This window comes from Streptomyces sp. NPDC046870 (genome assembly GCF_040704595.1).
Classification (GTDB): domain Bacteria; phylum Actinomycetota; class Actinomycetes; order Streptomycetales; family Streptomycetaceae; genus Streptomyces; species Streptomyces argyrophylli.
In genome coordinates this window covers 115,032-172,286 of the sequence record NZ_JBEYXM010000004.1, presented here as the reverse complement: position 1 = coordinate 172,286, position 57,255 = coordinate 115,032, and the positions used below count along the sequence as shown (strand labels likewise).

50 protein-coding genes and 1 tRNA gene (2 of these 51 running past the window's edge) are annotated in these 57,255 nt (G+C 72.2%); 27 read left to right on the top strand and 24 right to left on the bottom strand.

Going from position 1 to position 57,255, the window contains the following annotated elements:
• Both AB0946_RS11850 and AB0946_RS11845 read left to right on the top strand, forming a co-directional pair.
• On the top strand, positions 1-48 hold the end of the coding sequence (locus AB0946_RS11850) for an SDR family oxidoreductase (RefSeq protein ID WP_366760423.1). Its footprint begins 837 nt before the window's first position; only the last 48 of its 885 coding nucleotides appear in the window; the start codon falls outside the window, past its left edge; its stop codon occupies positions 46-48.
• An 89-nt stretch (positions 49-137) separates the two neighbouring features.
• Positions 138-362, top strand: coding sequence for a hypothetical protein (locus tag AB0946_RS11845; protein WP_366760422.1), 225 nt, complete (start codon positions 138-140; stop codon positions 360-362).
• Positions 363-436: 74 nt separating this feature from the next.
• Here the strand turns inward: AB0946_RS11845 and AB0946_RS11840 are convergent, their stop codons facing one another.
• On the bottom strand, positions 437-3,736 hold the full coding sequence (locus AB0946_RS11840) for a S41 family peptidase (RefSeq protein WP_366760421.1): 3,300 nt from the start codon (positions 3,734-3,736) through the stop codon (positions 437-439).
• A gap of 180 nt (positions 3,737-3,916) precedes the next feature.
• Between AB0946_RS11840 and AB0946_RS11835 the strand changes: the two genes are divergently transcribed.
• From AB0946_RS11835 to AB0946_RS11815, 5 genes are all read left to right on the top strand, one after another.
• On the top strand, positions 3,917-4,519 hold the full coding sequence (locus AB0946_RS11835) for a TetR/AcrR family transcriptional regulator (protein ID WP_366760420.1): 603 nt from the start codon (positions 3,917-3,919) through the stop codon (positions 4,517-4,519).
• Positions 4,520-4,622: 103 nt separating this feature from the next.
• Positions 4,623-6,827, top strand: a complete 2,205-nt coding sequence (locus AB0946_RS11830) for an MMPL family transporter (protein WP_366760419.1) — start codon at positions 4,623-4,625, stop codon at positions 6,825-6,827.
• 79 nt (positions 6,828-6,906) lie between these two features.
• The gene (locus AB0946_RS11825; protein ID WP_366760418.1) at positions 6,907-7,395 is read left to right on the top strand and encodes a YbaK/EbsC family protein; all 489 of its coding nucleotides are present in this window, start codon (positions 6,907-6,909) and stop codon (positions 7,393-7,395) included.
• A complete protein-coding gene (locus AB0946_RS11820; RefSeq protein WP_366760417.1) occupies positions 7,392-8,237 on the top strand; it encodes a DMT family transporter in 846 nt (281 codons plus the stop codon). Before AB0946_RS11825 ends, AB0946_RS11820 begins: the two co-directional genes overlap by 4 nt.
• 77 nt (positions 8,238-8,314) lie before the next feature.
• Entirely contained in the window at positions 8,315-8,590 is a 276-nt protein-coding gene (locus AB0946_RS11815) for a DUF1876 domain-containing protein (RefSeq protein ID WP_366760416.1), read from the top strand.
• 34 nt (positions 8,591-8,624) lie between these two features.
• Here the strand turns inward: AB0946_RS11815 and AB0946_RS11810 are convergent, their stop codons facing one another.
• The 4 genes from AB0946_RS11810 to AB0946_RS11795 form a co-directional block, all read right to left on the bottom strand.
• On the bottom strand, positions 8,625-9,785 hold the full coding sequence (locus AB0946_RS11810) for a serine hydrolase domain-containing protein (protein ID WP_366760696.1): 1,161 nt from the start codon (positions 9,783-9,785) through the stop codon (positions 8,625-8,627).
• 155 nt (positions 9,786-9,940) lie between these two features.
• Positions 9,941-10,699, bottom strand: a complete 759-nt coding sequence (locus AB0946_RS11805; protein ID WP_366760415.1) for an ABC transporter ATP-binding protein — start codon at positions 10,697-10,699, stop codon at positions 9,941-9,943.
• The gene (gene cbiQ, locus AB0946_RS11800; protein WP_366760414.1) at positions 10,699-11,460 is read right to left on the bottom strand and encodes a cobalt ECF transporter T component CbiQ; all 762 of its coding nucleotides are present in this window, start codon (positions 11,458-11,460) and stop codon (positions 10,699-10,701) included. The genes AB0946_RS11805 and cbiQ overlap by 1 nt, the downstream gene beginning before the upstream one ends.
• Position 11,461: 1 nt before the next feature.
• Positions 11,462-12,505, bottom strand: coding sequence for an energy-coupling factor ABC transporter permease (locus AB0946_RS11795; RefSeq protein WP_366760413.1), 1,044 nt, complete (start codon positions 12,503-12,505; stop codon positions 11,462-11,464).
• Between the two features lie 149 nt (positions 12,506-12,654).
• Here AB0946_RS11795 and AB0946_RS11790 point away from each other — a divergent pair, with 149 nt between their 5' ends.
• Complete coding sequence (locus tag AB0946_RS11790; RefSeq protein ID WP_041665262.1) at positions 12,655-12,993, top strand: SsgA family sporulation/cell division regulator; 339 nt, start codon at positions 12,655-12,657, stop codon at positions 12,991-12,993.
• A 20-nt stretch (positions 12,994-13,013) separates the two neighbouring features.
• Here the strand turns inward: AB0946_RS11790 and AB0946_RS11785 are convergent, their stop codons facing one another.
• The 3 genes from AB0946_RS11785 to AB0946_RS11775 form a co-directional block, all read right to left on the bottom strand.
• Positions 13,014-14,681, bottom strand: coding sequence for a penicillin-binding transpeptidase domain-containing protein (locus tag AB0946_RS11785; protein ID WP_366760412.1), 1,668 nt, complete (start codon positions 14,679-14,681; stop codon positions 13,014-13,016).
• 96 nt (positions 14,682-14,777) lie between these two features.
• A complete protein-coding gene (locus AB0946_RS11780) occupies positions 14,778-16,412 on the bottom strand; it encodes a penicillin-binding transpeptidase domain-containing protein (RefSeq protein ID WP_366760410.1) in 1,635 nt (544 codons plus the stop codon).
• Positions 16,413-16,519: 107 nt separating this feature from the next.
• Positions 16,520-18,277: a phospholipid carrier-dependent glycosyltransferase gene (locus AB0946_RS11775; protein ID WP_366760409.1), complete on the bottom strand. Its 1,758-nt coding sequence runs from the start codon at positions 18,275-18,277 to the stop codon at positions 16,520-16,522.
• A 148-nt stretch (positions 18,278-18,425) separates the two neighbouring features.
• Here AB0946_RS11775 and rsmI point away from each other — a divergent pair, with 148 nt between their 5' ends.
• From rsmI to AB0946_RS11745, 6 genes are all read left to right on the top strand, one after another.
• The gene (gene rsmI, locus AB0946_RS11770) at positions 18,426-19,274 is read left to right on the top strand and encodes a 16S rRNA (cytidine(1402)-2'-O)-methyltransferase (RefSeq protein WP_366760408.1); all 849 of its coding nucleotides are present in this window, start codon (positions 18,426-18,428) and stop codon (positions 19,272-19,274) included.
• A gap of 237 nt (positions 19,275-19,511) precedes the next feature.
• Positions 19,512-19,937: a hypothetical protein gene (locus AB0946_RS11765; protein WP_366760407.1), complete on the top strand. Its 426-nt coding sequence runs from the start codon at positions 19,512-19,514 to the stop codon at positions 19,935-19,937.
• A gap of 48 nt (positions 19,938-19,985) precedes the next feature.
• Positions 19,986-20,885 carry a TatD family hydrolase gene (locus AB0946_RS11760; RefSeq protein ID WP_366760406.1) on the top strand — a complete coding sequence of 300 codons (900 nt, stop codon included), beginning with the start codon at positions 19,986-19,988 and terminating at the stop codon, positions 20,883-20,885.
• A gap of 166 nt (positions 20,886-21,051) precedes the next feature.
• Complete coding sequence (locus AB0946_RS11755; protein WP_366760405.1) at positions 21,052-22,398, top strand: ubiquitin-like domain-containing protein; 1,347 nt, start codon at positions 21,052-21,054, stop codon at positions 22,396-22,398.
• 45 nt (positions 22,399-22,443) lie between these two features.
• Positions 22,444-23,313 carry a 16S rRNA (adenine(1518)-N(6)/adenine(1519)-N(6))-dimethyltransferase RsmA gene (gene rsmA / locus AB0946_RS11750; protein ID WP_366760404.1) on the top strand — a complete coding sequence of 290 codons (870 nt, stop codon included), beginning with the start codon at positions 22,444-22,446 and terminating at the stop codon, positions 23,311-23,313.
• Complete coding sequence (locus AB0946_RS11745; protein WP_366760403.1) at positions 23,310-24,203, top strand: 4-(cytidine 5'-diphospho)-2-C-methyl-D-erythritol kinase; 894 nt, start codon at positions 23,310-23,312, stop codon at positions 24,201-24,203. Before rsmA ends, AB0946_RS11745 begins: the two co-directional genes overlap by 4 nt.
• A gap of 5 nt (positions 24,204-24,208) precedes the next feature.
• Here the strand turns inward: AB0946_RS11745 and AB0946_RS11740 are convergent, their stop codons facing one another.
• Positions 24,209-24,799: a Uma2 family endonuclease gene (locus AB0946_RS11740; protein ID WP_366760402.1), complete on the bottom strand. Its 591-nt coding sequence runs from the start codon at positions 24,797-24,799 to the stop codon at positions 24,209-24,211.
• A gap of 182 nt (positions 24,800-24,981) precedes the next feature.
• Here AB0946_RS11740 and AB0946_RS11735 point away from each other — a divergent pair, with 182 nt between their 5' ends.
• The 4 genes from AB0946_RS11735 (at position 24,982) to AB0946_RS11720 (ending at position 31,671) form a co-directional block, all read left to right on the top strand.
• On the top strand, positions 24,982-26,790 hold the full coding sequence (locus AB0946_RS11735) for an ABC-F family ATP-binding cassette domain-containing protein (RefSeq protein ID WP_366760401.1): 1,809 nt from the start codon (positions 24,982-24,984) through the stop codon (positions 26,788-26,790).
• Between the two features lie 235 nt (positions 26,791-27,025).
• A complete protein-coding gene (locus AB0946_RS11730; protein ID WP_366760400.1) occupies positions 27,026-28,897 on the top strand; it encodes a PQQ-binding-like beta-propeller repeat protein in 1,872 nt (623 codons plus the stop codon).
• 101 nt (positions 28,898-28,998) lie between these two features.
• Positions 28,999-30,783, top strand: coding sequence for a PQQ-binding-like beta-propeller repeat protein (locus AB0946_RS11725; RefSeq protein ID WP_366760399.1), 1,785 nt, complete (start codon positions 28,999-29,001; stop codon positions 30,781-30,783).
• A gap of 159 nt (positions 30,784-30,942) precedes the next feature.
• Positions 30,943-31,671 (top strand): response regulator transcription factor, encoded by a 729-nt coding sequence (locus tag AB0946_RS11720; protein WP_366760398.1) that lies wholly within the window; start codon positions 30,943-30,945, stop codon positions 31,669-31,671.
• Positions 31,672-31,822: 151 nt separating this feature from the next.
• Here the strand turns inward: AB0946_RS11720 and AB0946_RS11715 are convergent, their stop codons facing one another.
• Entirely contained in the window at positions 31,823-32,176 is a 354-nt protein-coding gene (locus AB0946_RS11715) for a hypothetical protein (protein ID WP_366760397.1), read from the bottom strand.
• Positions 32,177-32,196: 20 nt separating this feature from the next.
• Positions 32,197-33,888 (bottom strand): sodium:solute symporter family protein, encoded by a 1,692-nt coding sequence (locus AB0946_RS11710; RefSeq protein ID WP_366760396.1) that lies wholly within the window; start codon positions 33,886-33,888, stop codon positions 32,197-32,199.
• Between the two features lie 194 nt (positions 33,889-34,082).
• Here AB0946_RS11710 and galT point away from each other — a divergent pair, with 194 nt between their 5' ends.
• Genes galT through galK form a run of 3 tightly spaced genes read left to right on the top strand, consistent with a single transcriptional unit; the run spans position 34,083 to position 37,257 of the window.
• A complete protein-coding gene (gene galT / locus AB0946_RS11705) occupies positions 34,083-35,144 on the top strand; it encodes a galactose-1-phosphate uridylyltransferase (protein ID WP_366760395.1) in 1,062 nt (353 codons plus the stop codon).
• The gene (gene galE, locus AB0946_RS11700) at positions 35,141-36,103 is read left to right on the top strand and encodes a UDP-glucose 4-epimerase GalE (protein WP_366760394.1); all 963 of its coding nucleotides are present in this window, start codon (positions 35,141-35,143) and stop codon (positions 36,101-36,103) included. The genes galT and galE overlap by 4 nt, the downstream gene beginning before the upstream one ends.
• Entirely contained in the window at positions 36,103-37,257 is a 1,155-nt protein-coding gene (gene galK, locus AB0946_RS11695) for a galactokinase (RefSeq protein ID WP_366760393.1), read from the top strand. Before galE ends, galK begins: the two co-directional genes overlap by 1 nt.
• 7 nt (positions 37,258-37,264) lie before the next feature.
• On the opposite strand, the gene AB0946_RS11690 is transcribed toward galK, so the two are convergent.
• On the bottom strand, positions 37,265-37,720 hold the full coding sequence (locus tag AB0946_RS11690) for an N-acetyltransferase (protein ID WP_366760695.1): 456 nt from the start codon (positions 37,718-37,720) through the stop codon (positions 37,265-37,267).
• Between the two features lie 309 nt (positions 37,721-38,029).
• On the opposite strand from AB0946_RS11690, the gene AB0946_RS11685 reads away from it, so the two are divergent.
• Positions 38,030-38,797 (top strand): response regulator transcription factor, encoded by a 768-nt coding sequence (locus AB0946_RS11685; RefSeq protein ID WP_366760392.1) that lies wholly within the window; start codon positions 38,030-38,032, stop codon positions 38,795-38,797.
• Here AB0946_RS11685 and tamR read toward each other — a convergent pair.
• Positions 38,756-39,253 carry a MarR family transcriptional regulator TamR gene (gene tamR, locus AB0946_RS11680; protein WP_171155496.1) on the bottom strand — a complete coding sequence of 166 codons (498 nt, stop codon included), beginning with the start codon at positions 39,251-39,253 and terminating at the stop codon, positions 38,756-38,758. The two genes, AB0946_RS11685 and tamR, sit on opposite strands and share 42 nt — an antisense overlap.
• Before the next feature lie 88 nt (positions 39,254-39,341).
• On the opposite strand from tamR, the gene AB0946_RS11675 reads away from it, so the two are divergent.
• Entirely contained in the window at positions 39,342-40,154 is an 813-nt protein-coding gene (locus AB0946_RS11675; protein ID WP_366760391.1) for a trans-aconitate 2-methyltransferase, read from the top strand.
• A gap of 32 nt (positions 40,155-40,186) precedes the next feature.
• On the opposite strand, the gene AB0946_RS11670 is transcribed toward AB0946_RS11675, so the two are convergent.
• The gene (locus AB0946_RS11670; protein ID WP_014673198.1) at positions 40,187-40,864 is read right to left on the bottom strand and encodes a TetR/AcrR family transcriptional regulator; all 678 of its coding nucleotides are present in this window, start codon (positions 40,862-40,864) and stop codon (positions 40,187-40,189) included.
• Positions 40,861-41,868, bottom strand: coding sequence for an acyl-CoA desaturase (locus AB0946_RS11665; RefSeq protein WP_366760390.1), 1,008 nt, complete (start codon positions 41,866-41,868; stop codon positions 40,861-40,863). Before AB0946_RS11665 ends, AB0946_RS11670 begins: the two co-directional genes overlap by 4 nt.
• Before the next feature lie 304 nt (positions 41,869-42,172).
• Here AB0946_RS11665 and ppc point away from each other — a divergent pair, with 304 nt between their 5' ends.
• A complete protein-coding gene (ppc, locus tag AB0946_RS11660; RefSeq protein ID WP_366760389.1) occupies positions 42,173-44,905 on the top strand; it encodes a phosphoenolpyruvate carboxylase in 2,733 nt (910 codons plus the stop codon).
• A 68-nt stretch (positions 44,906-44,973) separates the two neighbouring features.
• Here ppc and AB0946_RS11655 read toward each other — a convergent pair whose 3' ends face one another.
• From AB0946_RS11655 to AB0946_RS11625, 7 genes are all read right to left on the bottom strand, one after another.
• Positions 44,974-45,480, bottom strand: coding sequence for a hypothetical protein (locus tag AB0946_RS11655; RefSeq protein WP_366760387.1), 507 nt, complete (start codon positions 45,478-45,480; stop codon positions 44,974-44,976).
• Between the two features lie 52 nt (positions 45,481-45,532).
• The gene (pth, locus tag AB0946_RS11650) at positions 45,533-46,135 is read right to left on the bottom strand and encodes an aminoacyl-tRNA hydrolase (RefSeq protein WP_171155507.1); all 603 of its coding nucleotides are present in this window, start codon (positions 46,133-46,135) and stop codon (positions 45,533-45,535) included.
• 75 nt (positions 46,136-46,210) lie between these two features.
• A complete protein-coding gene (locus AB0946_RS11645; RefSeq protein ID WP_366760386.1) occupies positions 46,211-46,804 on the bottom strand; it encodes a 50S ribosomal protein L25/general stress protein Ctc in 594 nt (197 codons plus the stop codon).
• A gap of 219 nt (positions 46,805-47,023) precedes the next feature.
• Entirely contained in the window at positions 47,024-48,004 is a 981-nt protein-coding gene (locus tag AB0946_RS11640) for a ribose-phosphate diphosphokinase (RefSeq protein ID WP_366760385.1), read from the bottom strand.
• 154 nt (positions 48,005-48,158) lie between these two features.
• Positions 48,159-49,607, bottom strand: a complete 1,449-nt coding sequence (gene glmU, locus AB0946_RS11635) for a bifunctional UDP-N-acetylglucosamine diphosphorylase/glucosamine-1-phosphate N-acetyltransferase GlmU (protein ID WP_366760384.1) — start codon at positions 49,605-49,607, stop codon at positions 48,159-48,161.
• A gap of 124 nt (positions 49,608-49,731) precedes the next feature.
• Positions 49,732-49,807: transfer RNA gene (locus tag AB0946_RS11630), tRNA-Gln, on the bottom strand.
• Between the two features lie 14 nt (positions 49,808-49,821).
• Positions 49,822-50,682 carry a hypothetical protein gene (locus AB0946_RS11625; RefSeq protein WP_366760383.1) on the bottom strand — a complete coding sequence of 287 codons (861 nt, stop codon included), beginning with the start codon at positions 50,680-50,682 and terminating at the stop codon, positions 49,822-49,824.
• 166 nt (positions 50,683-50,848) lie between these two features.
• Between AB0946_RS11625 and AB0946_RS11620 the strand changes: the two genes are divergently transcribed.
• Entirely contained in the window at positions 50,849-52,159 is a 1,311-nt protein-coding gene (locus AB0946_RS11620) for a histidine kinase (RefSeq protein WP_366760382.1), read from the top strand.
• Positions 52,160-52,221: 62 nt separating this feature from the next.
• Here the strand turns inward: AB0946_RS11620 and AB0946_RS11615 are convergent, their stop codons facing one another.
• Together AB0946_RS11615 and AB0946_RS11610 are read right to left on the bottom strand one after the other, a co-directional pair.
• Positions 52,222-52,716 carry an SUKH-3 domain-containing protein gene (locus AB0946_RS11615; protein WP_366760381.1) on the bottom strand — a complete coding sequence of 165 codons (495 nt, stop codon included), beginning with the start codon at positions 52,714-52,716 and terminating at the stop codon, positions 52,222-52,224.
• Positions 52,717-52,774: 58 nt separating this feature from the next.
• Positions 52,775-53,290 carry a YwqJ-related putative deaminase gene (locus tag AB0946_RS11610; protein WP_366760380.1) on the bottom strand — a complete coding sequence of 172 codons (516 nt, stop codon included), beginning with the start codon at positions 53,288-53,290 and terminating at the stop codon, positions 52,775-52,777.
• Positions 53,291-53,578: 288 nt separating this feature from the next.
• Between AB0946_RS11610 and AB0946_RS11605 the strand changes: the two genes are divergently transcribed.
• On the top strand, positions 53,579-54,619 hold the full coding sequence (locus AB0946_RS11605) for an SMI1/KNR4 family protein (RefSeq protein ID WP_366760694.1): 1,041 nt from the start codon (positions 53,579-53,581) through the stop codon (positions 54,617-54,619).
• A gap of 10 nt (positions 54,620-54,629) precedes the next feature.
• Positions 54,630-57,255 carry the 5' portion of an SUKH-4 family immunity protein gene (locus AB0946_RS11600; RefSeq protein WP_366760379.1) on the top strand. Its footprint extends 254 nt past the window's final position, so the window shows 2,626 of its 2,880 coding nt (coding positions 1-2,626); it begins with the start codon at positions 54,630-54,632; the stop codon falls past the right edge of the window.

Sequence of the window (57,255 nt, the reverse complement as noted above, 5' to 3'; positions counted from 1 at the left end):
GCAGGTGGGGCGGCCGACGAGGCGGCGCGCGCTACGCACCGTAACTGATCGACATGCAGGCCGTGTTCGCCCATGTGAATCTGGTCGAGGCCCCACAGACGGGGCCGGACCCCCACTCATCACGGGAGTGAACCCACATGGGTATGAAGGACCAGTTCCAGGAGAAGTCCCGCCAGGCCAAGGACAAGATGGACCAGGGCCGCGAGAAGGCCGGCCAGCGCGGTCCGCAGCAGGGCCGCCAGGGTCAGCAGCAGGGCCGCCAGGGCCAGCAGCCGTCGGAGCGGGGCGGCCACAACCACCGTGACATCGAGGACACGGAGCGGCAGATGGAGGACCGGCTCGACCGGGACTACGACGCCTGACCGCCGCACTCGGCTCCGGCCGGTTGACGAGGGGTGCCCTTCTTCCGGGAGGGCACCCCGCGTCGGTCGGCAGGTCAGGAAGCCGCCCTCGGGGGCAGCTTCGGGCGGGACCTGTCCGGGACGCCGTCGTAGGTCGGGGGGACCGCCGCCGGGTTGGACTCCAGCAGTTCCAGGGCGAGTTCCACCGCGTCGGCGAGCTGGGCGTGGCGGCCCTCCGCCCAGTCCAGCGGGGTGCGCAGGATCTCCAGGTCCGGGGCGACGCCGTGGTTCTCCACGGACCAGCCGTAGGCGTCGAACCAGGCCGCGTTCATGGGCACGGTGATGACCGTGCCGTCGCCGAGCCGGTGCCGGCCGGTCATGCCCACCACTCCGCCCCAGGTGCGCTGGCCGACGACCGGGCCGAGCTTCAGGAGCTTGAAGGCGGCGGTGATCATGTCGCCGTCGGAGGAGGTCGCCTCGTCGGCGAGGGCGACGACGGGCCCGCGCGGGGCGTTCGAGGCGTACGACACCGGTTGCGCGTTCCGGGTCAGGTCCCAGCCCAGGATGGTCCGGGTCAGCTTCTCGACGACGAGTTCGCTGATGTGCCCGCCCGCGTTGCCGCGCACGTCCACGATGAGCGCCGGCCGGGACACCTCCATGCGCAGGTCGCGGTTGAACTGGGCCCAGCCGGAGCCGCCCATGTCGGGGATGTGCAGGTAGCCGCACCTGCCGCCGCTCAACTCGCGGACGACCTCCCGGCGTTTGGCCACCCAGTCCTGGTAGCGCAGCGGCCGTTCGTCGACGAGCGGGACGACCGCGACGCGGCGGGCGTGCCCGGCCTCGTCCTCGGACGGGGTGAACGTCAGCTCCACCGTCGTTCCGCCCGAACCGGCCAGCAGCGGGTACGGGCCCGTCACCGGGTCGACCGGGCGGCCCTCGACATGGGTCAGGACGGCGCCCTCGCGGATGCCCGTGCCGGCCAGGGGCGAGCGGGCCTTGGAGTCGGAGGAGTCGCCGGCGAGGATGCGCTTGACCACCCAGCGTCCGTCCCGGCGGACGAAGTTGGCGCCGAGGAGGCCCTGCCAGCGCTGGTAGTGCGGCGGGCCCTCGCTGCGGCGGGCGGCGGTGACGTAGGCGTGCGAGGTGCCCAGCTCGCCGAGGACCTCGCGGAGCAGGTCGGCGAACTCGTCGGGGGACGCGACCCGTTCGACCAGCGGGCGGTACTGCTCGAGCACCGCGGCCCAGTCGATGCCGCACATGCCCGGCTCCCAGAAGTAGGCGCGGATCAGCCGGCCCGCCTCGTCGTAGGCCTGGCGCCACTCGGCGGGCGGGTCGGCCTGGTGCAGGATGCGGCGCACGTCGATCCAGACGGTCGAGTCCGCGTCGCCGATCTCGGTCGACGGCACCGCCCGCAGGTCGCCCTCGTCCACGACGACCAGCCGGGTGCCGTCGCCGCTCACGGTGAACCAGTCCAGGTGGTCGACCAGTTCGGACTTCTTCGCCTTGGCGATGTTGAAGTACTCCAGGGTCGGGCGTCCGCTGATGTCGGCCGGGTTGACGAAGGTCTCGCCGAGCGCGCCGGAGATCGGCCAGCGCAGCCAGACCAGGCCGCCGCCCGCGACCGGGTGCAGCCCGGAGTACTTGGAGGCGATGACCGGGAACGGGGTGACCCGGTTCGCCAGCCCCTCGGCCTCGACCGTCACCGTGCCGGCCTCGCCGGTCTCCTCGTCCTCCAGCGGATCGAGCCCGCCGGCGGCCGGGCGGCCCTCGGGGTTCAGGGCGAACGGGGAGGGGGTCGCCGAGGAGAGCGGGACCAGGTACGGGCGGCAGCCGAGCGGGAAGGACAGGTCGCCGGTGTGCACGTCGTAGACCGGGTCGAAGCCGCGCCAGGAGAGGAAGGCGAGGTAGCGGCCGTCGCGGGTGAAGACCGGGTTCTCGTCCTCGAAGCGGCCGTTCGTCACGTCCACGATGAGCCGGTCCTTGATGCGGGCCAGCTTGATCTGGCGCAGGGTGCGGCCGATGCCGGGGTGCGACCAGGTGAGCCAGGAGCCGTCGGGGGAGAAGGCGAGGTCGCGGACCGGGCCGTTGAGGGACCGGATCAGCTCGGTGATGCCGGTCGCCGTCCCGGTCTCCCCGTCGCCCCCCTCCGGCTCCGGCGCGCCTTCCCCGGGTTCCGCCGCCCCGTCCTCCGGCACGTCGATCAGCAGCAGCCGCCCGTCGTGCGAGGCCACGGCCAGGCGTTCGCCCTCGGGGTCGCAGGCCATCTCCAGGACCCGGCCCAGCGCGCCGGAGGCCAGCCGCCGGGGCGGGCGGTCGCCGGTGGCGCGGGGCAGGTGGGCGATCTCGACGGCGTCCTCGCCCTCGGCGTCGGTGACGTAGGCGATCTGTCCGGTGGAGCCCAGCATCTCCGGCAGCCGTACCCGGACGCCGGGCGTGTCGGTGATCGTACGGGCCGGGCCGTCGCGGTGGGTGAGCCAGTACAGGCTGCCGCGGACGACGACCGCGCTGGCCCGGCCGGTCTCGTCCACGGAGATGCCGTCGACGTTCTGTGCGGCCGGCACCTGGTAGCGGCGGCGGCCGGTGCGCGGTCCGGCGAGCCGGACGTCGAGCTTGCGCGGCACGCCGCCCGGCGAGAAGTCGTCCACCAGCCACAGGTCGCCCGCGCACTGGTAGACCACCCGGTCGCCGTCGCCGGCGGCGTGCCGGGCGTAGAAGGCGTCGTGGTCGGTGTGCCGGCGCAGGTCGGTGCCGTCGTGGGCGCAGGAGTAGAGGTTGCCGACGCCCTCGTGGTCGGAGAGGAAGGCGATGCGGCCGGCGACGAACATGGGGCAGGCCAGATGGCCTTCGAGGTCCGGCAGCAGGCGCTGCCCGTGCAGCCACAGCCGGCCCATGGCGCCGCCGCGGTACCGCTTCCAGGAGGCCGGTTCGTGCGGCGGGGTGCCGGTGAGCAGCAGGGTCCTGTGCTCGCCGGCGAGGTCGGCGCACTGGATGTCGGCGACCGGTCCCCAGGGCAGCCGCCCGCCCGGGTCGCCGTCGGCGGGGACCTTGTAGGCCCAGGTGAAGTGGGAGAAGGGCTGGCCGTGGGAGGCCACGGCCAGGATGTCGCCGTCCGGGGTCCAGCCGCAGACCTGGGTGTCGGTGCTGCCCCAGTACGTCAGCTGGCGCCCGGGGCCGCCGTCGACGTCGACGAGGTGGATCTCGGGGGCGAGGCTGCGCCAGGTCGTGTAGGCGATCCGGCGGCCGTCGGGCGAGAAGCGCGGGTGACCGGTCTTGGTGCGGTCCGCGGTGAGCCGCCAGGCGCGGCCCGGGGCGTCGAGGGGGGCCAGCCAGAGGTCGTCCTCCGCGACGAAGCACAGCAGGTCACCGCTGAGGTGGGGAAGGCGCAGATAGCTCACGTCCCCATGCTTTTCCGGTCATACGGCGCGGGCAACTCGTGGGGTCCGCGCCGTCCGGTTCCTTACAGGCCCTTCACCTTCGTGACCCACCGCACGTACGAAACGGTTTCGTTTCGCTGGTGCACGGGGTATCTTCGTGGATGTACGAGGAAGAAGCTCCGGAGCGGGAAGGTGACGGGCATGACCGAAGCCGTGGCGGCGACACGTCGCAGCCGGATCACGCCCGAGCGCGAGGCCGAGCTGTACGAGGCCGTGCTCGACCTGCTCCGCGAGGTCGGCTACGACGCCCTCACCATGGACGCCGTGGCCGCCCGCACCCGGTCCAGCAAGGCCACGCTCTACCGCCAGTGGGGCGGCAAGGCCGAGCTGGTGGCCAAGGCCGTACGGCACAGCAAGCCGGGCCGTACCGGCGACGTCGACACCGGCTCCCTCAGGGGCGATCTGCACGCGCTCACCCTGCGTGCGGACGACTGCGAGATGGAACAGAGCTCCGCGCTGATGCGGGGCCTGGCCATGGCGGTGCACGGCAACCCGGATCTGCTCAAGGCGTTCCGCGAGCACCTCGTGGAGCCGGAGATGGCGGAGTTCCGCCACGTCCTGCAAAGGGCGATCGACCGGGGCGAGGTCCGCGCGGACAACCCCGCGCTCGGATTCATGATGCACATGATGATCGGCGCGTTCGCCGCCCGCACCATGATCGACGAGCAGCCGCCGACGCAGGACTTCCTCCTCTCGTACATCGACGCCGTGGTCCTCCCCGCCTTCGGCGTCACCGCCAACTGACGCTCTTCCCCAGCGAGCCCACCACCTGACGTCACCGCTCACGTCGTCGGGCTGATCACCCCTGCCCAGCTGAACCCAACGACCTGACCGGGAGTACGCCTCCGTGGCCACGTTCCTCTACAAACTCGGCCGCCTCGCCTTCCGGCGACGGCACTTCGTCGCCCTCATATGGGTCGCGCTGCTCACCCTCGCCGGGGTGGGCGCCGCCTCCGCGCCGGCCGCCGGCAACACGTCCTTCTCCATCCCCGGTACCGAGGCCCAGAAGGCCTTCGACCTGCTGGAACAGCGCTTCCCCGGGATGAGCGCCGACGGCGCCACCGCCCGGGTCGTCTTCAAGGCCCCGAAGGGCGAGAAGATGACGGACGCCGTCAACAAGGCGACCGTCGAGAAGACCGTCAAGGAGCTGCGCAGCGGCTCCGAGGTCGCCTCCGTCGCCGACCCCTACACCGGGCACGCCGTCAGCGGGAACGGCACCATCGCCTACGCCTCGGTGAAGTACGAGGTCTCCGGCATGGAGCTGGAGGACTCCTCCAAGGACGCGCTGAAGGACGCGGCCCAGGACGCGCGGGAGGCGGGCCTCACCGTCGAGATCGGCGGTGACGCGCTGAGCGCGACCCCCGAGACCGGCTCCAGCGAGATCATCGGCATCGCGGTCGCCGCGGTCGTCCTGGTCATCACCTTCGGCTCGCTGCTCGCGGCCGGGTTCCCGCTGCTCACCGCCCTCATCGGGGTCGGCATCGGCGTCTCCGCGATCACCGCGCTGGCCAGCGCCCTGGATCTGGGCTCCACCACCTCCACCCTCGCCTCGATGATCGGCCTGGCCGTCGGCATCGACTACGCCCTCTTCATCGTCTCCCGCTACCGCGCCGAACTCGCCGAGGGCCGCGAGCGCGAGGAGGCGGCCGGACGCGCCGTCGGCACGGCGGGCTCCGCGGTCGTCTTCGCCGGCCTCACCGTCGTCATCGCGCTGGTCGGCCTGTCCGTCGTCAACATCCCGATGCTGACGAAGATGGGCGTCGCCGCGGCGGGCACGGTCGCCGTCGCCGTCCTCATCGCGCTGACCATGATCCCGGCACTGCTCGGCTACGCCGGCCGCAGGATCAAGCCGGCCGGCCAGAAGAGCAGGCTGCTCGGCGGCGGCCGCACGCCGAAGAAGCCGGGCCGCCCCAACATGGGCACCCGCTGGGCCAGCTTCGTCGTCCGCCGCCCGGTCGCCGTGCTGCTGCTCGGCGTGCTCGGCCTCGGCGCGGCGGCGATCCCGGCCGCCTCCCTGGAACTGGGCCTGCCCGACGACGGCTCCCAGCCGGCCTCCACCACCCAGCGCCGCGCCTACGACCTCCTCTCCGAGGGCTTCGGGCCCGGTTTCAACGGCCCGCTGATGATCGTCGTCGACGCCAAGGACAGCGCCGACCCCAAGGCCGCGTTCAGCGAGGTCGGCGACGAGATCAAGGGCCTGAAGGACGTCGTCACCGTCACCCCGGCCACGCCCAACAAGGCCGGCGACACCGCGACGATCACGGTCGTCCCCGACTCCAAGCCGTCCTCGGCCACCACCGAGGACCTGGTGCACGCCATCCGGGACAAGGGCGCGGACATCGCCCGCAAGACCGACTCCGATGTCCTGGTCACCGGTTCGACGGCGATGAACATCGACGTCTCGCAGAAGCTGAACGACGCGCTCCTGCCGTACCTGGCCCTCGTGGTCGGCCTGGCCTTCCTCCTGCTGATCGTGGTCTTCCGCTCGGTCCTGGTCCCGCTGAAGGCGGCGCTCGGCTTCCTGCTCAGCGTGATGGCGGCCCTCGGCGCCGTGGTCGCGGTCTTCCAGTGGGGCTGGCTGTCGGGCCTGATGAACGTCGAGGAGACCGGCCCGGTCATGTCGATGATGCCGATCTTCATGGTGGGCGTCGTCTTCGGCCTCGCGATGGACTACGAGGTGTTCCTCGTGACCCGTATGCGGGAGGCGTACGTCCACGGAGAGAAGCCCAGCCAGGCGGTGGTGACGGGCTTCAGGCACGGAGCCCGGGTCGTGACCGCCGCCGCCGTCATCATGATCGCCGTCTTCTCCGGCTTCATCGGCTCCAGCGAGTCGATGGTCAAGATGATCGGCTTCGGCCTCGCCATCGCCGTCTTCTTCGACGCGTTCCTCGTCCGCATGGCCATCGTCCCGGCGGTCCTCGCCCTGCTCGGCAAGCGGGCCTGGTGGCTGCCGAAGTGGCTGGACCGCGCGCTGCCCAACGTGGACGTGGAGGGCGAGGGGCTGCGCGCCCACGCCGACCCCGAGGAGGAGAGGGAGCTGGTACGCGCCTGACGTACCGCTGAAGCCGCCGGTGAGGGTGCCCGTGGGGACGGGGCTGCACCCTCACCGGCTTTCCCGCTAGCGTGCGCCTATGACGACGACCGCCCATCCTCGTTTCGCCGCCGCGGTGGAGGAGTCGGGACTCGGGGAGCTGCTGCCCCGGGTCCGCGGCTTCCCCGAGGCGACCCGGACCGCCGCCGAGGCCGCCGCCGCCATCGGGTGCGAGCTGAGCCGGATCTGCAAGTCACTGGTCTTCGCCGCCGACGGGGTGCCCGTGCTGGTGCTCGTGGACGGGGCCTCGCGGGTGGACGTCGAGCGGCTGCGGCAGGAGCTCGGGGCCGCGAAGGTCACCCGGGCCGACGCCGGGCTCGTGCGCGAGACCACCGGGTACGCCATCGGCGGGGTGCCGCCCTTCGGGCACCGCACCCGCACGCGGGTCCTCGCCGACCGTTCGCTGCTCGCGCACGAGGTGGTCTGGGCGGCGGCCGGCACGCCGTACACCGTCTTCCCGATCGCACCGGAGGAACTCGTCGCCCACGCGGGCGCCACCCTGGTGGACGTGCGCGAGCGGCAGGCGTGACACCGCTGGTCGCGACGGCCGTGCTGCTCGCCGCCGTCACCCACGCCAGCTGGAACGCCATCGCACACCGCATCACCGACAAGCTCGTCGGCTTCGCCCTGATCTCCGGCGGCGGACTGCTGATCGGGCTCGCGGCGGCTCCGTTCACGGCGTTCCCGGCGGGCCCCGCCTGGCCGTACCTGTTCGCCTCGGCCGCCGTGCACATCGCCTACTACGCACTGCTGATGACCTCGTTCCGGCTCGGCGACTTCGGGCAGGCGTACCCCATCGCGCGTGGCAGCGCCCCGCTCGTGGTCACCGTGCTCGCCGCCGTCTTCGCGCACGAGGTGCCCGGCGTCTGGGCGGCCGCCGGCATCGCCGTGTCCTGCCTGGGACTCGCCGGGGTGGGGCTGTGGGGACTGCGCGGGAGGCGGCCCGACTGGGCGGCGATCGGCGCGGCCCTCGCGACCGGCCTGACCATCGCCGCGTACACCGTCGTCGACGGCATGGGCGTACGGGCCTCGGGCACGTCCCTCGGCTACATCGCCTGGCTCATGGCCGTCCAGGGGGCGGTGCTGCCGGCGTTCCTGTACACACGCGCGCGTGCCGGCACGGTCCGGCTCCTGCGGCCCCACGCCGCCCTCGGCCTCCTCGGCGCCGCCCTGTCCGTCGCCGCGTACGGCCTGGTGCTGTGGGCCCAGACCCGGGCCGCGCTCGCCCCCGTCGCCGCCCTGCGCGAGTCGTCCATCATCGTCGGCGCCGCCATCGGCGCGCTGTTCTTCAAGGAGCGCTTCGGGGCGCCCAGGATCGCGGCGGCGGGTCTGGTGGTCGTGGGGATCGGGCTGATGCTGCGGGCCGGTTAGCGCGGCGCACGGTGCCGACATGACGGGCCGGTTGCCGTGACGCACCCTGGAAGCAGCGGCTTTCGGAGGTGGTCGTCATGATGCACACCGCTGTGGGATGGCACATCGAGATGGAGTTCATGGAGGACGATCAGCACACGCGCGCGGCGGCCCTGGTGCGCCTGCCCGACGGCTCCGAGGTACGGGCCCACGGCCGGGCCAGCCGGCACGGCGTCGACGCCAACCAGCCCCGGGTCGGCGAGGAGATCGCCGGTGCCCGCGCCCTCAACGAACTGGCGATGCAACTGCTGACCAAGGCACACGAGGAGATCGACCAGGCGTCCGGTCGGACCTCGCACCCGATCCACGTGTGACACGCACTCGGCGTGCGCCGAGGGCGCGCGTGGCTCAGGCGAGCGCCGTGCGGACCGCTCGTACCAGCGCCTGCGCCCTCGGGTCCGCCGTCACGCTCTGCCGGAAGCCGTTGGTGACGTAGCCGAAGGCGATGCCGGTGTCCGGGTCGGCGAAACCGAGCGCGCCGCCGCGTCCGGGATGGCCGAAGGAACCGGGGGTGAGCAGCGGCGACGCGGCACCGTGGAGCATGTGGCCGAGGCCGAAGCGGGTGCCCACCACCAGCACCCGGTCCGGACCGGCGGACTGCTCCGCGCGGGCCAGTTCCATGGTCCGCGGGGTGAACAGCCGGGTCCCGCCGTCGACCCCGCCGATGAGCGAGGCGTAGAAGCGGGCCAGCCCGTCGGCCGTGGCGATGCCGTTGGAGGCGGGCAGGGCGGCGGCGCGGTAGGCCGGGTCGTTCTCGTCGGGGAACGGGGTGATCGCGGCGAACGCGCGGCGGGTCAGGGAGTCCGGGTCGGCGTAGGCCTCGGCCACCGCCCGCTTGGGGCGGGTCTTCAGTCCGCCGGCGCTCTCGGGGGCGTCCACGGGGCCGACGCGGCCCACGCGCGCCTGCTGCGCTTGCGGCAGGCCGAGCCACAGGTCCGCGCCCGCCGGCCCGGTGATCTCGTCCGCGATCCAGTCGCCGACCGGACGGCCGGTGATCCGGCGGAGCAGTTCGCCGGTGAGCCAGCTGAAGGTCTGGGCGTGGTAGCCGTGGGCGGTGCCCGGCTCCCACACCGGCGCCTGCGCGGCGACGGCGGCGGCGCCCAGGTCGGGGTCGGCGGCCTCGGCCGGGGTCAGCGGGCGGTCCAGCACGGGCACGCCCGCGCGGTGCGCGAGCAGGTCCCGTACGCGCGTGTGCTCCTTGCCGGCCGCCTTGTACTCCGGCCAGTACGTGCCGACCGGGGCGTCCAGGTCGAGTTCGCCGCGCTGGTGCAGGAGCAGCAGCGCGGCGGCGACGACGCCCTTGGTGGCGGAGCGCACGATCTGCGCGGTCCCGCGCTGCCAGGGAGCCGTGCCGTCCACGTCCCGGGTGCCGGCCCACAGGTCCACGACCCGGTGTCCGTCCCGGTAGACGGCGACGGCCGCTCCGCGCTCGCCGAGCAGCGCGAAGTTCGCGGCGAACGCCTCCCTGACCGGCTCGAAGCCCTCGGCCACAGTGCCGTTCACGTCCACGTCCACGCCCGCCGCCCCTTCCGTCCAGCTGTCTCCTGCGACAGTGGGTGCAACACGGGGTAGGAGCCTGCGATTCCTCGGCGGGATCGGGCCGACGGAATCGTTACGTCGATGTTGCCGCGGGTCGTGTGCGTCGCCGGCCGGGTCCTCGTCCCTCACGCGCCCGTTGTCACGGACTTCGGGTCGAAGCCGAACGGCAGCTCCAGCCGGTGCGCCCGCATCAGCTCCTCGTCGGAGAGCAGCGCGCCGGTCGGGCCGTCCGCCGCGATCACCCCCTCGCTCAGGACGAGGGAGCGCGGGCACAGCTCAAGGGCGTACGGCAGGTCGTGCGTCACCATGAGGACCGTGACGTCCAGGGAGCGCAGGATGTCGGCGAGTTCGCGGCGCGAGGCCGGGTCCAGGTTGGAGGACGGCTCGTCCAGGACCAGGATCTCCGGCTCCATGGCGAGCACGGTGGCCACCGCGACCCGGCGGCGCTGCCCGAAGGAGAGGTGGTGCGGCGGCCGGTCGGCGAACTCCCGCATCCCGACCCGCTCCAGCGCGGTGTGCACCCGCTCCTCCAGCGCCGCCCCCTTGATCCCGGCGGCGGCCGGGCCGAACGCCACGTCCTCGCGCACGGTCGGCATGAACAGCTGGTCGTCCGGGTCCTGGAAGACGATGCCGACCTTCTGCCGGATCGCGGCCATGTGCTGCCTGGACACCGGGAGCCCGGCCACGGTCACCGTGCCGGTGCCGCCGCCCAGGATGCCGTTGAGGTGCAGCACCAGGGTCGTCTTGCCGGCGCCGTTCGGGCCGAGGAGCGCGACCCGCTCGCCGCGCGCGATCGAGAAGTCCACGCCGAACAGCGCCTGGTGTCCGTCGGGGTAGGCGAAGGCGAGGCCGGAGACCTCCAGGGAAGCAGTCACAGGAACCATCACAGCATCCATCCCAGCAGGCAGACGACGAGGGCGGCACAGGGCAGGCTGAGCGCGTGCCGCCACTGCGCGCCGGACGCGGTCACCTCGTCGATGACCGGCATGGAACCGGCGTACCCCCGGCTCACCATGGCGAGGTGCACGCGCTCCCCGCGCTCGTAGGAGCGGATGAACAGCGCGCCGGCGGACTTGGCGAGCACACCCCAGTGCCGCACGCCCTTCGCCTCGAAGCCGCGTGACTCGCGGGCGATCCGCATCCGGCGCATCTCGTCGGTGATGACGTCGCCGTAGCGGATCATGAAGGAGGCGATCTGCACCAGCAGCGGCGGCAGCTTCAGCCGTTGCAGCCCGAGCAGCAGTTCGCGCAGTTCGGTGGTGGCCGCCAGCAGCACGGACGCGGCGACGCCGAGGGTGCCCTTGGCGAGCACGTTCCAGGCGCCCCACAGCCCGTTCACGCTGAGCGAGAGCCCGAGCACGTGCACCCGCTCACCTTCCGCCACGAACGGCATGAGCACGGCGAACGCGACGAACGGCACCTCGATCAGCAGCCGCCCGAGCAGGAAACGGGCGGGCACGCGCGCCCGGTGCGCGACGACCGCGAGCAGCACGGCGTACACCGCGAACGCCCACATCGCCTCGCGCGGGGTCGACACGACGACCACGACGAACAGGAACGCGGCGGCCAGCTTGGTGTGCGGCGGCAGGCCGTGCACGGGTGAGTGCCCGTGCCGGTAGAGCCGGTGTGTGTGTCCCGCTCCCACGTCAGACGCCGGTGCTCGCGGGGGACACGTCGTCGGCGCGCCGCCTGCGCAGCGCCCAGAACACCGCGCTGCCCGCGACGACCGTGACGCCGACGCCGATCACGCCCGCGAGGCCGCCGGACAGCCGGGCGTCGGAGATGTCCTTCACGCCGTAGTCGGCGAGCGGCGAGTCGGCCGTGGGGTGCTCCTTCGCCTTCTTGTCGATCCCCTTGTCGTGCGCGACCTTCTCCAGGCCGTCGGGGTTCGCGGAGGCGTAGAAGCTGACGAAGCCGGCGAGGACCAGGGAGGTGACGAGCCCGGTGATCCACAGCGTGCGCCGCGAGGTGCGCGCCGCCACGGGCGCCGTGGGGGCGGGCGCGTCCACCAGTTCGCCGTTCACCCGCAGCCGGAGCCGCTGCCGCAGGCCACGCGCGCCGTACACCAGGTCCGGGCGCACGGCGACGACCGCGCCGACCGTCAGCGCGGTGATGACCGCCTCGCCGATGCCGATCAGCACATGGACGCCGATCATCGCGGTGGCGACCTTGCCGATGGAGACGTCGGTGGTGCCGCCGACCGCGTAGATCAGCGTGAAGGCGACCGCCGCGGCCGGCACGGACACCAGCGCGGCGACGAAGGACGCCACCGTCACCGAGCGCCGCTTGCGGGGCAGCACGGCGAGCAGGCCGCGGAAGACGGCGTAGGAGACGACGGTCGTGACGATCGCCATGTCGGTGATGTTCACGCCGAGCGCGGTCAGCCCGCCGTCGGCGAACAGCACGCCCTGCATCAGCAGCACGACCGACACGCACAGCACGGCCGTGTAGGGCCCGACGAGTATCGCGGCCAGGGCGCCGCCCAGGAGGTGACCGCTGGTCCCGGCGGCGACCGGGAAGTTCAGCATCTGCACGGCGAAGATGAACGCCGCCACCAGCCCGGCCAGCGGGGCCGTCCGCTCGTCGAGTTCGCGGCGGGCGCCGCGCAGGCTCACGGCGAGGGCGCCGGCGGCGACCACTCCGGTGACCGCGGAGGTCGGGGCGTCGATGAATCCGTCAGGTACATGCACCGTACGATTTTAGGCCCTTGTTGCGAACCTCTTGCAAGAGAGACCAAGTCTCGTCTCCCACCAAGGCGTGAACCGGAAAATGTGCGACTCTGGAGGGAAAGCGGATGCACGGCTTTCGCATACGTCACGGTGCGTGAGAGGGCGGTCCGATGTCTGTAGTCGAACAGTACGCGCGCGCTCATATCGTCACGGACGAGGAGGACCCCGGGGCCGTACCCGTCGTGCTGCGGTACGACCCCGACGCCGATCCCCGTTCCGTCCGGGTCGGGCTCCCCGGGCCGCACGAGTGGACCTTCTCCCGCGCGCTCCTCGAACGGGGACTGCGGGCGCCGGCCGAGAGCGGCGACGTCCGGGTGTGGCCCTGCGGGCGCGTCCAGGCGGTGGTCGAGTTCCACACCGACGACGGGGTCGAGGTCGTGCAGTTCGAGTCGAAGACGCTGGTGCGGTTCCTGCGCCGCACCTACACCGTCGAGCCCGTACGGAGCTGACCGCGGCCGGGCGGAGCCGGTCAGCTCCCCAGCTTCAGCAGCTTCGCCACGATCGGGCCCGCCGTGTCACCGCCGTGCCCGCCCGCCTGGACCACACCGGCGGCGGCGAGGTCGCCCCGGTAGGCGGTGAACCAGCCGTTCGGCTTCTTCTGCCCGTCCACCTCCGCCGAGCCGGTCTTCGCGCCGTAGTCCGGGCCGAGCCCCGCCATCGCCTCGGCGGCCGTGCCGTAGGCGGCCGTGTACCGCATCAGCTCGCGCAGCTGGGACAGCGTCTTCGGCGACAGGGTGCGCGAGGCGGTGGCCAGCGTGCGGTGGTCCACGGACGGCGGGACCAGATACGGCTGGTGGAAGCTGCCCGACTTCACGGTGGCCGCCACGGAGGCCATGTTCAGCGGGTTCATGCGCACCCCGCCCTGGCCGATCAGCGAGGCCGCCATCTGCGCGGCCGACTGCACCGGCACCGAACCGTCGAAGGTGGGCACACCGATCGCCCAGTTGTTCATGGACAGCCCGAAGACCTGCTGGGCCTGCTTGGTCAGGTCGTCGTTCTTCAGCTTCTTCGCCTGGCTGATGAAGGCGGTGTTGCAGGACCGGGCGAAGCTCGCCTTGAACGTGCCGTCCTTGATCTCGAAGTCGTCGTCGTTGTGGAACTTCCAGCCGCCGTAGGTGACCGTCTTCGGGCAGGGGTGCTTCTTGTCCGCGGAGGCCAGGCCCTTGTCGATCAGCAGCGACGACGTGATGACCTTCATCGTGGAGCCGGGCGCGAGGGAGCCCTGGAAGGCGGTGTTGAAGCCGTGGCCGCCGTTGGCGACCGCGAGGATCTCGCCGGTCGAGGGCCGCAGCGCGACCACCGAGGCACGCGGGCGCCCCTCGACCTGCTGCTCGGCGGCGGCCTGGAGGGTGGGGCTGAGCGTCGTCCGCACCGTTCCCGGGGTGCCCTTGCTCAGCTCGACCAGCGTCTTGTCGGAGAGCTTGGCCTCCTTGGCGGCCTTGCCGCGCACCACGCGCAGCTCGATGCCCGCCGTGCCGCCCGCCGTCTTGCCGTACTTCTCCCGCAGCCCGTCCAGCACCGTGCCGAGGGACGGGTACCTGGCGGTCGTGATCTCGCCGCCGTCGCGGTCCAGCGCCTTGACCGGCGGGGTGCCGGACGCACCGGTCACCAGCGTGTCGCCGTCCCGCAGCTCCGGGTGGAGCACGGCCGAGTGCCAGTCGACCAGCGGCCTGCCGTCACTCGCCCGGCGTACGACGGTGAGCGAACTGCTGTAGGCGAACGGCTTGCTGAGGCCCCGGTAGGCCACCGTGGCCCGCACGGAGAACGGCACCTCGGCACCCTTGGCCGCCCCCGGCCTGAGCGTGACGTCCTTCAGGTGGGCGTCCTTGGTGAAGCCGGTGAGCGCCTTCCCGGCGGCGGCGGGGTCGTCCGTGGCGTCCGCCGCCCGGTTCGCCTCGCCCTGCTGCCAGGCGGTCAGGAAGCGGGTGGAGGCGGTGCGGATCTCGGCGGCGGTGAGCGGGCCGGTCCTGACGGTCCGGTGGCCGGCCGTGGCGGCGGACCGCTCGTCGGCCGCGGCACCGCCGTCGTACAGCGCGTAGACGCCGAGCCCGGCACCGCCGACCACCACGGCGATCATCCCGCCGAGCACGGCGGGCCGGGTCTTGCGCCGCTCGTCGACGCGCCTTCTCTTGCCCACAGCCTCAGTTCCTCCGCACCTTTCCCAGGGTCCCCGCGGCCCTCACATCCCCCAACGACGGCAATCACCTTAAAGTCCCCGTCTTCCCGGGTGACGTCAGCCCGCGTTCCGTAGCAGGCTTGCGACAATAGGCCCGGCGGCGTCGATGCCGTGCCCGCCGTCCTGGACCATGGCCGCCGCGGCGACGTCGTCGCGGTAACCGGCGAACCAGCTGTCCGACCGCGCCTCCCCGTCGACCTCCGCGGAACCGGTCTTCGCGCCGACGTCCCCGCTCATCCCGGCCATCACGCCGGCCGCGGTGCCGCTGCGCGCGGTGCGGTTCATCATGGCGCGCAGCTGCTGGGCCGTGGCCGGCGACAGCCCGCGCGCGCGGGCCGGCTTCCGGTCGTCCAGCCGCAGCGGCACGATCAGGGGCTGGCGGAAGGTGCCGGTCTTCGCGGTGGCCGTGACGGACGCCATGTTCAGCGGGCTCATCTGGACCTGGCCCTGGCCGATCAGGCCCGCCGCGGTGTCCGGACCGCCGGAGGCCGGCACCCGGCCGTCGAACGTGGGCACGCCGACCTGCCAGTTGTTGCGCCCGAGCCCGAAGCGGTCCTCGGCCTCGCGGGTGAGGGAGTCGACCTTCACCTCGTCCGCGAACTTCACGAACGCCGTGTTGCAGGAGCGGGCGAAGCTGTCGGCGAGGGTGGCGTGCTCGTCCGGCGTCATGCCCTTGAGGTTCTGGAAGGTCTGGCTCTGCCAGACGGCCGACGGCGGGCAGGGTGCCGGTCCGTTCGCGGTGGTCAGGCCGTTGTCGATGAGGGTCGCCGCGCTGATGATCTTCATGGTGGAGCCGGGGGCGCGTTCGCCGAGGAGGGCCGCGTCGAAGCCGTCGTCGCGGTTGTTGGCGACGGCGAGTATCTCGCCGGTGCTCGGCTTGACGGCCACGACGGAGGAGTCGGGGTACTTCAGCACCGCCTTCTCGGCCGCCGCCTGGGCGCTCGCGCTGAGCGTCGTGGGGAGCCTGCCGGGCTTGCCCTTGGCCAGGGTGAGCAGCGGGGTGTCCGCGACCTGGCTGCCGTCGGCCGCCGCCTGATGGCGGATGACGAGTTCCACCCCGGGCCGGCCGCCGGTCCTGTCGCCGTAGCGCCGGCGCAACTCGTCCAGGATCGGGCCGAGGGACGGGTACGTCACCCGGGTGAGCACCTTGCCGCTGCGGTCCACGGCCTCGATCTCGGGGGCGGCCGAGTCGCCGGTGGTGAGCGTGTCGCCCTTGCGCAGCCGCGGGTGGACGACGGAGGGCTGCCAGTCGACCAGCGCGCGGTGCGAGGTCTGGCCGCGTACGACGGTCAGCTCGCTGCGGTAGGACAGCGGCCGGGAGGCGCCGGCGTACGACACCGTGGCCCGCACCGTGAACGGCACCGTGTCACCGGTGGCCCGGCCGGGTGTGACCCGTACCTTGCCGATGTGCGCGTCGTGGCCGTAGGCCGACAGCAGCTCCTCGGCGGCCTCCGGGAAGTTCGTGTACGACGCCGCGGCCGCCGCGTCGCCCTTCTCCCAGGCCGTGAAGAACGCGCCGGTCGTCTCCTTCACCTCACGGCCGCTGGGCGGACCGGTCCGCACGGCCGCCGAGCCTCCCGGGCCGTCGTCACCGTTCAGTGCGGACGCGACGTTGTACAGCCCGTACCCGGCACCGCCGAGCAGCGTGACGCACACGCCGCCGATGACGGCCGCCTTCACCCCGTTGCGCATGATGCGCTTCCCCTCCCGTTCAGCCTGTTGAACATGTTCAAAACAGGTAGCGGGAGCACTGTAAGCGGTTGCGCTCCCCCTGTGACGGGAGTTGCCGAAACCGTGACTCAGACCCAGGTGTCCAGCCACATCCGCGACCGCCAGGAGTCGATCGGGATGGCCTGGCCCGTGTACAGGGGCCAGAAGTAGACGAAGTTCCAGGCGATCAGGAGGACCAGGACGCCCGCCGCCGAAGCGCCGATCACGCGGCGGGTGTCGGTCGAACCCCGTGGGCCGACGATCGCCCCGATCATCATCGCCACCGCCAGGCACAGGAACGGCAGGAAGACGACCGCGTAGAAGAGGAAGATCGTCCGCTCCTGGTAGTGGAACCAGGGCAGGTACCCCGCCGCGATGCCGCAGGCGATGGCGCCGGCCCGCCAGTCCCGGCGGAACGCCCAGCGCCACAGCACGTAGAGGATCGCGAAGCAGGCCGCCCACCACAGCAGCGGCGTGCCGATCGCCAGCACCTCCCGGGCGCACTTCTGGCCCGCGTCCACCGGGCAGCCGTCGGCGCCGGGCGAGGGGGACTCGTAGAAGTACGACACCGGGCGGCCCAGCACGATCCAGCTCCACGGGTTGGACTGGTACGTGTGCGGCTGGTCCAGGTGGACGTGGAAGTTGTACACCTCGTGCTCGTAGTGCCACAGGCTGCGCAGCCAGTCCGGCAGGAAGGACCAGGTGCCGCCCCTGCCGTCGGTGGCCGCCCAGCTGCGGTAGTAGCCGCCCGTGCCGTCGGCCGGGGAGAGGATCCAGCCCGTCCAGGAGGCCAGGTAGACCACCAGCGCCACCGGGACCGTCGCCAGGAAGGCGGCACCGGTGTCGTACTTGAGGACGGCCAGGTACGGGCGGCGCGCGCCCGCCACCTTGCGGGTGCCGGCGTCCCACAGGAGCGTCATCACGCAGAACGCGGCCAGGACGTACAGCCCGTTCCACTTGGTGCCCACGGCCAGGCCCAGCATCACCCCGGCCGTCCAGCGCCACGGGCGCCACCCGAAGCGGAAGGCGTCGGCGACCCGCTCGTCGGGCCGCACCCGCCCGTCCGGTCCGGCCGGCAGCGCGGCGGCCAGCCGCTCCCTGGCCCGGTCCCGGTCGACGACCAGGCAGCCGAACGCGGCCACCACGAAGAACATCAGCACGCCGTCGAGCAGCGAGGTCCGGCTCATCACGAAGTGCAGGCCGTCCACGGCCATCAGCGCGCCCGCCAGGCAGCCGAGGAACGTCGAGCGGAACATCCGGCGGCCGATCCGGCACAGCAGCAGGACGGAGAGCGTGCCCAGCAGCGCCGTCATGAACCGCCAGCCGAACGGGTCGAACCCGAAGATCAGTTCGCCCAGCCCGATGACGTACTTGCCGACCGGCGGGTGCACCACGTACGCCGGGTCCGTCGGGATCGCCAGGTGCCCGTGCTGCTGGAGCACCATGTCGTTGGCGTTCTTGCCGTACCGGTCCCAGCTGACCTCGAAACCGCGGTGGACGAGCGCCCACGCGTCCTTCGCGTAGTACGTCTCGTCGAATATCACCGCCCGCGGGCTGCCCAGGTTCCAGAACCGCATGACGCCCGCCATCAGCGTCACCAGCAGCGGCCCGCCCCAGCCCGACCACCGCGTGAGCCGCTCGGCCAGGAGCGGCGGCACGCCGAGCGTCCGCCACAGCCGGGGGCTCGGCTCGGCGTACGGCGGCACCAGCCGGTCGCGTACGTCGCCCGAGGGCGCGTCCGTGGCCGGCGCGTACCCGAATCGGCGCAGCCGACGCTGCCACGACGGCCGGCGGTCGTGCGGTGCCTGGTCCTGCCGGAGGTCCATGGAGGACGCGGTAGTGGTCACCGCGCCATCGTAGGGAAACGTCCTGTGCGAGTCCCGTGCATGTGCGGTACCGGTCGGGACACGGTCGGCTCCGTCCCGCTCGCGGCAGCCCCGGCGACGGCCCCGGACCGCGGGCGGGCGGCCCGGGAATCCCTGGGAGGATGGGGGTGTGACTGGAACCCTTGTCCTCGCAGGTACCCCCATCGGCGACATCGCGGACGCGCCGCCCCGGCTCGCCGAGGAGCTGGCCGGCGCCGACGTGGTCGCCGCCGAGGACACCCGGCGGCTGCGCCGGCTCACCCAGGCGCTGGGCGTCACGCCGAAGGGCCGCGTGGTGTCGTACTTCGAGGGCAACGAGTCGGCCCGCACCCCGGAACTGGTCCAGGAGCTGCTCGGCGGCGCGCGCGTGCTGCTGGTGACCGACGCCGGGATGCCCTCCGTCTCCGACCCCGGTTACCGCCTGGTCGCCGCCGCCGTCGAGCAGGACATCCGGGTCACCGCCGTGCCGGGGCCGTCCGCCGTGCTCACCGCGCTCGCCCTGTCCGGGCTGCCCGTCGACCGCTTCTGCTTCGAGGGCTTCCTGCCCCGCAAGGCCGGGGAACGGCTGTCCCGGCTGCGCGAGGTCGCCGGTGAGCGGCGCACCCTCGTCTACTTCGAGGCCCCGCACCGGCTAGACGACACCCTCGCCGCCATGGCCGAGGTCTTCGGCGCCGACCGGCGGGCCGCCGTCTGCCGGGAGCTGACCAAGACGTACGAGGAGGTACGGCGCGGTCCGCTGGCCGAGCTGGCGCGGTGGGCCGCGGAGGGCGTGCGCGGCGAGATCACCGTGGTGGTCGAGGGCGCGCCCGAGACCGGGCCCGAGGAACTCGGCGCCGAGGAGCTGGTGCGCCGGGTACGGGTCCGGGAGGAGGCCGGCGAGCGCCGCAAGGAGGCCATCGCGGCGGTGGCGGCGGAGGCCGGACTGCCGAAGAGGGTCGTGTTCGACGCGGTGGTGGCGGCCAAGCGCGCCGCGGGGTGAGGCAGGCCGTCACGCGGCCCCCGCGCCCCCGCCGAGCGCCGCCGCGCGCCCCATGAGGGGGCAAAAGGCTGGCGTCGAAGGCAAAGCACAGCCGTCTCATTCGCGACTGTTTGACAAGCGATGTCCAAATCGCCTCCAACACTCGACAGCCCTGCTGCGCCCGCGCCGGCGGAGGCGTCCACTGGTCGAAGGGACGCACCCGTCCAGAGGGACGCACCCGTCCGACAGGGAGCTGGCATGAGTGACATAGCAGGGCGGACCGGCCTCCGCGCCACAGCCACAGCCGTCGTTCACGAGTCGTACTCGTTCGCCTGCATGCGCTGCGGGCACGGCTGGGAGCAGTCGTACGAGATAGAGCACCACACGAACGCCCAGGGGGAGGAGTTCGTGCTGTACGTGGCCGACGACCAGGTCGTGCCGTCGCCGCTGAGCCGGCCGTCCTGCCACAACTGCGACGGCCATGTCGTACGGATCATGCGCGCGGGCCAGGTCTCCGCGGTGCGCGGCACGGCCGAGCGGCAGCACCACCGGGTGCCGCAGGCGGGCCCGGTCGAGTCGCCGCAGGTGCCCGGGCGGACCGCACAGGCCGTCCCGGCCGGCACGCCGCACCACCACTGGCACCTGTCCGACCTCCTGCACCCGTTCCAGCGCAAGGCCGGCTGAGCGGATCGCCGGCCGTTCGGCGGCATGCCCGTTCCGTAGGATCGGAGCATGCCTTCGAACGCCGGCCACAGCCCCAGCGACGCCGACAAGAACGCCGCACCACCGCTGCCCCAGCCCTTGGCGGTGCCCGTCGCCGACTCCCACACCCACCTGGACATGCAGTCCGGCACGGTCGAGGAGGGCCTGGCGAAGGCCGCCTCGGTGGGTGTCACGACGGTCGTCCAGGTCGGCTGCGACCTCAAGGGCTCGCAGTGGGCCGCCGAGACGGCGGCGGCGTACGAGAACGTCCACGCCACCGTCGCCCTCCACCCCAACGAGGCCCCGCGCATCGTCCACGGCGACCCGGACGGATGGTCGCGGCAGGGCGCCCGGGAGCCGGGCGGCGACGCGGCGCTGGACGAGGCCCTCGCCGAGATCGACCGGCTGGCCGGGCTGCCGCAGGTGAAGGGCGTCGGCGAGACGGGCCTGGACCACTTCCGCACCGGCCCCGAGGGCAAGGCCGCCCAGGAGCGCTCCTTCCGCGCCCACATCGAGATCGCCAAGCGGCACGGCAAGGCGCTCGTCATCCACGACCGCGACGCCCACGCCGACGTCCTCAGGATCCTGAAGGAGGAGGGCGCGCCCGAGCGCACCGTCTTCCACTGCTACTCCGGCGACGCCGAGATGGCCCGGATCTGCGCCCGCGAGGGCTACTTCATGTCCTTCGCCGGCAACGTCACCTTCAAGAACGCCCAGAACCTGCGCGACGCCCTCGCCGTCGCCCCGACGGAGCTGGTCCTCGTGGAGACCGACGCGCCCTTCCTCACCCCGGCGCCGTACCGCGGACGGCCCAACGCGCCGTATCTCGTTCCGGTCACGGTCCGTGCGATGGCCGCCGTGCGCGGGGTCGACGAGGACGCGCTGGCGACGGCCCTCGCCGCGAACACGGCCCGCGCCTTCGGCTACTGACCGGCCGTTCCGTGGGGCCGGCCGTCCGGACCGGCCGTCCGTCCGGGGCGCCGGCCACCCGTTCGGGTCGCGACCGTCCGTAGTCGCGTCGCTTTGGAGAGTGACCGACGCTCCGCTAGGTTCTGGGGGCCCGATCCGGACCCCCTGGCCCCTGGAGCGTGTCGGCGTGAGCACGTCGCCGTACGAGACGTACGACCCCTACGGCCCTGACGCCTCCGTCCATACCGCGGAGACGCTGCCGTACGGCATCCATGAGGACACCTACCGGCCCGCCTACGAGGCCGAGGCGTACTTCGTCACCGAGCCGGCGCCGCCGCTGCCCCGGCAGACGCCGGCCCCCGAGGCCGAGGTGTCCGAGGAGGCCGAGGAGACCGGCGGGCGGGTCCCGCGCCGGCGCCGGACGCGTTACGGCGAGCGTCCGGACTCCACCGTGCGCCGCCTACTGCCGCAGGCGCTGGTCGTGGCCTTCCTGGCCGGCGGCACCACCGCCTTCGTCGCCAACGACAAGGCGGTCGAGCTGAGCGTCGACGGCAGACAGCGCAGCCTGCACACGTTCGCCGACGACGTGAGCGAACTGCTCGCCGAGGAGGGCGTACGCGTGGGGACGCACGACACGATCGCGCCCGCCTCCGGCACGGCGCTCTCCAGCGGCGACGCGGTCGCGGTCCGGTACGGGCGCCCGGTGCGGCTCACCCTGGACGGCCGCCGGCGCGAGGTGTGGACGACGGCGCGCACGGTGGAGGGCGCGCTGGACGAGCTGGGGGTGCGCGCCGAGGGCGCGTATCTGTCCACTTCCCGCTCCCGGCACATCGGACGCGCGGGGCTCGCGCTCGACGTGCGCACCGAACGCGCGGTCACGGTCCTGGCCGACGGCCGGACCCGCACCATCCGCACCAACGCGGCCACCGTCCGGGAAGCGGTCGAGGAGGCCGGGATCACGCTGCGCGGCCAGGACACCACCTCCGTCCCGCCGGACAGCTTCCCGCGCGACGGGCAGACGGTGACCGTGCTGCGGGTGAGCAGCACCCGGGAGATCCACGAGGAGCAGATCCCGTTCGCCGTCGAGCGGACCGCGGACCCCACGGTCTTCCGGGGCACCGAGGTCGTCGCGCGGCCCGGACAGCCCGGACTGCGCCGGACCACCTATCACGTGCGCACCGTCAACGGCGTACGGCAGAGGCCGCGCCCCGAGAGGTCGGAGGTGGTGCGCGAGCCGCGCACACAGGTGATCAAGGTGGGCACCAAGCCCCGGCCGCCCTCCGTGAGCGGCGCCGACGGCCTGAACTGGCGGGCGCTCGCCGCCTGCGAGTCCAGCGGCCGGCCCGACGCGGTCGACCCCTCCGGGACGTACGGCGGGCTGTACCAGTTCGACACCCGCACCTGGCAGAGCCTCGGCGGCAAGGGCCGCCCCCAGGACGCCTCGGCGGAGGAACAGACGTACCGGGCGAAGAAGCTGTACATCCGGCGGGGGGCGAGCCCGTGGCCGCACTGCGGGATGAGGCTGAAGGGGTAGGAGCACCTGGCAACCCGGCCCGGTGCGGCCCCGTACCCTTGTCCCGTGAGCAGCCCCACCCCCGATTCCCTCCTCGGCCCCGCCGACATCCGCGAACTCGCGGCGGCGCTCGGTGTCCGTCCCACCAAGCAGCGCGGCCAGAACTTCGTGATCGACGCGAACACGGTCCGCCGTATCGTCCGTACCGCCGAGGTCGGCCCCGACGACGTGGTCGTCGAGGTCGGGCCGGGGCTCGGCTCGCTCACCCTCGCGCTGCTGGAGACCGCCGACCGCGTCACCGCCGTGGAGATCGACGACGTCCTCGCCGCCGCCCTCCCCGCCACCATCACCGCGCGCATGCCGGACCGCGCCGACCGCTTCGCGCTGGTCCACTCCGACGCCATGCACGTCACCGAACTGCCCGGACCCGCGCCGACGGCCCTGGTGGCCAACCTGCCGTACAACGTCGCCGTCCCCGTGCTGCTGCACATGCTCGACACCTTCCCGAGCATCGAGCGGACGCTGGTGATGGTGCAGTCCGAGGTCGCCGACCGGCTCGCCGCCGCACCGGGCAACAAGGTGTACGGCGTGCCGTCCGTGAAGGCCAACTGGTACGCCGACGTCAAGCGGGCCGGGGCCATCGGGCGCAACGTCTTCTGGCCCGCGCCGAACGTCGACAGCGGGCTGGTGTCCCTGGTGCGGCGGACCGAGCCGGTCAGGACCACCGCCTCCAAGGCCGAGGTCTTCGCCGTAGTCGACGCGGCCTTCGCCCAGCGCCGCAAGACCCTGCGGGCCGCGCTCGCCGGCTGGGCCGGGTCCGCGGCGGCGGCCGAGGCGGCCCTGGTCGCGGCCGGGGTCTCGCCGCAGGCACGCGGGGAGTCGCTGACGGTTCAGGAGTTCGCGCGGATCGCCGAGCACAAGGAGGCGGGCGCGTGAGCGTCACGGTCCGGGTCCCGGCCAAGGTCAACGTCCAGCTCGCGGTCGGCGCCGCCCGCCCCGACGGCTTCCACGACCTCGCCAACGTCTTCCTCGCCGTCGGGCTGTACGACGAGGTCACGGTGACCCCCGCGGACGAGCTCCGGATCACCTGCGAGGGCCCCGACGCCGCCCAGGTCCCGCTGGACCGCACCAACCTCGCCGCGCGCGCCGCGATCGCGCTCGCCGCGCGCCGGGGGATCGAACCGAACGTCCACGTCCACATCGCCAAGGACATCCCGGTCGCCGGTGGCATGGCGGGCGGCAGCGCGGACGGCGCCGGCGCGCTGCTCGCCTGCGACCGGCTGTGGGGCACGGGTGCCTCGCGTGCCGAGCTGCTCTCGATCTGCGCCGAGCTGGGCAGTGACGTGCCGTTCAGCCTGGTCGGGGGCGTGGCGCTCGGGGTGGGGCGGGGTGAGCGGCTGACCGCCCTGGAGGTCGGCGGCACCTTCCACTGGGTCTTCGCGATGGCGGAGCGGGGCCTGTCGACGCCGGCGGTGTTCCGCGAGTTCGACCGGCTGGCCGAAGGGCGTCGGATCCCGGAGCCGGTGGCCTCGGCGGAGCTGGTGGCGGCGCTGGCGAAGGGGGACGCCGAGGCGCTGGCCGCGTCCGTCTCCAACGATCTCCAGCCGGCCGCGCTGTCCCTCTTCCCGGAGCTGGCGGACACCCTGGAGTCGGGGCGCGGGGCGGGTGCGCTGGCCGCGCTGGTCTCGGGTTCCGGGCCTACGACTGCTTTCCTCGCGCGGGACGCCGGGTCGGCGGAGAAGGTGGCCGAGGCCCTGCGGGCGTCGGGCACGTGCAGGTCGGTGCGGGTGGCGGCGGGGCCTGTGGCGGGGGCGACGGTGCTCTGAGGGGGTCAGAGGTTGTCGATGGCGGTCAGATCAATGTCGATGGGGTAAGGCCTGTCGACCTTGATGCGGTCCCGGTGGATGCCGGCCGACTGGTACATGCCCGTCTCCTCCGACAGCTCGAAGACCTCCACGGCGGGGTACTCGTCCGGCTCGGCCATCTCGACCAGCCAGTAGTACCGGATGCCCGCCGCGGCGTATTTATGGGTCTTCGTGAGCCGGTCACGGGCCTCGGACTCGGGAGAGATGACTTCGACGGCGAGTACGACGTCCTTCCCCTCGAAGTACGTCTGCCTCGGCCCCTTCTTGGCTGCGGCCCTGATCACGGAGATGTCCGGTTCGGGCCCGTTACGCCTGTCCAGTACCACCGTCATCTCGCGCGCCACCTTGAGGTCCGGCGGCACGGTGCCGCGCAGACCGGCCACCAGCAGGTCGATCGCGGCGAAGTGGAAGTAACGCTGCGGGCTCACCAGGACCAGGCTCCCGTCGATCAACTCGGTGTGCGGCGGGAGATCAGGCAGGGTGAGCAGGTCATCGACGGTGTAGCCGTCCATCGGGGGCATCCGCCATCCCGACTGCTCAGCAGGCTGGGCTGTCATGGTTCCTCCCATGGACAAGATCCTGGTGCCTGCCCTCCACGGTAACGGCAGAGTTCCGATCACGTCATCACAAAGAGTGACAACCCCCTCGCGCCCCGCCCCCACCCCCGCAGGCCCTACGCTAGAAGGCTGACCCACGCGGCGGAGCCGCACACCGTCACAGCCCCGCGCACAGGAGTGAAATGGCCGTCAACCTGGTCAATGTCGAGAACGTCAGCAAGGTGTACGGCACCCGTGCCCTGCTGGACGGTGTCTCGCTCGGTGTGCAGGAAGGGGACCGGATCGGGGTCGTCGGACGCAACGGCGACGGCAAGACCACCCTCATCCGGATGCTCGCCAAGCTGGAGGAGGCCGACACCGGACGGGTCACGCACTCCGGCGGCCTGCGGATCGGCGTGCTCACCCAGCACGACTCCCTCGACCCCGCGGCCACCGTGCGTCACGAGGTCATCGGCGACATGGCCGACCACGAGTGGGCCGGCAACGCCAAGGTCAGGGACGTCCTGACCGGGCTGTTCGGCGGGCTGGACCTGCCGGGCTTCCCGAAGGGGCTGGACACCGTCATCGGCCCGCTGTCCGGTGGCGAGCGGCGCCGGATCGCGCTGGCCAAGCTGCTCATCGAGGAGCAGGACCTGCTCGTCCTGGACGAGCCCACCAACCACCTCGACGTCGAGGGCATCGCCTGGCTCGCCCGGCACCTGCAGAACCGGCGCTCGGCGCTGGTGTGCGTGACGCACGACCGGTGGTTCCTGGACCAGGTGTGCACGCGCATGTGGGACGTGCAGCGCGGTGACGTGTACGAGTACGAGGGCGGCTACTCCGACTACGTCTTCGCCCGCGCCGAGCGCGAGCGGATCGCCGCGACCGAGGAGGTCAAGCGGCAGAACCTGATCCGCAAGGAGCTGGCGTGGCTGCGGCGGGGCGCACCCGCCCGCACCTCCAAGCCGCGCTTCCGCGTGGAGGCCGCCAACGAGCTGATCGCGGACGTGCCCCCGCCCCGGGACAGCAGCGAGCTGATGAAGTTCGCCTCCTCCCGGCTCGGCAGGACCGTCTTCGACCTGGAGGACGTCACCGTGCAGGCCGGGCCGAAGGTGCTGCTCAAGCACGTCACCTGGCAGCTCGGCCCGGGCGACCGGATCGGCCTCGTCGGCGTCAACGGCGCCGGCAAGACCTCGCTGCTGCGCGCGATGGCCGAGGCCGCACGGACCGAGGGCGAGGAGCAGCCCGCCGGTGGCCGCATCGCCGTCGGGAAGACCGTCAAGCTCGCCTACCTCTCCCAGGAGGTCGCCGAACTCGACCCCACCTGGCGGGTGCTGGAGGCCGTGCAGCGGGTCCGGGAGCGCGTCGACCTCGGCAAGGGCCGCGAGATGACGGCCGGGCAGCTGTGCGAGACGTTCGGGTTCGGCAAGGAGAAGCAGTGGACGCCGGTCGGGGACCTCTCCGGCGGTGAGCGGCGGCGGCTGCAGTTGCTGCGGCTCCTCATGGACGAGCCCAACGTCCTCTTCCTGGACGAGCCCACCAACGACCTCGACATCGAGACCCTCACCCAGCTGGAGGACGTCCTCGACGGCTGGCCCGGCTCGATGATCGTCATCTCCCACGACCGGTTCTTCGTGGAGCGGACGACGGACCGGGTGTTCGCCCTGCTCGGCGACGGCACGCTGCGGATGCTGCCGCGCGGCATCGACGAGTACCTGGAGCGGCGGCAGCGGATGGAGGAGGCGGTCGCCGCGCAGACCGCCGCCGCGGCGTCCAAGCCGGTCACGCAGGAGAGGAGCGCGGCCGACCAGCGCGCCGCGAAGAAGGAACTCCAGAAGATCGAGCGCCAGTTGGACAGGATTTCCGAGAAGGAGTCCAGGCTGCACGCCCAGATCGCCGACAACGCCACCGACTTCGCGAAGGTGGCCGAACTCGACGCCCAGTTGCGGGACCTCGCCGGGGAGCGCGAGGAACTGGAGCTGCGCTGGCTGGAACTGGCGGAGGACGCCTGATCCCTGACGCCCGCTCACGCGGGGGGCGCGAGCGCCGCGTGAAGGGGGCGTGAAGGCGCGTAACGACGGCATCACGGGCCGGTCGTCCCTTGGGAACAGGGGAGGACACGGCCCCGTGTGCTGTCTGTACCGGGTGATAGAAAGAGCCGTCTGAGAACAGTCTGAGAACGACCTTGAGTGCGTCACGAACCTCAGGGCGTGGCTAAAAGTCAGTGAACGAGGGGGAAGAGCGCTGATGACTCAGCCGCCCGACCAGCCGCCGCACGGCGCATTCGGCCCACCGCAGGACCAGCCGCCGGGGGACCGACCGCCGCAGGACCAGCCGCCGCAGGCCGGCGGTTTCGGACCGGCCCCGCAGACGCCGCCGGCGCAGGGCGGTTTCGGACCGGCCCCGCAGACGCCGCCGGCCCAGGGCGGTTTCGGCCCGGCCCCGCAGACACCGCCGGCCCAGGGCGGTTTCGGCGCGCCGCAGCCGCCCGCCGGTCCTCCGCAGCAGCCCCCGCCGGGCTACGGCTATCCGCAGCAGCCCCCGCAGCCGGGCCCGTACGGCGCCGCCCCCGGTCCCTACGGCTACCCGCAGCAGCCCGGCCCGTACGGCGCCCCGCAGCCCGGCTACGGCCACCCGCAGCAGCCGCCGTACCCGGGCATGCCCGGCGCCGCGCCCGGCGGGCCCCTCGACGGCAAGCGGGCCTCCCGGAAGAAGACCGCGCTGATCACCGGGTCCGCGGTGGCCGCGCTGCTCGTCATCGGCGGCACGGTGTTCGCGGTCACCGGCGACGGCGACGGCGGCGGCACGAAGAAGCCGGTCGCCCGGCAGAGCGACGACCCCAAGGACTCCGCCACCGCCTCGCCGACCACCTCCGCCGGCGGCGGCGCGGACCCGGAGAACCTCAACGAGGGCCGCCGGCCCGGCGAGGCGAAGGTGCTCTGGTACAAGCCGGCGCCCGACGCCCCGGCCTCCGGCGCCGACGCGCCCGGCATGTGGATCACCGGCGGCACGGCGGTGAAGGCGGCCTACAAGCAGGTCTTCGCCTTCCGCGCCGCGGATGGCGGCACCGCCTGGGGGCCGCTCACCCTCCCGCAGAAGATCTGCGCCGTCACCCCGCAGAAGTCGGCCGACGACAAGATCGTCGTAGCGTACATGAACGGCGGCGGCGACCGCGCCAAGTGCAACCAGCTCCAGCAGCTCGACCTGCGCACCGGTGCGAAGGGCTGGAGCACCGAGGTCGCCGACGGCGGGCTGTTCGACAGCGCGCTCAGTGTCGAACTGACGGTCAGCGGCACGACGCTGATGGTGGGCCGTTCGCAGTCGGGCACCGCGTACGACATCGACAGCGGCAAGAAGCTGTACGACAAGAAGAAGTACGGCGCGGCCTGCTTCCCGGCCGCCTTCGCGGGCGGCACCGGCCGGCTGATCCAGGTCGCCTCCTGCGGCGCCGGCACCGCCAAGGAGCACGAGGAGATCCAGGAACTCGACCCGGCCACCGGCAAGGTGCGCTGGACCCAGGCGCTCAAGAAGGGCTGGGAGGTGACCCGCACCTACTCGGTCGACCCGCTCGTGGTCTACCTGACCAACCGGGACAAGAAGGCCTGGAACATCTCCACGTTCACCGAGGACGGCAAGTTCCGCTCCGAGGTGAAGGTGAACGAGAAGTTCGCCCCCCGCTGCGGCTGGGCCGTCCTCGAACGCGAGCTGCAGGGCTGCCAGGGCGTCGCGGTCGACGCCGGCATGCTCTACCTGCCCACCGACTCCACCGTCAGCGCCAACGAGATCGTCGCGATCAGCCTCTCCGACGGCAAGGCGAAGTGGCGGGTGAAGTCCCCGGTGGACCGGCCGATGGCGCCGGTGAAGGTCGAGGGCGGCAAGCTCGTCGCCTATGTGCGGCCGTCGTACGACGCGGGCGGCCAGGTGGTGTCGGTGCCGGTCACCGGCTCCTCCCACAGGGCGACCGGCCTCCTGCGGAACCCGCAGGGCGCCGCCGACGCCGAGGACACCTTCTACGACGGCGTCGTCGACTGGGTCGACGGGCGGTTCTTCATCTCCTCGGGCCGGCTGTCCGGCGACGACGACTCGAAGGAGAAGCTCATGATGGCCTTCGGCAACTGAGCCCGGCGCGCCCCCGGCCGGCCCCCGCGCCGGCCGCGGCCCGTCCTTCCCGAGTCCCGCCCGCCGTACGGCCTTCCGAGCGTCACCGAGGTACCCGCGCCATGACCCAGCCGCCCCAGCCGCCCCCGAACCAGCCCCCCAGCCAGCCAGCCCCCAATCAGCCGCCGGCCCAGCCCCCGCAGCCCCCGCAGCCGGGGTACGGCTATCCGCCGGTCCCGCCCCCGCAGCCCGGTTACGGCTACCCCGGCGCGCAGCAGAACCCGTACGCGCAGCAGCCCCCGGCCCCCACCGCCCCGCAGTTCCACGGCTACGGCGCCCAGCCGCACAACCCCTACGCCCAGCCCACGCAGCCCATGCAGGGCGCGCAGCCGGGTTACGGCCATCCGGGCCAGGGGCAGCCGCCGACCGTGCCGATGGCGCCCCGGCCGGGGGCGGGCGGCGGGCGGAACAACGCCGTGCTGTTCATCGTCGTCGCGGCGGTCGTCGCCATCGCGCTGATCATCGGCGGCGGCGTCTGGTACGCCAGGTCCTCCGGGGACGACGGCAAGCACGGCACCGCGGCCTCCGGCGGCGGCACCGGCGGTCCGGACGACAAGGGCTCCGGGGGCACCGGCGGCGGTGGCGGCAAGGAGAAGGCGCCCGCCGACCCGTCCGCCCGGCTGCTCTTCGGGGTGCCGCTGCCCAAGGCGGACGACACGGTCAGCACCGCGGGCTCGTGGCTGACGGACACGGTGTACGCCAAGAGCGGCATCGCGAAGATCACCGGCTACGACCCGGTGAAGGGCACCGAGCTGTGGACGGTCAAGCTGCCCGGCCCGGTCTGCGCGACCAGCAAGCACGTCGACGAGGACGGCCGGACGGCGATCGCCTTCCAGCCGAGGATGCCGGCGAAGGGCTCGTCCGCGGGGTGCAGCCAGGTCGCCGCGATCGACCTCACCGCGGGGAAGAAACTGTGGACGAAGTCGGTCAAGTCCGGTGACTACCCGATCACCTTCGCCAATGTGACGGTCGCTCAGCACACCGTCGCGGTCGGCGGCACCGACGGCGGCGCCGCGTTCGACATCGAGTCCGGCAAGACGCTGTGGCAGCCGAAGCCGGACGACACCTGCCACGACGAGGGCTACGGCGGCGGGACCCGGCTGGTCGCGGTGCGCAAGTGCGGCGAGTACGACGACCCGCAGCTCAGCATCCAGACCATCGACCCGGTCAGCGGCAAGGTGATCTCCGAGTACAGGATGCCGGACGGTGTCGCGTACGCCTCCGTCGTGTCCACGGACCCGCTGGTGGTCGCGGCCGACGTCGGGCAGAGCGCGGGCGACGGCAGCGGCGTCTCGGACTACTTCTCCATCGACGACAGGACCGGCAAGCTGCTCGCCCGCATCCCGGCGCCCGGCGACACCTACGGGGGCCGCTGCGACGGCACCACCCGCGTCGAGGACTGCCGGCAGATCGTGGCGGGCAACGGCAGGCTGTACCTGATGACCGAGGCGCACGACGGCAAGGGCGAGTACACCCGCACCAACGAGATCGTCGCCTTCGACCTGAGGACCGGCAAGCCGACCGGCCAGCGCGCCGAGGCCGGCGACGGGTACACGCTCTCCCCGCTACGCATGGACGGCGGCAACCTGATCGCCTACAACGCCCCGCCGTACAACAAGGGCGGCCAGGTCGTCAGCATCGACGGCGGCTCGTTCAAGGTGACCAGGCTGCTGGAGAACCCGTCCACCAAGAGCGTGCGGGACTCCGAGGTCAACCTGCTGCCGGAGTACGCCGAGCTCCGCTTCGGCAAGGGCCGGCTGTACATGTCCGCCGTGTTCGCCAAGGAGCGGGACATGTCGTCGTACAGCAAGGAGTACCTCGTGATGGCGTTCGGCACCGACGGCTGATCCACCGGCCTCACCCGAATGAGTGACTTGCCGAGAAGTGCCCCGGATTTCATCGATCCGGGGCACTTCTCATGAAGAGGGGCAGCGCGACGTCGAACAAGCGTGTAGCTTCCGGGGGCATGAAGGGCGGGGGTGCCGGGGGGACTGGGGGGTTGCTCTATGGGAGTGCGGCTCATGGTCGTGGACGACCATCGGCTGCTCGCGGAGGCGCTGGCGTCCGCGCTGAAGCTGCGCGGGCACCGGGTGCTCGCCGCGGCGGCGCCGGCCGCGGGCGCGGCGGACCTCGTGATCGCGCGGGCGCCCGAGGTGTGCCTGCTGGGCACGGCGGCACCGGCCGAGCCGGGGATCTTCGACCCGGTGGTCAAGATCAAGCGGGAGCGTCCGCAGGTGGCGGTGCTGGTGCTGGGCCCGGTGCCGTCACCGCGCGGCATCGCGGCGGCCTTCGCCGCGGGCGCGTCGGGGTACGTACGGCACGACGAGCGGATCGAGGGGGTCGAGCGGGCCATCATGAAGGCCCGCGCCGGGGAGGCGGCGGTGGCTCCGCAACTGCTCCAGGGGGCCTTCGGCGAGCTGCTGAACCCGGCCGCGCAGCCCGATGACGAGGCCCAGCGGCTGCTGGAGATGCTGACGCCGCGGGAGGTGGAGGTGCTGGTGCGGGTGGCCGACGGGGAGGACACGCGGCGGATCGCGGCGGGCATGGGGATCGCACCGAGCACGGCGCGCACGCACGTCCAGCGGGTGCTGATGAAACTGGGCGTGGGCTCCCGCCTGGAGGCGGCGGCCCTGGCAGCCCGAACGGGTCTGCTGGACCGCGCGGGCCCCCTGCGGGGCGCGTCCGCCGGACAGGCACCCTCTGCTGGAGCCGGCGGGGACGCTTGCCCGCGCTGACGGGGTGCCGCCTGCGCCCACCCGTTCCGCCCCGAGCGGCACGACTGCCCGCAGGCCGAGCGGGCATGCCGGCCGACGGCGACTGCACGTGCCCAGGGGCGCGGGGAACCGCGCGACCAGCCCCCCGCGCGCCCGTGGGTGGAGACGGCGCTTACTCGCCCGCCCCCTCCTCCGGCAGACCCTCCGGAGGAAGCGGCGGGGGAGTGGGCCGCAGCTTCAGCCAGGCCAGGAAGAAGATGCCCAGGAGCAGCATGCCGATCCCGGTCCACAGATTGATGTTCACGCCCTCGGCCTTGTCGATCGCGGCCTGCGAGTCGGTGATCCCGGTGATCGTGACGATGACGCCGTAGACCACGAAGAGTCCGCCGATGATGCGCCGCAGGTCGAAGATGCGCGCCGCGGTCGCCGACTTGGTCTCCAGCTCGGAGACCTCCCGCTGGACGTCCTGCTCGGTGTAGTGCAGCGGGCGACGAGCCTGCTCGGGGTGCTCAGGATGCTCGGTCATGGTTCCTCGATCCTCCCGCGTCAGAACGAGAACGGGATGTAGCAGACGGCGGCCAGCGCGACAGCGCCCCAGCCCAGCAGGGCCGGCTTGCGGTACCACGCGTCGTCGCCCTCGGCGGGCGCTTCGGACATGCCGGGGGAGCGGGTGCCGTAGACCAGGCCCTGCAACTCCTCCACCGGCTTCGGCCTGGTGAACAGGGACACCGCGACCATCACCACCGCGCCGGCGACGAAGCCCGCGATGGCGGAGACGAAGTTGGCGCCCTGGTCGGTCGGGATGGAGATGATGTCCTTCTTGTAGAGGACGAAGTAGTTGACCATCGCGGTGACGGTGCCGGCGAGCAGGCCCCAGAAACCGGACTTCGCGGATGCCCGCTTCCAGAACATGCCGACGATGAAGACGACGAACATCGGCACGTTGAAGAAGGAGAACAGCGTCTGGAGGTAGCTCATGATGTTCGAGAACGAGGACGCCAGGAACGCCGTGCCGACGGAGGCGCAGACGCCGATCGCGGTGATCAGCCGGCCGAAGCGGACGTAGTAGCCGTCCTCGCGCCCCCGCACCACGTACTTCGCCCAGATGTCGTTGGTGAACACCGTGTTGAAGGAGGACACGTTGGCCGCCATGCCCGCCATGAAGGCCGCCAGCAGACCGGTGACGGCGATGCCGAGCACACCGTTGGGCAGCAGTTCCTGCATCAGGAAGGGGATCGCGTCGTTGTACTGGTAGCCGGAGCCGGCGGTGCCGAACTTCGGCACGATCGCGGCGGCGACCAGGCCCGGGATCATCACCAGGAAGACGATGAAGATCTTGGGGTAGGCGGCGATGAGCGGGGTGCGCTGGCCCGCCGAGAGGTTCTTCGCCGACAGGGCGCGCTGCACCTCGGCGAAGTTGGTGGTCCAGTAGCCGAAGGAGAGCACGAAACCGAGGCCGAGGACGATGGTCAGCCAGTTCGCGCCGAGCGGGTTGGCGTGCCCGATGCCGGTGCCGCCCCACGCGGTGGTGAAGTCGGCGCCGTGGGTCGCGGTCAGCTTGTGGGTCAGGCCGCCCCAGCCGCCGACCTTCTTCAGGCCGAGGATCGTGATCGGGATGAGCGCGGCCAGGATCACGAAGAACTGGAGGACCTCGTTGTAGATCGCCGAGGACAGGCCGCCCAGGGTGATGTACGCGAGGACGAACGCGCCGGCGACGACGATGGCGACCCACTGCGGCCAGCCGAGCAGGGCCTCGACGACGATCGCGAGGGCGTACAGGTTGACGCCCGCGATCAGGATGGCGGCGAACGCGAACAGGATCGACGCGAGCAGGTGGGCGCCCCGGTCGAAGCGCAGCAGCAGGAACTCGGGGACCGAGCGGACCTTGCTGCCGTAGTAGAAGGGCATCATCACCAGGCCGAGGAAGACCATGGCGGGGATGGCGCCGATCCAGTACCAGTGGACGGTGTAGGCGCCGTACTGGGCGCTGTTCGCGGCCATGCCGAGGATCTCGGTGGCCGCCAGGTTCGCCGAGATGAAGGCGAGGCCGGTGATCCAGGCGGGCAGCGAGCGTCCGGAGAGGAAGAAGTCGAGGCTCGTCTTGACCGAGCGGCGGGCCGCGAAGCCGATGCCCAGGACGACGACGAAGTAGATCGCCAGGATCGTGTAGTCCAGCCAGTTGGTGGGGAGCCGTAGCTCCGCCGCCAGATAGGTGGGGGCGTATGTGGGGGTTTGCATGAGAACTCGCTTCGTTGCGCGAACTGATCCAGAGCGGAACCTACGCCGCCGTGTTCGATATTTGAACACTTCGACTGGTGTTCTTTGTTTGATTGTGATCGACCGAGGTGTTGTGGAGTTGTGGTCTGTTATGTTTGTTTGTGTTGAGTGATTGGGTGCGGACACACCCGTAGGGCCCGAACAAGGAGTCCGGCGTGAAGAAGACCTCGACCCGGCTGGCCGACGGTCGTGAGCTGATCTACTACGACCTGCGGGACGACACCGTGCGCGACGCCGTCGACCGGCGCCCGCTGGACCGTACGGTCACCACGTCCGAGATCCGCCGCGACCCGCTGCTCGGCGACTCGGTCGCCGTGGCCTCGCACCGCCAGGGCCGCACCTACCACCCGCCCGCCGACGAGTGCCCCCTGTGCCCCACCCGCGGCGACCGGCTCAGCGAGATCCCGGACTCCTCCTACGACGTGGTCGTCTTCGAGAACCGGTTCCCCTCCCTCGCCGGCGACTCCGGCCGCTGCGAGGTCGTCTGCTTCACCTCCGACCACGACGCCTCCTTCGCGGACCTGGGCGTCGAACAGGCACGGCTGGTGCTGGACGCGTGGACGGACCGCACGTCGGAGCTGTCGCATCTGCCCTCCGTCGAGCAGGTCTTCTGTTTCGAGAACCGCGGTGCCGAGATCGGTGTGACCCTCGGCCACCCGCACGGGCAGATCTACGCCTACCCCTTCACCACCCCGCGCACCGCGCTGATGTTCCGCTCCCTCGCCGCCCACAAGGAGGCCACCGGCGGGGAGAACCTGTTCGACGCGGTCCTGGAACGGGAACTCGCCGGCGAGCGGGTCGTCCTTGAGGGTGAACACTGGGCGGCCTTCGTGCCGTACGCGGCGCACTGGCCGTACGAGGTCCACCTGTACCCGAGGCGCCGCGTGCCCGACCTGCTCGGGCTGGACGAGGCCGCCCGCACAGAATTCCCCCAGGTCTACCTGGAACTCTTGAGGCGCTTCGACCGGATCTTCGGCGAGGGTGAGCCTCCGACGCCGTACATCTCGGCCTGGCACCAGGCCCCGTTCGGCGCGCTGGAGGAGTTCGACGGTGTCACGCGCGACGACTTCGCGCTCCACCTCGAGCTTTTCACCATCCGCCGTACTTCCGGCAAGCTGAAGTTCCTCGCGGGTTCCGAGTCCGGCATGAGCGTGTTCATCAACGACGTGCCGCCGGAACGCGCGGCCGAGCGACTGCGAGAGGTAGCGAGTTCATGAAGTACCTGGTGACGGGTGGCGCGGGATACGTCGGCAGTGTCGTGGCCCAGCACCTGCTGGAGGCCGGCCACGAGGTCACCGTCCTCGACAACCTCTCCACCGGCTTCCGCGCGGGCGTCCCGGCCGGCGCGGCCTTCATCGAGGGCGACATCCGCGACGCCGCCAAGTGGCTCGACCCGTCCTTCGACGGCGTGCTGCACTTCGCCGCGTTCTCGCAGGTCGGCGAGTCGGTGGTGAAGCCGGAGAAGTACTGGGAGAACAACGTCGGCGGCAGCATGGCCCTGCTCGCCGCGATGCGCGAGGCCGGCGTCCGCAAGCTGGTCTTCTCCTCCACCGCCGCCACCTACGGCGAGCCGGAGCAGGCCCCGATCCCGGAGACCGCTCCGACGCGGCCCACCAGCCCCTACGGCGCCTCCAAGCTCGCCGTCGACCACATGATCACCGGCGAGGCGCACGCGCACGGCCTGGCGGCGGTCTCCCTGCGCTACTTCAACGTGGCCGGCGCGTACGGCGCGTACGGCGAGCGGCACGACCCCGAGTCCCACCTGATCCCGCTGGTCCTCCAGGTCGCCCAGGGCCGCCGCGACGCGATCTCGGTCTTCGGCGACGACTACCCGACCCCCGACGGCACCTGCGTCCGCGACTACATCCACGTCGCCGACCTGGCCGAAGCCCACCTGCTGGCGGTCCGCGCCGCCACCCCGGGCGAGCACCTGATCTGCAACCTCGGCAACGGCAACGGCTTCTCCGTCCGCCAGGTCATCGAGACCGTCCGCGAGGTCACCGGCCACCCGATCCCCGAGGTGGTGGCCCCGCGCCGGGGCGGCGACCCGGCCGTCCTGGTCGCCTCCGCGGACACCGCCCGCGAGAAACTGGGCTGGAACCCGACCCGCGCGGATCTCGCGGGCATCGTCGCGGACGCGTGGGAGTTCGCGCAGAGCATCTCGAAGGAGCACTAGTGGGTGCAGAGCAGGTCGCGGAGCGCTTCACCGAGCTGTACGGGGCCGGACCGGAGGGCGTGTGGGCGGCGCCCGGCCGGGTCAACCTGATCGGTGAGCACACCGACTACAACGACGGCTTCGTCATGCCGTTCGCGCTGCCGCACCAGGCGGTCGCCGCGGTCTCCCGCCGCGACGACGGCGTCCTGCGCCTGCACTCGGAGGACGTCGAGGGCGGGGTCGTGGAGCTGCGGCTGGACGCCCTCGCCCCGGGGACCGACCAGGCGTGGACCGCGTACCCGGCGGGCGTGGTGTGGGCGCTGCGCGAGGCCGGTCACGAGGTGACCGGCGCCGACATCCACCTGTCCTCCACGGTCCCGACGGGCGCGGGCCTGTCCTCGTCGGCCGCGCTGGAGGTCGTGATCGCCCTGGCGCTCAACGACCTGTACGACCTGGGCCTGCAGCGCTGGCGGCTGGCCCGCCTGTGCCAGCGCGCCGAGAACGTCTACGTCGGCGCGCCGACCGGGATCATGGACCAGACGGCGTCGGCCTGCTGCGAGCAGGGCCACGCGCTGTTCCTGGACACCCGTGACCTGTCCCAGCAGCAGATCCCCTTCGACCTCGTGGCCGGGGGCCTGCGCCTGCTGGTGGTCGACACCCAGGTCAAGCACGCCCACAGCGGCGGCGAGTACGGCAAGCGCCGGGCCGGCTGCGAGAAGGGCGCGGCCCTGCTCGGCGTCGACGCCCTGCGGGACATCCCCTACGACGGCCTGGACGCCGCCCTCGCCCGCCTCGGCGACGAGGAGGAGATCGTCCGCCTGGTCCGCCACGTCGTCACGGAGGACGAGCGGGTCGAACGCACCGTCGCCCTCCTGCGTGCCGGCGACACCCGCGCCATCGGCCCGGTCCTCACCGAGGGCCACGCCTCCCTGCGCGACGACTTCCGCATCTCCTGCCCGGAGCTGGACCTGGTCGTCGACACGGCCCTCGCCAACGGCGCCCTGGGCGCCCGCATGACCGGCGGCGGCTTCGGCGGCTCGGCGATCGTCCTGGCGGAGGCGACCGACGTCGACACCCTGACCAAGGCGATCGAAGAGGCGTTCGCCGCGGCGGCCTTCACCCGCCCCCGAGTCTTCGAAGCGGTCCCTTCGGCAGGCGCCCGCCGGCTCGTCTGAATCCGCGTCAGCCCAGTCGCTTCGTCAGTGTGTACTCCGTGATCCCCGGCGGGTAGTCGGGGATCACGCACACCACCTCGTAGCCCTGTTTGCGGTAGAAGTCCGGGGCCTGGAAGTTCCAGGTCTCCAGGCGGGACGCCGTGCAGCCGCGGTCGGTCGCGGCGATGCGTTCGGCCTCCGCCAGCAGGCGGGTGCCGAGGCCCGCGCCGCGGTGTGCCGCGTCCACCCAGAGGTAGGTGACGTGCAGCCAGGTCGTCCAGGTGTGGCCGACCAGGCCGCCCGCCAGGCCGCCCGCGGTGTCCAGTGCCCAGAGGTGGAGGGGTGTCTCGCGTTCGCCGGGCGTGCCGCGCAGCGCGGCCAGGACCGGGGACGCCGCCGTGTTGGTCTCCCGCAGCCGTGCGCGGAGCAGATCACGTCGCTCTTTGTCGACTTCCGCCTCAATACGAAACATGCGGCACACCATAAACGCGCCGGACGGCCAGTTCTGCAATTCGCCTTCCGCTGTGTGCTGCCATCCGTACTCTGTGGAACAGCACCGGTGGGGGCCGGTGCCGCTCAGGGGGCGAGACAGGCGGGTACGGCGCCCGCGGTGGGGGTAGCAGTGTCCGCAACGGCGGCGGCCGTGCGGCGCGCGTCCCCTGTCCGCGGGTGTCGTACCCGCGCCGGTCGTCGTTCTCCGGATCCTTTCCGGGCTTTCCGGGCCAGCCAATTCCGGAGCTTTCCGGACCTTGGGTATCCCCTGCTCCACGCGGAGCCTGGGGAAGGGGGTTACGTGGTTCGCATCCGAGTCCTGGTCGTGGACGACCACCGCATCTTCGCCGAGTCGCTCGCCGCCGCCCTGGCCGCCGAGCCCGACGTCGACGTCTTTGCCGCCGGCAGCGGCCCGGCCGCGCTGCGCTGCCTGGAGCGCGCGGCGGGCGAGGGCCGGCGCTACGACGTCCTGCTGGTCGACGCCGACCTGGGCGGCAGGCTGCCCGGCGCCCGCCCGGCCGTACCGGTGCAGGAGGGCGACGAGGAGGGGCTGGTCGACGGGATCTCGCTGGTCACCGGGGTCCGGGTCGCCCACCCCGCGGTACGGATCGTCGTCCTCGCCGAGAAGGACGACCCGCGCCGCGCCGCCCTCGCGCTCCAGGCCGGGGCATCCGGCTGGGTCGCCAAGGACTGCTCGCTGTCGCGGCTGCTGACGGTGATCCGGGGGGTGCTGCGCGACGAGACGCATCTGCCGCCCGCGCTGCTCACCGGTGTGCTCAAGGAGCTGACGGCGGCGCGCAAGCACCGTACCGAGAGCGAGCGGCTGGTGGAGTCCCTCACCCCGCGCGAGCGGGAGGTGCTGCGCTGCATGGTCGCGGGCCTCGGCCGCAAGGCCGTCGCCGAGCGGCTGTTCCTTTCCCCGCACACCGTCCGCACCCACATGCAGAACGTCCTCGGCAAGCTGGGCGTCCACTCCACGCTGGCCGCCGTCGCGCTGGCGCGGCGGGCCGGGGTGGGACCGGTGGACCTAGCCGGGGATGTTGTCGAACGGGGCGGTCAGCTGGCGTAGCAGGCCGGCCAGTTCGGCGCGCTGGCCGCGGGACAGCTCGGCGAGGATCGCCCGCTCCTGCTCCAGCAGGCCCGCCAGCGCCTGGTCCGCGCGGTCACGGCCCTCGTCGGTCAGCCGGACCAGCACGCCCCGCCGGTCACTGGGGTCGGGCAGCCGCTCGACCAGGCCCTTCTTCGCCAGCCGGTCGATGCGGTTGGTCATCGTGCCCGAGGTGACCAGGGTCTGGGTGAGCAGTTGGCCGGGCGAGAGCTGGTAGGGCGTGCCCGCGCGCCGCAGCGCGGTCAGCACGTCGAACTCCCACGGCTCCAGCTGGTGCTCGGCGAAGGCGAGCCGGCGGGCGCGGTCGAGGTGCCGGGCGAGTCGGCTCACCCGGCTGAGCACTTCCAGCGGCTCCACGTCGAGGTCCGGGCGCTCCCGGCGCCACGCTGCGACCAGCCGATCGACCTCGTCCTCCATGGAGATCAGTGTAGTGGTTGTGTCGATGTGAAGTCTCTTGATGTCGAGTCTCTTGACATCGAGAGAAAGCGGCGGGGAAAGTGGGGCCATGACGACGCCGAGCTGGGACCCCGCCCAGTACCTCCGCCACGCCGGGCACCGGGCCCGGCCCTTCGCCGACCTCCTCGCCCGCATCCCGAGCCTGCCCGGCGACGCACCCCGCATCGCCGACCTCGGCTGCGGCCCCGGCAACGTCACCGTCCTGCTCGCCGACCGCTGGCCCACCGCCCGCATCACCGGCTACGACAACTCGCCGGAGATGCTCGACAAGGCCCACGTCGACCACGAGGGGCCCACGGCCGGGGGCGGCCTGCTTGACTTCGCCCACGCCGACGTGCGGACCTGGACGCCCACGGAGCCGTACGACCTGATCGTCTCCAACGCCACCCTCCAGTGGGTGCCGGGCCACGCCGACCGCTTCCCCGACTGGATCGCCGCCCTGCGCCCCGGCGGCACCCTCGCCTTCCAGGTCCCGGACAACGTCGACGCCCCGCTGCACGCCCTCATGCGCGACCTGGCCGGCACGCCCCGCTGGCGCGACCGCCTCGCCGGCGTCCTGCGCCGCACCGACTCCGTGCACGCCCCCGGCACCTACCTGGACCGCCTCACCCGCCTGGGCTGCACGGCCGACGTGTGGCAGACGACGTACCTCCACGTCCTGACCGGCCCGGACCCGGTGCTCGACTGGGTCAAGGGCACCGGCCTGCGGCCCGCCCTGACCGCCCTCGCCGACGAGCCCGACGCCCGCGACGCGTTCCTCGCCGAGTACCGCGACCTGCTCCGCGAGGCCTACCCGAGCGCCCCCTACGGCACCGTCCTGCCGTTCCGCCGGCTGTTCGTCGTCGCGCAGAAGCCGGCGTAGGAGCACGGGCAGGGGCAGGGCAGGGGCAGGCGTCAGGACTTGCGGTGCCCTATCAGGCGCGGCTTCTGCTCCAGCCCGTCCAGGCCGTGCCACGCCAGGTTCACCAGATGGGCCGCCACCTCCGCCTTCTTCGGACGGCGCACGTCCAGCCACCACTGGCCGGTCAGCGCGACCATGCCGACCAGCGCCTGGGCGTACAGCGGGGCGAGCTTGGGATCGAAGCCGCGCGACTTGAACTCGCGGCCCAGGATGTCCTCCACCTGCGTGGCGATGTCCGAGATGAGCGAGGCGAAGGAACCCGTCGACTGGGGGATCGGGGAGTCGCGGACCAGGATGCGGAAACCGTCCGTGTACTCCTCGATGTAGTCCAGGAGCGCGAACGCCGCCTGCTCGCACAGCTCACGCGGGTGGCCGGCCGTCAGCGAACTGGTGACCATGTCCAGCAGGCGCCGCATCTCGCGGTCCACCACCACCGCGTACAGCCCCTCCTTGCCGCCGAAGTGCTCGTACACCACCGGCTTGGACACCCCGGCCTTCGCCGCGATCTCCTCCACCGACGTGCCCTCGAAACCCTTGGCGGCGAAGAGGGTGCGACCGATCTCCAGCAGCTGCTGGCGGCGCTCGGCACCGGTCATACGCGTCCGGCGGGTCCGCCGCTGCTTGTCGTTGCCTGAGGTGCTGCTGGAGTCGGTCGCCACGGCGTCAATCATGCCGCCTCGGCCGTCTCCCTCCCGCGCCGGGAGCCGCCTTCCCCGGTGTGACGCCGCGAATCGATACGCGAGCGTGACGGCCAGCGCACGTCGTACGCCCAGCCGAGCAGCTCGAAGAACCTGATGAACCGGGCGGAGGAGTCGATCTGGCCGCGCATCACGCCGTGCCGCGCCGACGTCGGGTCGGCGTGGTGCAGGTTGTGCCAGGACTCCCCGCAGGACAGCACCGCCAGCCACCACACGTTGCCCGAACGGTCCCGCGACCTGAACGGCCGCTTGCCGACCGCGTGGCAGATGGAGTTGATCGACCAGGTCACGTGGTGCAGCAGCGCCACCCGGACGAGTGATCCCCAGAAGAACGCCGTGAACGCGCCCCACCAGGACATCGTCACCAGACCGCCGATCAGCGGCGGCAGCAGCAGCGACACGATCGTCCACAGGACGAACAGACGGGAGATCGTCCGGATCGCCGGGTCCTTGATCAGATCCGGCGCGTACTTGTCCTGCGGCGTCTGCTCCTCGTCGAACATCCAGCCGATGTGCGCCCACCACAGGCCCTTCATCAGCGCCGGAACCGTCTCGCCGAACCGCCACGGCGAGTGCGGATCGCCCTCCGCGTCGGAGAACTTGTGATGCTTGCGGTGATCGGCCACCCAGCGCACCAGCGGCCCCTCGACCGCCAGCGAACCCATGATCGCGAGCGCGATCCGCAGCGGCCGCTTCGCCTTGAACGAACCGTGGGTGAAGTACCGGTGGAAACCGATCGTGATGCCGTGGCACCCCAGGAAGTAGAAGAAGACCAGCAGGCCCATGTCGAGCCAGCTCACCCCCCAGCCCCAGGCCAGCGGCACGGCCGCCACCAGCGCCAGGAACGGCACGGTGATGAACAGGAGCAGCGTGATCTGCTCGATCGAACGCTTCTGCTCGCCGCCCAGCGTGGCGGAGGGAGGGGGTGTGTCGGTGGCCTTACGGGCTTCTTCGATCACATCGGAACTTGAGGTCATGCGCGTCCCCTGTGGGGTCGATGGTCGAGGCAGATGCCGGGCACCCGGGACCGTACGGGACTCTGCGGTGCTTCCCTACGGTTCCGTAACCTACGGCATCGTAAGTATGGCAGCGTGTCGTGCGGCGGCAAGAGCCCCAGACCCTGCGCGTCCACATGGCCACCTATCCTTGGACTCGGTCGGACAGCGCGGTCCGCTGAAGTTTCCTTCCCGGACCCTCCGGCCCGTATGCGGCACCCGCCGTGTGTGGCAGCCGGCCGGGTTCCCTCCCAGACGAGCTTCAACACTGCAAGGAGCCGCACCTGTGAGCAGTGCCGACGACCAGACCACCACGACCAGCAGCGAGCTGCGCGCCGACATCCGCCGGCTGGGTGATCTCCTGGGGGAGACCCTCGTCCGGCAGGAAGGCCCCGAACTCCTGGAACTGGTCGAGAAGGTCCGCCGCCTCACCCGCGAAGACGGTGACGCCGCCGCCGAGCTGCTGCGCGGCACCGAACTGGAGACCGCGGCCAAGCTGGTCCGCGCCTTCTCCACCTACTTCCACCTCGCCAACATCACCGAACAGGTGCACCGCGGCCGCGAACTGCGCGCTCGGCGCGCCGCCGAGGGCGGTCTGCTCGCCCGCACGGCCGACCGGCTCAAGGACGCCGACCCCGAGCACCTGCGGCAGACCGTCCAGAACCTCAACGTCCGCCCGGTCTTCACCGCCCACCCCACCGAGGCCGCGCGCCGCTCCGTCCTCAACAAGCTCCGGCGCATCGCCGCGCTCCTGGACACCCCCGTCCTCGAATCCGACCGCCGCCGCCACGACGTCCGCCTCGCCGAGAACATCGACCTCGTCTGGCAGACCGACGAGCTGCGCGTCGTACGCCCCGAACCCGCGGACGAGGCCCGCAACGCGATCTACTACCTGGACGAGCTGCACGCCGACGCCGTCGGAGACGTCCTGGAGGACCTGACCGCCGAACTGGAGCGCGTCGGCGTCAAGCTCCCCGACGACACCCGCCCCCTCACCTTCGGCACCTGGATCGGCGGCGACCGCGACGGCAACCCCAACGTCACCCCCCAGGTCACCTGGGACGTCCTCATCCTCCAGCACGAACACGGCATCAACGACGCCCTGGAGATGATCGACGAGCTGCGCGGACTGCTCTCCAACTCCATCCGCTACACCGGCGCCACCGAGGAACTCCTCGACTCCCTCAAGACCGACCTCGACCTGCTCCCCGAGATCAGCCCCCGCTACAAGCGCCTCAACGCCGAGGAGCCCTACCGGCTCAAGGCCACCTGCATCCGGCAGAAGCTGGAGAACACCAAGCAGCGCCTCGCCAAGGGCACCCCGCACGAGGAAGGCCGCGACTACCTCGGCACCGGCGAACTGCTGAAGGACCTGCGCCTCATCCAGGCCTCCCTGCGCCGGCACCGCGGCGGCCTGTTCGCCGACGGCCGCCTCGCCCGCACCATCCGCACCCTCGCCGCCTTCGGCCTCCAGCTCGCCACCATGGACGTCCGCGAACACGCCGACGCCCACCACCACGCCCTCGGCCAGCTCTTCGACCGGCTCGGCGAGGAGTCCTGGTGCTACGCCGACATGCCCCGCGAGTACCGGGCCAAGCTCCTCGCCAAGGAACTGCGCTCCAGAAGGCCGCTCGCCCCCACCCCGGCCCCCGTCGACGCCGCCGGGCAGAAGACCCTCGGCGTCTTCCAGACCGTCAAGCGCGCCCTGGAGGTCTTCGGCCCCGAGGTCGTCGAGTCCTACATCATCTCCATGTGCCAGGGCGCCGACGACGTCTTCGCCGCCGCCGTCCTCGCCCGCGAGGCCGGCCTGCTCGACCTGCACGCCGGCTGGGCCAAGATCGGCATCGTGCCCCTCCTGGAGACCACCGACGAGCTGAAGGCCGCCGACACCATCCTCGAGGACATGCTCTCCGACCCGTCCTACCGGCGCCTGGTCGCGCTGCGCGGCGACGTCCAGGAGGTCATGCTCGGCTACTCCGACTCCTCCAAGTTCGGCGGCATCACCACCAGCCAGTGGGAGATCCACCGCGCCCAGCGCCGGCTGCGCGACGTCGCCCACCGCTACGGCGTACGCCTGCGCCTCTTCCACGGCCGCGGCGGCACCGTCGGCCGCGGCGGCGGCCCCTCCCACGACGCCATCCTCGCCCAGCCCTGGGGCACCCTGGAGGGCGAGATCAAGGTGACCGAGCAGGGCGAGGTCATCTCCGACAAGTACCTCATCCCCTCCCTCGCCCGGGAGAACCTGGAACTGACCGTCGCGGCCACCCTCCAGGCCTCCGCGCTGCACACCGCACCCCGCCAGTCCGACGAGGCCCTCGCCCGCTGGGACGCGGCCATGGACGTCGTCTCCGACGCCGCCCACGCCGCCTACCGCCGCCTGGTCGAGGACCCCGACCTGCCGACGTACTTCCTCGCCTCCACGCCCGTCGACCAGCTCGCCGAGCTGCACCTGGGCTCGCGGCCCTCCCGCCGCCCCGGCTCGGGCGTCTCGCTCGACGGTCTGCGCGCCATCCCGTGGGTGTTCGGCTGGACCCAGTCCCGGCAGATCGTGCCCGGCTGGTTCGGCGTCGGCTCCGGCCTCAAGGCGCTGCGGGAAACCGGTCTGGACAGCGTGCTCGGCGAGATGCACGAACAGTGGCACTTCTTCCGCAACTTCATCTCCAACGTCGAGATGACCCTCGCCAAGACGGACCTGCGGATCGCCCAGCACTACGTCGACACCCTCGTCCCCGACGAGCTCAAGCACGTCTTCGACACCATCAAGGCCGAACACGAGCTGACCGTCCGCGAGGTCCTGCGGATCACCGGCGAGCAGGAACTCCTGGACGCCCAGCCGGTCCTCAAGCAGACCTTCGCCATCCGCGACGCCTACCTGGACCCCATCTCCTACCTCCAGGTCACCCTGCTCAAGCGGCAGCGCGACGCCGCCGCGGCCGGCACCGACCCCGACCCGCTGCTCTCCCGCGCCCTGCTCCTGACCGTCAACGGCGTGGCGGCGGGCCTGCGCAACACCGGCTGACCCGCCACAAAAAGGGGTGCCCCCGAGGTCGTACGACCCCGGGGGCACCCCCTTTTTTCCGCTCACTCTCACTGCAACGCCACGAACGCGGCCGTCAGCAGCGCCGCACCGGACAGCCCCAGCACCCACGCCACCCGGGCCAGCCGCATCCCGCCCGCCACGACCACCGAGGCCAGCAGCAGCGCCCCGCCCAACGGCACCCACGCGTACAGGATGCCCGCCGGACCCGACCGCACCGCCTCACCGGTCCCGGGCTTCAGCACCACGGCGTACGTCGCCCCCGTGCGCACCGCCACCGACTTCTCGATCTCCACGCGCGCACGCGGCCGCGCCCCCGCCGACGCCGGGGCGAACGGGCCCGTACAGGTGTCCCCGGCACACCGCGTCACCGTCACCGAGCCGGACTCACGCCCCTTCGCCAGCATCACGTGCTGGGCGGTCCCCCAGGACCCCCGCACCCCGGCGAACACGATCAGCGCGGCGAGCGCACCCATCGCCGCCACCCGCCCGAACCGCAACGCGGACACGGACGCCTGACGAGCGGTACTGGCTGAGGCAGGCATGGCCGGGATCATTGGCCATATCCCTACGGCCGGTCAACTCCCCGCGGGGCCAAGCCCGGACAAGTCAGGAGTTGTACGCGCTCTGCGCCCGCTCCAGCCCCTCCGTCACCAGACACTCCACCGCGTCCGCCGCACGGTCCACGAACCAGTCCAGCTCCTTGCGCTCCGCCGACGAGAAGTCCTTCAGCACGAAGTCCGCCACCTGCATCCGGCCCGGCGGCCGGCCGATCCCGCACCGCACCCGGTGGTAGTCCGGCCCCATCGCCTTCGTCATCGACTTCAGACCGTTGTGCCCGTTGTCACCGCCGCCCAGCTTCAGCCGCAACGTCGCGTAGTCGATGTCCAGCTCGTCATGGACCGCGACGATGTTCCCCACCGGAACCTTGTAGAAGTCCCGCAGCGCGTTCACCGGACCACCGGACAGGTTCATGTACGACATCGGCTTCGCCAGCACCACCCGACGGCTCCCCGGCCCCGCCGGACCGATCCGCCCCTCCAGCACCTGCGCCTGCGCCTTGCCCGCCCGCTTGAACTTCCCGCCGATCCGCTCCGCGAGCAGGTCGGCCACCATGAAACCGACGTTGTGCCGGTTCATGGCGTACTCCGGCCCGGGATTGCCGAGCCCGACGATGAGCCAGGGATCACTGGCGGCGGTGGTCACGTCCATGTCTCCTTGATACGCGCCGGCCGCCGCCCCCGGCGAGGGAGGCGGCGGCCGGACAGATGATGACGACGGCGAGGATCAGGCCTCGGCCGCCTCCTCGCCCTCGGCGCCCTCGCCCTCGGTCTCCTCGGCCTGCGCCTGCAGGACCTGGATCACCACGGCGTCCTCGTCCACGGACAGGGACACGCCGTTCGGCAGCGTGATGTCCTTGGCGTGGATGGAGGCACCGGCCGCCAGACCCTCGACGGAGACGGTGACCTGCTCCGGGATGTGCGTGGCCTCGGCCTCGACCGGCAGCGCGTCCAGGACGTGCTCCAGCAGGTTGCCGCCCGGGGCCAGCTCGCCCTCGACGTGCACCGGGATCTCGACCGTGACCTTCTCGCCGCGCTTGACCAGCAGCAGGTCGACGTGCTCCAGGAAGCCCTTCAGCGGGTCACGCTGCACGGCCTTCGGGATCGCCAGCTCGTTGGTCTTGCCGTCGATGTCCAGCGAGATCAGGACGTTCGGCGTACGCAGCGCCAGCAGCAGGTCGTGGCCCGGCAGGGTCAGGTGCAGCGGCTCGGAGCCGTGCCCGTACAGAACGACCGGCACCTTGTTGTCACGGCGGATGCGACGGGCCGCACCCTTGCCGAACTCGGTGCGGGTCTCGGCGCTCAGCTTCACCTCGGACATGTGGATCACTCCTCGTAGGAACTCGGAACGGACGTGGTCACCCGGCCACGAACGGCCTGCTACGAAGAGCGCGTCGATAACGGACCGCCGTACACGAGTACGGCCTCCCTCGCCGAGCAACTGCAGCAGTCTACTCGGAGGGGGAGGCCGTACCCAAAACGATCACCTACCAGTGCGCAAGGGGATGCGCCACGCGGTGCGGAAGTGAGTGCAGAAACCTCACTGCTCGTCGAAGAGGCTGGTCACCGAGCCGTCCTCGAACACCTCACGCACCGCACTCGCGATCGTCGGAGCGATCGACAGCACCGTGATCTTGTCCAGATCCGCCGCCAGCTCACCCGGCGTCGGCAGCGTGTTCGTGAACACGAACTCACTCACCTGCGAGTTCTTCAGCCGATCGGCCGCCGGACCCGACAGCACACCGTGCGTCGCCGTCACGATGACGTCCTCCGCGCCATGCGCGAACAACGCGTCGGCGGCCGCGCAGATCGTGCCACCCGTGTCGATCATGTCGTCCACCAGGACACACACACGACCCTTGACCTCACCCACGACCTCGTGGACGGTCACCTGGTTCGCCACGTCCTTGTCACGCCGCTTGTGCACGATCGCCAGCGGCGCACCGAGCCGGTCACACCACCGGTCCGCCACCCGCACCCGTCCCGCGTCCGGCGACACCACCGTCAGCTTCGCCCGGTCCACCTTCGCACCCACGTAGTCCGCCAGCAGCGGCAGCGCGAACAAATGGTCCACCGGACCGTCGAAGAAACCCTGGATCTGATCCGTGTGCAGATCCACGGTCAGGATGCGGTCCGCACCCGCCGTCTTCATCAGATCCGCGATCAGACGCGCCGAGATCGGTTCACGACCCCGGTGCTTCTTGTCCTGCCGCGCGTAACCGTAGAACGGCACGATCACGGTGATCGACCGCGCCGAAGCACGCTTCAGCGCGTCGATCATGATGAGCTGCTCCATGATCCACTTGTTGATCGGAGCCGTGTGGCTCTGGATCAGGAAACAGTCCGCACCACGAGCCGACTCCTGGTAACGGACGTAGATCTCACCATTCGCGAAGTCGAAGGCCTTCGTCGGGACGACCCCGACACCCAGCTGCTGGGCGACCTCCTCGGCAAGCTCGGGGTGGGCGCGGCCGGAGAAGAACATCATCTTCTTCTCGCCGGTCGTCTTGATCCCGGTCACAGCACAGTCTCCTCAGAGGTTGTCTCAGCCAGCCGGCTGCTCGGCGACCTCTCGGCTGGGCATGAGAGGCCGTATCAGCTGGTAAGGGTGCAGGGTGCACACGTGCGGATGTGCACTTATCACGGTACGCCGTGTTTGACGCACGCGTTTCCGGTCAGTCCTCGTCCCCACCCTGCCCGGACGACGCCTCGGCCGCCTTCGCCGCCGCGCTCCCCGGACGCTTCCGGGCCACCCAGCCCTCGATATTCCGCTGCTGACCACGGGCCACGGCCAGCGAACCGGGCGGCACGTCCTTCGTGATCACCGACCCGGCCGCGGTGTAGGCACCGTCCCCGACCGTGACAGGAGCCACAAACATGTTGTCCGCACCCGTCCGGCAGTGCGACCCCACCGTGGTGTGATGCTTGTCCTGACCGTCATAGTTCACGAACACGCTCGCCGCGCCGATGTTCGTGTAGTCACCGATCCGCGCGTCCCCCACGTACGACAGGTGCGGCACCTTCGTGCCCTCCCCGATCGACGCGTTCTTCGTCTCGACGTACGTCCCGATCTTGCCCTTCGCACCCAGCCGCGTCCCCGGCCGCAGATACGCGTACGGCCCCACGGACGCCCCCGCACCCACGACCGCCCCGTCCGACACGGTGTTGTCCACCCGCGCCCCCGGACCCACCTCGGTGTCCTTCAGCCGGCTGTTCGGCCCCACCTCGGCACCCTCACCGAGCCGCGTCGACCCCGTCAGCTGCGTCCCCGGATGCACCACCGCGTCCCGCTCGAAGGCCACCGTCACATCGACCCACGTCGTCGCCGGATCGACGATCGTGACCCCCTCCAGCATCGCCCGCTCCAGCAGACGGTCGTTCAGGATCCGCCGCGCCTGAGCGAGCTGCACCCGGTTGTTGATCCCGGCGATCTCACGGTGGTCGGCCGCCACCGACGCCCCCACCCGGTGCCCGGCCTCCCGCAGGATCCCCAGCACGTCCGTGAGGTACTCCTCACCCTGGCTGTTGTCCGTCCGCACCTTCTTCAGCGCGTCCGCCAGCAGCTGCCCGTCGAACGCGAACACACCGCTGTTGATCTCCCGGATCGCCCGCTGCTCCTCGGACGCGTCCTTGTGCTCCACGATCGCGGTGACGGCACCCGTCGCCCCGTCCCGCACGATCCGGCCGTAACCGGTCGCGTCCGGCACCTCGGCCGTCAGCACGGTCACGGCGTTGCCGTCCGCGTGATGCGTCTCGGTGAGCCGCCGGAGCGTGTCGGCGGTGAGCAGCGGGGTGTCCCCGCACACGACCACGACGGTCCCGTCGACGGACCCGCCCAGCTCCTCCAGACCCATCCGCACGGCGTGCCCGGTCCCGTTCTGCTCCGCCTGCACGGCGGTCCTGGTGGCCGGGTCGATCTCGGCGAGGTGCGCGCCGACCTGCTCACGGGCGTGGCCCACGACGACGACGAGGTGCTGCGGGTCCAGCTCACGGGCGGCGGCCAGCACGTGTCCGACCAGGGAACGGCCGCAGATGTCGTGCAGGACCTTGGGTGTGGCCGACCTCATACGGGTGCCCTCACCCGCTGCGAGAACGACGACGGCGGCCGGGCGGATGGCGCTCACGGGGTTGCCCTTCGGCTGTGGGTGGGTGGGGGTGACAGCCGCAGGATACCGGGGGCGATTGAGGGGGACATGAGTGCGGGCCCTGACGGTGGTGTCAGGGCCCGAACCTGGGTCTTGTGTGCTGTGGCTCCCCCGCAAGGATTCGAACCTTGTCCTGCTGGTACCAAAAACCAGTGTGCTGCCAGTTACACCACGGGGGACAGCGCTTCAGACCTTACCCGAGACGTGCCTCGGCCTGGGCCACGATCCCGTTCCACCATCCTTCGATGCGGTTGTAGAGATGGGCACTTCTGGCTACGCCGATGACCAGGCACCCGTGGTAGTCGTCTCCGGTGTTCTTGCGGACCGTTTTGGGGTTGTGCCGCTTGAGCGTCGGCTTGGCGAAGACCCCCGGGTCGACGCCGGCGATGTCCGCCCAGTGGCGATGGGCAGCCGTGACGTCCGCCGACTCGTGGATGAGCACGCGGAAGGTCAGGCGCTCGCGGTCCACGCCGAGCAGGTCCAGCCATGCCAGGTAGGTCTCGATGACTCCGGGGTCGCTGTTGACGAAGATCGCGCGTTCGCGGCGGTCGTACGGCTTGCTCTTCGACCCTTCCGCCCAGTACAGGGCGATTCCCACCATGAAGAGTTCGCGGTCGGTGAGCTCACCGACCTCTCGGAGGGCTGCCGCTTTCTTCAGCTCCCGCTTCTCCCGCTCGGCAGCACGGCGCCTTGCCAGGCCCTCCTGCATCAGGGCCCGTTGCTCCTCCGGTGTGTACCTGGGTGCGGGCCTGGGCAGATCCCGCACCCACAGCGAGATCGAACTCTTCGAGCAGCCCAGCTCCACCTGGATCTGGTCGTAGGTCCAGCCCTGGAGCCGCAGCTCCCGTGCCCTCTCCCGGAGGTCGTCCTTCGCGTTGGGACGCTTCGTCCACTCCGGCGGTGGTTCGCCCTTCACCAGTTGGTTGAGGATGTCGTTGTTGTAGATCTTCAGCTCGTTCCGGATCTGGCGGAGGCTGTGGCCGGCGCGACGAAGGGTGATCGCCTGCTCTCGCAGGGTCTCGAAGTCGGCGTATGTGCCCGGTGAATGTGCCATACGCATACCGTCCGGACGGAATGCCGGGTTCCGGGGTCGAACGGCGGAGGTTCACCAGTTCGAGGGATAGCGGGTGGTTTCGAGGTCGTTCGGTTACCGAGCGTGGCGTGTGGTGGTAGGCGAAAGTCACCGGAAATGCCGTACCGCTCGCCCGTAGGCTGGAGCCATGACCACGACGGGGGAAGACCACGAGAGGGCGTTGACCGGCCCTTGGTGGTGGGTGAGGCGGCGCAGCGCGGTGTTCGACGGGGGCCTCGCGCTGGTGTCCGCCGTGGAGTGCGCGGCGGAGGGGATTCCGTTCGCGCGGGACGCGGGGATCCCGGCGTCCGTGGGGATCGTGTTCGGTCTGGTCGCCGGTTCGGTGCTGCTGGTGCGCCGGAAGTGGCCGATCGCGGTGGTGCTGGTGGCGATCGCGATCACGCCGGCCCAGATGGGTTTCCTGATGGGCGTGGTCGGTCTGTACACGCTGGCCGCGTGTGAGCTGCCGCGGCGGATCATCGGGGCGTTGTCGGGGATGTCGCTGCTGGGGACGGCGGTGGTGACGTTCGTGCGGGTGCGGCAGGACATGTCGCGCGGGGATCTGACGCTGGGTGACTGGTTCGTGCCGTTCGCGGCGGTGACGACGGCGCTGGGGCTGACGGCTCCGCCGGTGCTGCTGGGGCTGTACGTGGGGGCGCGGCGGCGCTTGATGGAGAGTCTGCGGGAGCGGGCGGACAGTCTGGAGCGGGAGCTTCAGTTGCTCGCGGAGCGGGCGGAGGAGCGGGCCGAGTGGGCGCGTAACGAGGAGCGGACGCGGATCGCCCGGGAGATGCACGACGTGGTCGCGCACCGGGTGAGTCTGATGGTGGTGCATGCGGCGGCGTTGCAGGCGGTGGCCCGGAAGGACCCGGAGAAGGCGGTGCGGAACGCGGCGCTGTTGGGGGACATGGGGCGGCAGGCGTTGACGGAGCTGCGGGAGATGCTGGGGGTGCTGCGGGCGGGGGAGGACGCGGGCCGGCGTGCGGCGTCGGCGCCGTTGGCGGCGGTGGGGGAGGCGGCCGCTGCGGCGGCTTCCCGGGTGGCCGAGGTGGAGGGGGCGGCGGAGGGGCCGTGTCTGTCGGAGCTGGATGAGCTGATCGGGCAGTCGGCCGCCGCGGGGATGGTGGTGGATCTGTCGGTCGAGGGGGAGGTGCGGTCGTATGCGGCGGAGGTCGAGCAGACGGCGTACCGGGTGGTGCAGGAGGCGTTGACGAACGTCCACAAGCACGCGGCGGGTGCGAAGACGCATGTGCGGTTGGCGCACCGGGTGTCGGAGATCGCGATGCAGGTGGAGAACGAGCCGCCGCCGGAGCCGGCGTCGGCGTCGGCGGCGGGGTTGCCGTCGGGCGGGAACGGCCTGCTGGGGATGCGGGAGCGGGTCGTGGCGCTGGGCGGGGTGTTCGTGTCGGGTCCGACGGACGCGGGGGGTTTCCGGGTGTCGGCGGTGATCCCGGCGTAGCCGGGGTGGGGGCGGGTCGCCGGGTGCCGGTGCCGGCGGGGTGACGCGCGTGTGCCGGGGGGTCAGCCGGCTGTGAGGCGGACCGGTTGGATGCCGGTGATGAGGGTGGCGAGGGCGTGGTCGACGTCGGGGCCGAGGTACCAGTCGCCGGTGTGGTCGATGGTGTAGACGCGGCCTTCGGCGTCGATGGCGAGGAGGGCGGCGTTGTCGGTCTCCTCGCCGAGGGGGCTGAGTTCGGTGCCGAGGGCGCGGCCGAGGTCGCCGAGGGTGCGGGCGTGGTGGAGGCCGTGGAGGGGGTCGACGCGGAGGCCGGCGGGGGCGATCTGGCGGCCGGGGCCGGTGGGTGTGATGCTCAGGCCGCCGAATTCGGCCCAGGCTTCGACGGCGGCGGGGAACACGGTGTGCCGGTGTCCGGCGGGTGAGGTGTGTTCGCGCAGGGCGTCGGCCCAGAACTCGGCCTGCTTTATGTCCCAGCGTCCGGGTTGCCAGCCGGCGGCGCGCAGGGCGGCGTCGACGGGTACGGGGAAGCGCGTGGTCGAGGTGCGGTCGGGGTGCATCTGCCCTTCGATCGTCGTGCGTGCTGGTGGTTCCGGTGGTGCCGGTGGTCGCCGGGGGTCAGTCGTCGGTGGCGGTGGGGTCGACGATGCGGACGCCGAAGTAAGCGCTGAGGGCGGTGCAGGCGCGGCAGGGGGCGGCGAAGCTGCCGTGGAGGGGGTCGCCGTCCTCGCGTATGCGGCGGGCGGTGAGTTTGGCGTGTTTGAGGGCTTTGCGGGCTTCGCCGTTGGTCATGGGTCTGCGGGCGGCGCGTTTGCTGCGGGTGGCGTCGGCGGCGGCGATGTGCCGGGAGATGAGGATGGTCTCGGCGCAGCGGCCGGTGAAGCGGTCGCGCTGGTCGCTGGTGAGGGTGTCGAGGAAGTCCTGGACGAGGGGGTGCAGGGCCGGGGGCTGGTCGCTGCGGGCGGCGGTGCCGGTGAGGGTGGCGCCGCGGACGGAGAGGGCGGCGGCGACGGTGGGCAGGATGCCGTCGCGGCGGTGTCGCAGGGTGGGGGCGGGGGGTGTGTCGGTGCCGCTCCAGCCGATGCGAGGGTCGCCGGCCCGCACGTCGGTACCTCCGGTCTGCAGAGCGTTCATGATCGTTCTTCCCTCCCCGGGCGTCCCCCCCGAAGGACACAGGGTGCCAAATGCCGTGGCTGGTGTGGAAGCTGGGGCGGTGCGACACGCCCGTGTCGGGCGGGCTGTGACGGTGGGGTGACGGGTGGTCACGAAGGCGGCGGGGCGTGGGTGCAGGTGGGGGCGGGCCGGTGCCGGGGCGGGGCCGCGGTGGGCCGGTGACCGGGGTTGGCGTACCGCATAGGCTGTCGCCATCCGCGATCGACACCGCCGTTCAGGCCAGAGAGAACGCCGCAGGGGGCAACCGCCATGACGACAGGTCGGCTCGGGCTGGGTGTGCCGCCCAGCGGCCAGGCCGGTGGACAAGCCGCGCCGCCGAACGCGGCCTACGCCGGGCAGGTCGTGCACTTTCCGGATCCGGTCCGGGCGGCACGTCACCCGAGAGGGGTACGGGTCGATGAGCGGGGTTACCCCGATTTCTCGCCGTACGCGCGCGTGGCGGTGGAGATCGCCGAGCCGCCGGAGGGGTTCGGGGTCGACGAGCTGCGGCTGACGGACTACGTGTCGGCGAACGCGGCGCTGTCGGCGGCGGGGCACGAGTTGTGGGACACGGTGCCGGATGTGGCGACGCCGCACGGCTGGACGTGGCATCACGTGGCGGGCACGCGGCGGCTGGAGCTGGTGCCGGTCGAGGTGAAGGCGTTGCTGCGGCATCACGGTGGCGTGGCGACGGCGCCGGTGGACCACGGCAAGCGCGGCACGCGGCCGTTGCAGGAGTCGCGGCCGGCGCACTTCGGGCTGCCGAAGTCGGGGGTGGCGGTGACGGAGGCTCAGGTGCAGGGCGTGGAGGAGGACCTCGGCTACCGGCTGCCGGGCGCCTACCGCTCGTTCCTGAAGGCGGCGGGTGGTTGCGCGCCGGTGGGCACGGCGCTGGACGCCGGTTTGGGACTGTTGCTGGACCAGCCGTTCTTCACGGTGCGGGACGAGGCCGCGGTCAATGACCTGGTGTACGTGAACAAGTGCCTGCGTGACCATCTGACGAAGGACTACCTGGGTGTGGCGTTCGTGCAGGGCGGGCTGCTCGCGGTGAAGGTGAGGGGCGAGCGGGTCGGTTCGGTGTGGTTCTGCGCGTACGACGATGTGCGGGACGTGGATCCGTCGTGGTCGCCGGAGGAGCGGGTGGAGCGGCTGCTGCTGCCGTGCGGTGACGACTTCGACGCGTTCCTGTCCCGGCTGGCGGGCAGCCCGCCGGAGTTGGAGACGGTGGCCCGTCTGATGGTGGACGGCGGTTTCGCCCGTGTCGTGCCGGTGGTTTCCGGCTCGGCGTCGTCCGGCCCGGTGGGGGAGTGAGCGGCGAGCGATGGTGACGTACGCGCAGGCGCAGGAGCGCGCCGAGGAGTGGATCAACGGCGACGTGCCCGCGTACCAGCACCGTGAGGTGCGGGTGCGGGAGTTCGAGCTGGGGTTCGTGGTGTGGGGCGAGGACCGGGCGGAGGGTCCGCGTTCGGACGCGGGCGGCCAGCGGCTGGTCATCGCCCGGGACAGCGGGGAGGCGACGCTGTGGCCCGCGCTGCCGGTGGGTGAGGTGATCCGCCGGTACGAGGAGGAGTACGGCCGCGTGGGGGAGCCGCGGGACGCGGTGCCGGCGCCCGCGCCCGCGCGGTTGGACCTGAACCAGACGTCGTTCCTGCTGACGCCTCCGGAGTGGTTGCAGGAGGCGGCGGACAAGCTGGGCCTGGGGGAGCGGCACGCGGAGGCGTCCGCCGGCCGCGGGCCGGCTCCTGCTGCCGGTGCGGCTCCTGACGGGGGTACGGCCGGTGGTACGGCGCCGGGTGCGGTGGCTTCGTCCGGCGGGGCCGGACCGGCCGAGACGCAGGCCGGGGTGCCCGCGGGAGCGGACGTGCCCGCGGGGGCCACGCCGTGGGCCGGTACCGACACGAACGCCGGGCCGGGTGAGGACGACCGCTCGGTGCCGCTGCCCGCGACGGTGTTCGCGCCGCCGTTGGGCGACGCGGACGAGGCGCCGCGTCCGCCGGCGGTGGCACCGGACGCGCCGACCGCGCTGATGTCGGGCGGCAGCCAGTTGCCCCCGACGGCGGTCGCGCCGGCGCTCGATCTGCCGGGCGCGCAGGGTGGCGGCCAGGGCAGCGCGCCCCCGCCGCAGGGCACGCCCCCGGCGGGCGTACCGCCCTGTCCGCCGGCGCAGGGCACTCCGCCCCCGCCCGCCGGTCCGCCGGGCGCCCCGGTGTACGGCTACCCGCAGGGGGCCGGCGCTCCGGGGTACGGCTATCCGCCGGCGCCGGGCGGTGCGCCGCACGCGCCGCAGCCTCCGGCGGCCCCGGGTGGGCCCGAGCGGCGGCTCGCGCCGAACGCGGGGGAGATCGCGGACGCCGCGACGAGCAAGGCGGCGCCGCCGAAGAAGGGGCGCGGTGGGGTGAGCGCGCCGCCTCCGCCGCCGGGCGCCCCGGGTACGCCGGGCGCGCGCCCAGGGAGCGCGGCGACGCCGCCCCCGCCGGCGGGCGGGTACGTGCCGACGCGGCTGGTGTCGGCGGTCGAGCCCCCGGAGGGCCCCGGGGCGCAGGACGGACAGGGCGACGCGGGCGGGGTGCGGCCGCCGGGCGGCGCGCACCACGCGGCCACGGTCCTGGCCGACCCGAGCCGACCGAACGGACCGGCACCGCGGTCTCCGGGTGCGCCGCAGCCTCCCGGTGCGCCGGTCGGGCAGGGCGTCCCGGGTGGGCCGGGTTCGTCGGGTACCGCCGCGGCTCCGGGCGCCCCCGGCATGCCGGGCGCCCCGGGTGGCGCGCCGAACGTGCCGGGAACCCCCGGCGTCCCCCAGCCCCCGGCCGCCCCGGGCCGTCCCGGCGCCCCCGGCTTCCCGCAGCCGCCGAGCGCGCCCGGAACCCCGGGAACGCCCTCTGCTCAGGGTGCCGTGCACCACGCGGAGACCGTCCTGGCCGCTCCGCCGGTGGCCGGACCGGGCGTGCCCCCGCCGCCGGTGCCCGGCGCGTCCGGGATGCCGGGCGCCCCGGGCGTGCCCATGCCGCCCGGTGCCCCGGGCGTGCCCCCGGCGCCGGGCGCCTCGGCCATGCCCCCCGGCGCCCAGCCGCCCCCGCCCCCCGGCGCCTCCGCGATGCCGCCCGGCGCTCCCGGCATGCCCCCCACGGCTCCCGTCGGGCAGCCCCCCATGCCTCCGGGTGCCGTGCCACCGCCGGGTGGTCCCCTGCCCGGGCAGGCACCGGCGTACGGGTATCCGCAGCAGGGGCAGCCGACGGTCGGCCCCGGTTATCAGGCCGTGCTGCGCTACCGCGCGCAGGACGGGTCGGAGCAGCAGCTGATCCGGCGTTCGGCGCCGGGGACGCCGCATCCGGAGTGGCAGATCTTCCACGAGCTGCGGGCCATGAACGTGCCGCCGGACCAGGTGCTGGAGCTGCACACGGAGCTGGAGTCGTGCGAGCTGCCGGGGGCGTACTGCGCGCGGATGATCCGGGAGCAGTGGCCGCAGGCGAGGATCGCGAGCATCGCGCCGTACGGCACGGACCACGCGAGCCGGCAGCAGGGCATGCGGCAGTTGCTGGCGCACCAGGGCGAGTTGCACCAGGTGGCGGACGGTCCCGCACGGCCCGCGCCGGTGCGGGCGCCGCTGCCGCCGGTGCAGGCCGCGCCGCCGGTGCCCCCGGAGGGGATCGCGCAGGAGCTGGCCGGGGCGTTCGGCCCGGGTGTCTTCCGGTTCGAGCAGCAGGCGGTGTCCCGGCAGGGCGTGCCGCCGGTCGTGGCGCACACCCTGGTCGTGGCGGGGCTGCCGCTGGACATGGGCCCGTTCTTCTGGGCGCAGGCGCAGCCGGGCCGGCCGGTGCCGACGCTGGCGGAGCTGGCGGCGGAGCGCGGGGTGCGGCCGGCGGCGGACGCGGGGTCGTACCTCGTGATGGGCACGGACTTCGGCAAGGCGGTCTGTGTGCAGTACGGGACGGCGAACATCGTGGCCG

Excerpts from the sequence above, each read along its gene's own strand:
- AB0946_RS11845 (WP_366760422.1), top strand. The coding sequence starts at position 138 with ATGGGTATGAAGGACCAGTTCCAGGAGAAGTCCCGCCAGGCCAAGGAC.
- AB0946_RS11835 (WP_366760420.1), top strand. The coding sequence starts at position 3,917 with ATGACCGAAGCCGTGGCGGCGACACGTCGCAGCCGGATCACGCCCGAG.
- AB0946_RS11825 (WP_366760418.1), top strand. The coding sequence starts at position 6,907 with ATGACGACGACCGCCCATCCTCGTTTCGCCGCCGCGGTGGAGGAGTCG.
- AB0946_RS11815 (WP_366760416.1), top strand. The coding sequence starts at position 8,315 with ATGATGCACACCGCTGTGGGATGGCACATCGAGATGGAGTTCATGGAG.
- AB0946_RS11805 (WP_366760415.1), bottom strand. The coding sequence starts at position 10,699 with ATGGTTCCTGTGACTGCTTCCCTGGAGGTCTCCGGCCTCGCCTTCGCC.
- AB0946_RS11790 (WP_041665262.1), top strand. The coding sequence starts at position 12,655 with ATGTCTGTAGTCGAACAGTACGCGCGCGCTCATATCGTCACGGACGAG.
- AB0946_RS11780 (WP_366760410.1), bottom strand. The coding sequence starts at position 16,412 with ATGCGCAACGGGGTGAAGGCGGCCGTCATCGGCGGCGTGTGCGTCACG.
- AB0946_RS11765 (WP_366760407.1), top strand. The coding sequence starts at position 19,512 with ATGAGTGACATAGCAGGGCGGACCGGCCTCCGCGCCACAGCCACAGCC.
- AB0946_RS11760 (WP_366760406.1), top strand. The coding sequence starts at position 19,986 with ATGCCTTCGAACGCCGGCCACAGCCCCAGCGACGCCGACAAGAACGCC.
- AB0946_RS11740 (WP_366760402.1), bottom strand. The coding sequence starts at position 24,799 with ATGACAGCCCAGCCTGCTGAGCAGTCGGGATGGCGGATGCCCCCGATG.
- AB0946_RS11735 (WP_366760401.1), top strand. The coding sequence starts at position 24,982 with ATGGCCGTCAACCTGGTCAATGTCGAGAACGTCAGCAAGGTGTACGGC.
- AB0946_RS11730 (WP_366760400.1), top strand. The coding sequence starts at position 27,026 with ATGACTCAGCCGCCCGACCAGCCGCCGCACGGCGCATTCGGCCCACCG.
- AB0946_RS11725 (WP_366760399.1), top strand. The coding sequence starts at position 28,999 with ATGACCCAGCCGCCCCAGCCGCCCCCGAACCAGCCCCCCAGCCAGCCA.
- AB0946_RS11720 (WP_366760398.1), top strand. The coding sequence starts at position 30,943 with ATGGGAGTGCGGCTCATGGTCGTGGACGACCATCGGCTGCTCGCGGAG.
- AB0946_RS11715 (WP_366760397.1), bottom strand. The coding sequence starts at position 32,176 with ATGACCGAGCATCCTGAGCACCCCGAGCAGGCTCGTCGCCCGCTGCAC.
- AB0946_RS11710 (WP_366760396.1), bottom strand. The coding sequence starts at position 33,888 with ATGCAAACCCCCACATACGCCCCCACCTATCTGGCGGCGGAGCTACGG.
- galE (WP_366760394.1), top strand. The coding sequence starts at position 35,141 with ATGAAGTACCTGGTGACGGGTGGCGCGGGATACGTCGGCAGTGTCGTG.
- AB0946_RS11690 (WP_366760695.1), bottom strand. The coding sequence starts at position 37,720 with ATGGTGTGCCGCATGTTTCGTATTGAGGCGGAAGTCGACAAAGAGCGA.
- tamR (WP_171155496.1), bottom strand. The coding sequence starts at position 39,253 with ATGGAGGACGAGGTCGATCGGCTGGTCGCAGCGTGGCGCCGGGAGCGC.
- AB0946_RS11675 (WP_366760391.1), top strand. The coding sequence starts at position 39,342 with ATGACGACGCCGAGCTGGGACCCCGCCCAGTACCTCCGCCACGCCGGG.
- AB0946_RS11670 (WP_014673198.1), bottom strand. The coding sequence starts at position 40,864 with ATGATTGACGCCGTGGCGACCGACTCCAGCAGCACCTCAGGCAACGAC.
- AB0946_RS11665 (WP_366760390.1), bottom strand. The coding sequence starts at position 41,868 with ATGACCTCAAGTTCCGATGTGATCGAAGAAGCCCGTAAGGCCACCGAC.
- AB0946_RS11655 (WP_366760387.1), bottom strand. The coding sequence starts at position 45,480 with ATGATCCCGGCCATGCCTGCCTCAGCCAGTACCGCTCGTCAGGCGTCC.
- pth (WP_171155507.1), bottom strand. The coding sequence starts at position 46,135 with ATGGACGTGACCACCGCCGCCAGTGATCCCTGGCTCATCGTCGGGCTC.
- AB0946_RS11645 (WP_366760386.1), bottom strand. The coding sequence starts at position 46,804 with ATGTCCGAGGTGAAGCTGAGCGCCGAGACCCGCACCGAGTTCGGCAAG.
- AB0946_RS11625 (WP_366760383.1), bottom strand. The coding sequence starts at position 50,682 with ATGGCACATTCACCGGGCACATACGCCGACTTCGAGACCCTGCGAGAG.
- AB0946_RS11620 (WP_366760382.1), top strand. The coding sequence starts at position 50,849 with ATGACCACGACGGGGGAAGACCACGAGAGGGCGTTGACCGGCCCTTGG.
- AB0946_RS11615 (WP_366760381.1), bottom strand. The coding sequence starts at position 52,716 with ATGCACCCCGACCGCACCTCGACCACGCGCTTCCCCGTACCCGTCGAC.
- AB0946_RS11610 (WP_366760380.1), bottom strand. The coding sequence starts at position 53,290 with ATGAACGCTCTGCAGACCGGAGGTACCGACGTGCGGGCCGGCGACCCT.
- AB0946_RS11605 (WP_366760694.1), top strand. The coding sequence starts at position 53,579 with ATGACGACAGGTCGGCTCGGGCTGGGTGTGCCGCCCAGCGGCCAGGCC.